Below are 56403 nucleotides of genomic sequence, written 5' to 3'. Positions count from 1 at the left end.
AAGCGTGACGGTTGCGGGCGGGCGCTTCAATACCGGATCCACGGTCTGTGCCACTGCGACGGTGTAGCGCCAGTATCCCCGGTCCGTGGTTTCCCGCGCCGTGACCGTGCCGCGAACCATTGTCGTCACCGGCGTATCGAGCAACACCGTGTCCATGCGCGCCGTTTCCACGGCAGCAAGCACCATGCCTGCGGTAAACAATGCGGCGATAAGCGTGATGATGCGCCAGACACCGGCCGAATGCCGGAGCAAAAAAGCTGCCATGCCAAAAACGCACATCAGCAGTGCAAGTTTGAGAACGCCTGGCGTCTCAGCGAGCGAAAACCACACAAGCGAGCCCAGGCCGAGGAACACCGGCGCGAACAGAAAGGCATGACCGAAGGCTTGCTCCTCCGCCACGGCTCGCTGGAGCCCAACACGCCAGGGAACCGCTCGCAGCCCCTTGCGAATTGATGGGAGACCAGCGAAATATGGTGCCCGTGTAAGGTTTTCCGGCAGTTTTTCAGTGGCTTCAGGGACTTGCGTCAGGGTGTGAAAGGCATCGGGAAGCATGCCGCGAAATCGCGTGCGTGACGCCAATCCCGGGTCTCGCCCCTCACTCATGGATGCCATTCCGTCCGCTCTTGCCCGCCCGCAGTCTGCAACCGGAAAGAACAAAATGCAACCGACGAGATTGATGCCTAAAAAAGCGGCAAGAGTTTTTCGGCTGGCGACAAGCGACTTGCGCGTCAGCGATTATGTCATTGGACATACGGGCGGAACATGCAATTATTGCGTTGCCATATGCCTATTTTTGCATCGCACAATTTGCCTTTGGTTCAACTTGGCAGCCGTGACTAAATCGGGTAGCACATGGTTGGCGTTAATATCTGCGGCATAATTGTGTGCCAATTTGCTGCAAACGGAGGATCCCCATGACAGGAAAAAGCGCAGTCGTAACCGTCGATGATAAAACGGTGGAATTGCCGGTGCGATCGGGGTCGATCGGTCCGGATGTGGTCGATATCGGCACCCTCTACAAGCAGACCGGCCAGTTTACCTACGACCCCGGCTTCACCTCGACAGCATCGTGTGAATCCAAGATCACCTATATCGACGGGGACCAGGGCATCCTCCTGCATCGCGGCTATCCGATCGAGCAATTGGCCGAGCATGGCGACTTCCTCGAAGTCTGCTACCTACTGCTGTACGGCGAACTGCCGACCAAGGCCCAGAAGATCGACTTCGACTATCGCGTCACCCATCACACGATGGTGCATGAGCAGATGTCCCGCTTCTTCACCGGCTTCCGTCGCGACGCCCATCCGATGGCCGTCATGTGCGGCTGTGTCGGTGCCCTCTCGGCCTTTTATCACGACTCCACGGACATCACGGATCCGCATCAGCGCATGGTCGCCAGCTTGCGCATGATCGCCAAGATGCCGACGCTCGCCGCCATGGCCTACAAGTATCATATCGGCCAACCCTTCGTTTATCCGAAGAACGATCTCGACTACGCGTCGAACTTCCTGCGCATGTGTTTTGCCGTTCCTTGCGAAGAATATACGGTCAATCCCGTGCTCGCCCGCGCCATGGACCGCATCTTCATCCTGCATGCCGACCACGAGCAGAACGCATCGACATCCACGGTCCGTCTCGCCGGCTCTTCGGGTGCAAATCCGTTCGCCTGTATCGCTGCCGGCATTGCCTGCCTCTGGGGTCCCGCCCATGGCGGCGCAAACGAAGCCGCGCTCAACATGCTGGCTGAAATCGGTTCCGTCGACCGCATTCCGGAATTTGTCGCACGTGCCAAGGACAAGAACGATCCGTTCCGCCTGATGGGCTTCGGTCACCGCGTCTACAAGAACTACGACCCGCGCGCCAAGATCATGCAGAAGACGACGCATGAAGTGCTGGCAGAACTCGGCCACAAGGACGATCCGCTGCTGGAAGTGGCCATGGAACTCGAGCGCATCGCGCTGACGGACAGCTACTTCATCGAGAAGAAGCTCTATCCGAACATCGACTTCTATTCCGGCATCACGCTCAAGGCGCTCGGCTTCCCCACAACCATGTTCACGGTGCTGTTTGCGCTTGCCCGCACGGTCGGCTGGATTGCCCAGTGGAACGAGATGATCGAGGATCCGGAACAGCGTATCGGCCGGCCGCGCCAGCTTTACATCGGCGAACCGGAACGCGACTACGTCCCGGTTTCCAAGCGCTAAGCTTACGGACCCACGAATGGAAAAGCCCGGTCAATTAGAAATGGCCGGGCTTTTTTTCATTGAGGACATCCAGAACGATTTGAGCTGCGGACTGGCCCGGAGGTCTTTCCGTCGCCATGCGCTGCCAGACGGTGCGGAAACCCGCAAGCATCGCCTCGCGCTCGGGCGTAGCAGCGGTCAGACGCTCCACCCAGCGCGACAGCGCACCGGCGCGGATGGCTTCATTCAGATATTCCGGAACGATGGTATAATCCGCCACGAGATTGGGAATGGCTGCCGTCCAGATCTTGATACGCTTGTGCATCAGCCGAATGATCCAGTCGGCCTTGTAGGTCGAGACGACGGGAATACCGGCCAGCCCGAGCTCCAGAATGACGGTACCGGATGCGGCAATAGCGGCATCGGCTTCGGCGAAAGCCTGCCACTTGGCCGCCGCTCCAACCGTGATGTCCGGTTTGACAGGCCAGGCTGCCGTGATTTGCCGGACGAGCTTTTCCTGCTTTGGCACGGTGGGGAGCAGGAACCGCATCTGCGGATGACGGCTGCGCAATTCCTCCGCAGTCTCTCCGAACGCGGGCAAAAGCCGGCTGATTTCGCTGCCGCGCGACCCCGGCAGCAGAAGGCATGTGGCGGCTTCCGTATCTACCCCCGCTGCGCATTTCTCCACCTGGCGCGCGCGGACGGACAATACATTGGCGTCGCTTGCCAGCCGGTGCCCGACATAGGTGGTTGGCGGGCCACCGAGGCGCTTCATCACGTCCGGCTCGAAAGGTAGCACCGCAAGCACGTGATCGACATACGTCAGCATCTTGATTGCGCGTTCAGGCTTCCAGGCCCAGACACTCGGGCAGACGTAATTGATGATAGGCAGATCCGGCAACGCCTTGCGAACAATCCGTGCGACGCGGTGGGTGAAATCCGGGCTGTCGATGATGACAAGCATATCCGGTCCGGCCGCAACGATGGCGCTGGCCGTCTGGCGGATACGCAGGATGAGCCTCGGCAATCTTGCCAGGACCTGCGAGACACCCATGATCGAAAGCTCGGAATAGTCGAACAGGGACGTTAGCCCCTCCGCCTCCAGCCCCTCGCCGCCGACACCCACCAGAGAAAGATTGCCGTTCACCAATGGACGCAGCGACCTGACGAGATCGGCCCCAAGCAGGTCGCCGGAAACTTCACCGGCGATGACGGCGAGCTTGAGACCACGTGCGGTCATCGCAGGCCTCGCAACATGGCACGATCGACGCCGGTGACGAAAAGACCGGCCTCGTTGGCCAGCGCGATCATCTCGGCTCGCTCGAGAACCAGCGCGCGGCCAGCCTCGACCGCGATGCCGGCAAGCCCGGCTGCCTGTGCGCCCCTGATCGTTGAGGGGCCAATCGACGGCAGGTCGGCGCGCAAATCCTGTTGCGGCTTGCAGAGCTTGACGAGGACACCGCGGCGGCGGCTGGAAATGCGTCCATCGGCCTTCAGCCGTGCCACGCGTTCGAGCATCGCGTCGGTTCCCTCCGGTCCCTCCAGGGCGACGACGCGTCCGCCGACGGCGACAGCGCCCTGCCCGACATCCAGATGGCCAAGCGCGATGGCAGCGGCTTCAGCGACTTCGATATCCACCTGATCTTCCGACCCCGGCGTGAATGCGCCCAGCGTACCGATATCAGCCAGAAGCTCCGGCACGATCTCCTGAACACCGATCACCCGCGCACCATTGGTCTCGATGAGTTCGATCGCCATTTTCAAAACGGCATCGTCGCCTCCCGACAGAAGCGTGCGCAGAACGCTCGGGACCTTTGCGAGGCTTTTCAGCGTCGGCTTGATATCACGCCAGTCCGGACGGCGGCGGACGGCGCCCGACATGACCACGCGGCCGATGCCCGCTTCGCGAAAGACGCTGCTGATTGCCTTGAAGTTGCCGATGCCGAGCGTCGTATGGTCGAACGCGGACCAGTCCCGATCCGATTCGTTGGCGAGGGCGATGATGAAGGGATTTTCGCCGTGTATCCGTGCGGCTTCAGCAACATGCAGCGGCAGCAAGCCGCTGCCAGCGATGATCGCCAGCCGGTCTTTGATCTCTGGCCGGCTGTCCAAGCGCATCTGCCTCAGCCCTTGCTGCCCCGCGTCGGCGACGACAGCGCGCGATCGCTTTCGGCCGCGATGAAATCGAGGATCTCAACTGCCGGCGGGCAATCGGCGTAATCGTCACGGATCGCCGCGGCATTGGCACGGATCGATTCCGGGCCCTCGAAAATCTGTTTGTAGGCACGCCGCACGGCATGAATGACAGGCTTCTCGATACCGGAACGGCTCATACCGACGACATTCAGCCCGCCAAGCAAGCCCGGATTGCCGTTGAGCATGCCATAGGGAATGACGTCATAGGCAACCGCGGAAAGTCCACCGACGAAGGCCTGGCGTCCGATGCGCGTAAATTGGTGCACAGCCGAACCGCCGCCGAGAATAGCACGGTCGCCGACCGTCACATGCCCCGCCAGCATGACGTTGTTGGACAGGATGATGTTGTTGCCGAGGCGGCAGTCATGGGCGACATGGGCATAAGCGAGGAAGAGATTGTTGTCTCCGATGATCGTCGCGCCGCCGTGTTCGACGGTACCGGTGTTCATCGTCACGCCTTCGCGGATGGTGCAATTCTCGCCGATCACCAGCGTCGTATCGACGGCACTGTGATGCACGCTCTGCGAATCGCCGCCGATCACGGCGGATGGGAAAATCTTCGATCCTTTGCCGACCGTCGTACGTCCGAGTACGACCACATGGCTGATCAGTTCGACGTTGTCTGCGAGCGTCACCTTCGGGCCGACATGACAGAACGGTCCGACAATGACGTTATCGCCGATCACCGCCCCGTCTTCGATGACCGAGAGCGGGTGGATCTTCGCAGTGACTGCAATCATGTTCAGGCGTCTTCCTTGCTGATAATCATCGCGCCGATATCAGCTTCTGCGACAAGTTGCCCGTCAACTTTTGCATCACAGTGAAATTTCCAGATATTGCCGCGCTGCTTCTGCTTGACGACATGGAATTCGACGCGATCACCCGGAATGACCGGTTTGCGGAAACGGGCATTGTCGATGGTCATGAAATAGACGAGATTGCTGCCGTCGCCGGTCTTGCGAGCACAGATCGCGCCGGCCGTCTGGGCCATGCCTTCGATCAAAAGAACGCCCGGCATGATCGGCTGCTCAGGAAAATGCCCGGTAAAATGCGGCTCGTTGGCCGTCACGTTCTTGATGCCGATCGCCGAATTGTCCCCGTCGATCTCGATGATCCGGTCCACCAGCAGGAACGGATAGCGATGGGGAAGCAGCTTCAAGATTTCCCGGATGTCGGCCGTGCCGAGAACGGTGGTTCCTGCTTCACTCATCATTGCCTCCCGATTTCTTCTGCCTGTTGTGTGCCCGAGCCGTCATTTCCGCGACATCGCGAAGGAAGTCGCGCATGGGCCTGGCCGGTATGCCGCCGTAACGTTCGCCCGCAGGCACGTTGGCGGCAACGCCGCTCATGGCCGCGATCTGTGCCCGGTCGCCGATGGTAATATGTCCGTTGATGGCGGCTGCGCCGCCGATCATGACGCCGTCACCAATGCGCGTGCTGCCGGCAATGCCGACCTGCGCTGCTATACCACAGTGACGGCCAATACGAACGTTGTGTCCCAGTTGGACGAGATTATCGATCTTCGTACCCTCGCCAACCACAGTGTCGTCCATCGCACCGCGATCGATCGTCGTATTGGCGCCGATTTCAACACGGTCCTGCAGGATCACGCGGCCAATCTGGACGATCTTGATCATGCCGCCCTTCGGTCCCGGCGCATTGCCGAAGCCGTCCTGGCCGATCCGTGCACCGGGATGAATAATGACGCTGTCGCCGATCAGCGAACAAAGGATGCTCGCACCAACCGCAATCGTGCAGTCGCGACCGATGCGCACGCCCGGTCCGATAACCGCGCCGGCGGCGATCCGTGTCCCGGCGCCGATATGTGCGCCTGCGCCGATGACCGCAGTTGCTTCGATGTCGACATTTTCCTCGATCTGCGCCGACGGATCGACGAAGGCAGCCGGCGATATCCCGCCTGCTCCCGTCAAATTTTGCGCAGGGCGCATCGCCTGCGGATGCAGGATCGCACCGGCCACAGCAAAAGCCGTATGGGGATATGCCGTCAAAAGAACAGGAATATGGGAAGGAACCAGCGGCGCCATGGTCTTGTCGCAGACAATCGCCGCCGCCTGACAGGTTTCAAGCTCTTCGCGATTTTTGCGGGACAGCATATAGCATATGTCACCCTCCTTCGCGCGATAAACCGGCGCGACCGACCGGACGAGCCGGTCGGCGGAGGATGCGTCTTGAAGCGTCGCACCAATCTGATCCGCCAGATCGCTCAGGCGAATCCCCTCATGCGGCGGGAAGAACCAGTTGTATTCCATGGCCAACACTCCAGAACAGTTTTGGCAGGCAGTTCTGGACTGCAAGGATCAGAAGGAGGACGAGATACCGAACTTGAGGTTCTGAACCCTGTCGTAATCTTCCTTGGCGATCGGGAACGCATAGTCGACGCGCAACGGACCGAAGGGCGACGCCCAGATCAAGCCGAGACCCACGGACGCGCGGAGAGAACTGCCAGTCCCGCTCACTTGGTCGTCAGCCGTCACGTCAACGTCATTGCCGTAAAGCGTCCCAGCATCGGCGAAAATCGCACCGCGGAAACCGGCATCGCGAGAAACGAACGGCAATGGAAAAGTCGCCTCGGCAGAAGCCGTGAAGTAAGTCGTGCCGCCGATGGCGTCCCCATACTTCTGGCTACGCGGTCCAATACCATTACGCTCGAAACCACGAATTTCATTGCTACCGATCTGAAACTGGTCAAAGACCTCCATCTTGCCGCCGGTATTGAACACATGCCCCGCTCCGCCCGAAAGCGACGCGATAATATCGGCATCGTCGTTTACGGTATAGTACCACTTAGCCTTGGCCGTCAGTTTGTAGAAATCCGACGTCCCTCCAAGACCTGCATATTCCTGCGTTGCCGAAGCGAGAATACCTTCATGCGGCAACTGCGCATCGTCCAGCGAATTGTATGTCAGCGTCTGCGAGATAGACGACCGCGTCCATGTGGACCCGCTGATTGCGCGATCATACGGGCTGGAAAGATCGGCCTTGTCGCCGCTATAATCCATCTGCGAAAGATTATAGCGGAATGTCGTCGACAACCTTTCAGTAATCGGCGCCGTTACGCGCAGGCTGAAACCCTGCTCATCATAGCTATAGTTGTCGTCATCGTAATCATTTTCGTTCTTGAAGACATCGAAGCCCGCTGCCAGGCGATATCCAAGGAAGTATGGCTCAGTGAACGAAACATTGTATGTACGGCTGTTGTCACCACGACCAGCAGCAAGGCGGATGTACTGGCCGCGGCCGAGGAAGTTCTTTTCCTCGATCGAGGCTTCCAGAAGGAAGCCACCGCCACTGCCGGCCGAATAGCCCGCACCGATACCGAACGAACCGGTCGACTGATCCTGCACGTCGACGATAACCACGACGCGGTCGGAAGCGCTACCCGGCTGGGTCGAGATATTGACCGCGGAGAAGTATCCAAGGGCATCGAGACGGCGCTTGGCCGTCGTGATCATTTCCTGGTTGAATGCATCGCCTTCGCTCATGTCGAATTCGCGGCGGATAACGTAGTCACGCGTGCGGGTGTTGCCGCGGATTTCGATGCGCTCGATATAGGCGCGCTCGCCCTGATCGACGAGATAATCGACGGCGATCGTGCGGTTGCCGAAATCACGGTTACCGCGTGGCGTCACGCGGGCGAACGGATAGCCCTGAGATGCGACACGCTTGGAAATCGCAGAAATGCTTTCCTGAACGTCTTTTGCCTTGTAGATAGAGCCCTCGGAGGTTCGAACGAGCCCCTTCAGTTCCTCGGCATTCACGCCCTCGACAGTCGATTCTACATTCACAGCTCCGAAATCGTAGCGCTCGCCTTCTTCAACGGTGATCGTCACCGTGTATTCGTTGGTCGATTCATCAAGAACCGCATCCGAAGAGACAACACGGAAATCGGCATAGCCGCGATTGTAGTAGAATTGGCGCAGCAATTCTTCGTCTGCACGCAACTTGTCGGCGTTATAGACGTCCTTGCGGTTCAGGAAGGAGAATATTCCCGATTCCTTGGTCGAGATGACCGCCTCAAGGCGACCATTGCTGTAGGCATTGTTGCCGACGAACTTGATAGCCGTGATCTTCGTACGGTCACCTTCATTGATGACAAAGGCCAGATTGACACGACCTTCCGCGATCGGAACGACCTGCGTGGTCACGGTCACATCTTCACGGCCGATGCCAGCATAGGCATCCTTGATGGCCTGAATATCGGATTCAGCCGTCGCCTCGCTGTAAGGGCCGAGCGAACGCGTACGAACGACGGCCTGGAGCTTGTCGTCCTTGATTTTGCGGTTGCCGTTGAAAACGACCTGGTTGACGAGCTGATTCTCGCTCACGGTGACGACGAGCGTACCACCGGAGACATTGATGCTGACGTCGGAAAAATAGCCGGTGGAGTAGAGACGCTTTACGGAAGAATCGATATCAGCGTTGCTGAAGCTCTTGCCTGGCACGATGGTGATATTTGCGCGGACCGTCTCGGGGCTGACGCGGGTAGCGCCGCGAACTTCGACACGACTGATCGTTGCGGCTTCTGCGACAGATGCACTTGCAAGCGTTACAATGCCAGTCCCCGTTGCGACCATGCTAGCAGACAGCGCAACCGCCGACACCGCGTTCAAAAATCTTGAACCAGCTTTCATAAATCTTACCTTCTTCCCAATGCCCCGCAGCGAACTCGTACCGACTCCGGTCACGGTTGCCGTTTTAACCGCTTTTTACATACAAGCAAGGTCGCACGTTAATTTCTGTTTACTTCAATTGAAACCGTGTCCTAACGGCCACTACAGAATTGCTTTATCGTAAACAATTCCTTTCGATCAACCCATTGAATTCTCAACAAAGCCAACCGTCTCCCCAAGAGCTCGCAGCACCGATGCAAGCCCGAAAACCTAGCCCAGAAGCGAACTTATGTCGTTCCACGTGGCAAAGACCATCAGCATCAAAACCATGGCAAAACCGATACGGAATGCGATGTCCTGCGTCCCCGGCCCCACCGGTTTTCCACGAACGGCTTCCACCGCATAAAACATCAGATGCCCGCCATCAAGTACCGGGACCGGCATTAGATTGAGAAGTCCAATGGAAACTGAGAGCACCGCCGCAAGCTGCAGGACGGCGGCAACACCGATGGTCGCCATCTGACCGGACGCCTGGGCCACGCGGATGGGGCCGCCAAGCTGGTCGGCCTTCATGCGGCCCGTGACGAGATTGCCCAGATAGTTGAACGTGCCGGTAACGATATGCCAGCTTTCGACCGCCCCCTGCACCACGGCCTCGGCCGGACCAAAGGTCTCCAGGCGGAAATTGCCGGTCTCCTGGTTCGTCAGGATGCCGATAATACCGAGCTCCATCTTGTTGCCGAACTGGTCGGTGATTTCCGTGCGCTGCGGCACCATCGGCAGATCGAGCAATTCGCCCTTGCGCTTGATCTGGATGGTAATCGACGTCTCCGGACGCACGCTCACATAACGGCGCACGTCGTCGAAGGTGGACACAGCCGTGCCGTCGATGGATACCAGCAGGTCGCCCGGCAGCACGCCGGCCTTCGCGGCAGCGCTGTTTTCCTTGACTTCCGCGACGACGGGATCTGCGACCGGCTTGCCATAGATGGCGAAAAGCACGGCGAAAATTGCAATCGCAAGAATGAAATTGGCAATCGGCCCGGCAGCAACGGTGGCAGCCCGCTTCCACAGCTTGGCGCCCAGAAAGGTACGGTCACGATCCTCGGCCGAATACTGTTCGAGGCGGCTATAGTCCGGAACGCTGGCAGCATCTTCGTCGCCGAAGAATTTCACGTAGCCGCCAAGCGGGATGGCACAAAACTTCCAGCGCGTTCCCTGCTTGTCGGTATAGCCGAACAATTCCGGACCGAAGCCGACGGAAAAAGCCAGAATGCGGATACCGGACCAGCGGCCAACCAGATAGTGTCCCATCTCGTGCACGAAGACGAGCAGCGTCAGAACCAGCAGGAACGGCAAGATGTAGCCGATAATCAGGTGAAGCGTATCGGCCAGGTAAGCCATGTGGTCCCTCGATCAGGTATGCGGCACCGTTACGGTGCCAGCAGGATTGCTCCCATGGGCGCACTCTGTCCGCCAGCGGACATGACTTGCACCAAAGCAATCAAAAGCGCGGCAAAACAGGCGAAAACAAGTCCATCGACACGGTCCATGACGCCGCCATGGCCCGGAATAAGCTTGCTCGAATCCTTCACGCCAAACCGGCGCTTTATATAGGATTCAAACAGGTCACCGACCTGGCTCGACACCGACAGCGCGAGCGCCAGCAACGGAATGCGTGCGTCATCCAGCGAAAAATGGGTCATGAACACGGCAACGCCCGCGATCACGCCGGAAACCGTCCCGCCGATGGCACCGGACCATGTCTTGCCGGGAGAAATGCGTGGTGCAAGCTTCGGACCGCCGATCGTTCGGCCGGTAAAATAGGCGAGAATATCCGTTGCCCAGACCACGGCGAAAATGAAGACCATCGCGATCAGGCCGATATCGCTGTCGCCACGGATCGCCGAGAGCGAGATGCCGGTCAGGCCGGCATAGATGATGCCGCCCGGCAGCCACCAGCTGCCGCCCTGGAAAAACACCCAGAGCGCGGCGGCAACGACAAACGCCGCCAGAACCACCAGGGTCACATCGGCGCCACCAAACAGGATAAGAGCGGCGATCACCGCCTGGGCCAGCCAGCCGAAAGCATTGCCCTGAAAATCGCGCTCGGCAAGCCGCGTGATCGTCGACCATTCGTAATAGACGAGCATAGCGATGGCCACGGACAGAAGCTCGAATACAATCCCGCCGACCCAGGTTGCCCCGAGGGTGACGACGGCAAGCACTATGCCGGATACAATGCGCAGACGCAGTTCGCTCTGCATCAGGAACCAACCGCGAGCGTCGGCTGCGACAGGCCGCCAAAGCGGCGCTCCCGACCGGCATAGGTCTTCAGCGCATCGAGGAAAACCTCGCGGGTGAAGTCTGGCCAGAGCTCAGGAATAAACAGCAATTCGGAATAGGCCGCCTGCCAGAGCAGGAAATTCGACAGCCGCTCTTCACCGCTGGTGCGCAGCACGAGGTCGGGATCCGGAATGCCGGCCGTGTCGAGCTTGCTGGCAATGCGTTCCGGGGTGATCTGGTCGGCAGACAGCTTCCCTTGCGCAACCTCAACCGCCAAAGCCTGCATGGCGCGGGTCATTTCATCGCGGGAGCCGTAATTGAATGCAATAACCAGCGTGATGCCTGTGTTGTTGCGCGTTGTATCCTCAGCCTCGATAAGCAAGGGCAAGATATCACCGCGAAGATTTGTCTTGTCGCCGATCACCCGGATGCGAACATTCTGGCGGTGCAGGTCCGCCAGATCGCGCCGGATGAAGGCTTTCAGCAGTCCCATCAAATCGGAGACCTCCGCCTCCGGCCGGCTCCAGTTCTCCGAGGAGAATGCAAAAAGCGTCAGGTAGCGAATACCAACTTCACCGGCGGTGCGAACCGCCTCGCGCACGGCTTCCACACCCTTGCGATGCCCCATGGTCCGCGGAAGTCCGCGCGAATTGGCCCAACGGCCATTGCCATCCATGATGATGGCAACATGCGTGGGAACATTTCTAATCAATGGGTTTGACATCGGTAGCCCGAAAAACAGAGACTCGGAAAAAGGCAGACTATACCTGCATGATTTCCTTTTCCTTCTCGGCGAGCAAGCGGTCGATGTCGGAAATCATCTCATCGGTCATTTTCTGGACCTTTTCGGACTGGCTGCGGCTCACGTCCTGGCCGATGTCACCGTCTTTTTCGGCCTTTTTGAGACTGTCCATGCCGTCGCGCCGTACGTTGCGCACCGCGACCTTGGCCTTTTCGCTATAGTCATGCGCGACCTTCACGAGCGACTTGCGGCGCTCTTCGTTCAATTCCGGCAAGGGAATGCGCAGATTCTGCCCGTCAACGATCGGATTGAGGCCGAGGTTCGATTCGCGGATGGCGCGATCGACCGCATTGACCATCGACTTGTCCCAGATCGAAACACCGAGCATGCGCGCTTCAGGAACTGTGATATTGGCGACCTGGTTCAGCGGCACACGCGAACCATAGGCCTCGACCATGACCGGATCGAGTACGTTGGCCGATGCACGGCCGGTGCGCAGCGAGGCGACATCGCTCTTGAACGCGTTAATGGCGCCATCCATGCGGCGCTTCAGGTCACTCAGGTCAATACCTTCACTCATGGATCAAACTCCCGTTTATCGCGGCGGCATTGCGGCCACCCTTTGACTGCTCAATTGTCTGTTACGATGGTCGCCCGGCCGCCGCCGGTCAAGATTTCCGCGAACCCGCCCTTCTCGTGAATCGAGAAGACGATGATCGGAATGCTATTTTCACGCGCCAGCGCCACGGCTGCAATATCCATGACGGCCAGTCCCTTCTGCAGGACCTCGCTATGCGTCAAATGATCGAAGCGGGTAGCTGTCGGGTCCTTCTTGGGATCGGCAGTGTAGATTCCATCCACCTGCGTACCCTTGAAGATTGCTTCGGCCCCCATTTCCGCGGCACGGAGCGCAGCTGCCGAATCGGTGGTGAAGAACGGATTGCCCGTGCCGCCGGCAAAGATCACGACGCGGCCGAGAGAGAGGTGAAAGAGCGTGGCGCGCTGCGAAAAGCTTTCGCAGATTTCCGGCATGGCGATAGCGGAAAGGACGACAGTATCGATGTCGAGCTTGCGCAGCGAGGTCGCCAGCGCCAGCGCGTTGATGACGGTCGCGAGCATGCCCATGTGATCGCCGGTCACCCGGTCGCCGCCCTTGGACGCGACCGCGACACCGCGAAAGATGTTTCCGCCGCCGACGACGACACCGACTTCCACGCCCATTGCCCGCGCTTCGGCGATGTCGGAAGCAATCCGGTCAGCAACCGCAACATCGATCCCGAACCCCTGGTTTCCCATGAGCGCTTCGCCCGAAGCCTTCAACAGCACACGTTTGTAGAGAGGTTTGGCCGACATCGTCACTCCTGTCCAAGAAGGCACACATGCGAGATGGTGCGTGGAACTGATCTTTCATCCTTGCGCGGCCGATATCACCCCGGATGATCCCCGAAGGAGCCTGCGTCAATGTGATGATGATGCCGGATACACGAAGGGCACCGCGTTGTCACGCGATGCCCGGACTGTTTCCCATTCAGGATGGCGGTTTTCCCAATCAGGATGAAGAAATCAACCCTTGGCGACGGCAGCCACTTCGGCCGCGAAGTCGGTTTCTTCCTTTTCGACGCCTTCGCCGAGAAGAAGGCGGGCCATGCCGACAACTTCGATCGGCGCACCGACGGTCTTTTCAGCTTCCTTGACGGCAGCTTCGACGGTGAGGTCCGGGTTCATGACGAAAGCCTGCGACAGAAGGGCGACTTCTTCGAAGAACTTGCGCATGCGGCCGTCAACCATCTTTTCGATGATTGCTTCCGGCTTGCCGGATTCGCGGGCCTGTTCGATGAAGATGTTGCGTTCGCGCTCGGCGACAGCCGGATCGACTTCCGTCGAGCGAATGGCCAGCGGGTTGGTCGCAGCGATGTGCATGGCAACCTGGCGGCCGATGGTATTCAGCGCATCCTTGTCGCCGGTCGACTTCAGCGCAACGAGAACGCCGAGCTTGCCGAGACCGTCTGCAACGGAATTGTGAATGTAGGTCGCGACGACGCCGTCTTCGACCGACAGCAGGGCTGCACGGCGAAGAGCCATGTTCTCGCCGATGGTTGCGATCGCGTCGGTGATGCTTTCGGCAACCGACTTGCCCGTTGCCGGGTAGTTCGCAGCGCTGATCGTTTGAACCGAGCCGTCTGTGCCGACAGCAACGGCTGCAACGCCACGGACGAGGTCCTGGAAGGCATCGTTGCGGGCAACGAAGTCGGTTTCGGAATTCAGCTCGATGACAACGGCCTTGGTACCGCTGCTGGCGATCCCGATCAGGCCTTCGGCTGCGGCGCGGCCCGACTTCTTGTCGGCCTTGGCAATGCCCTTGGCGCGCAGCCAGTCGATCGCGGCTTCCATGTCGCCATTGGTTTCGCCGAGTGCCTTCTTGCAATCCATCATGCCTGCGCCTGTCTTTTCGCGCAGTTCCTTCACCATTGCTGCAGTAATAGTGCTCATCTTTTTTGCCTCTTCGTTTGTTCGGCTGGTGCGCAGCCAGAAAGCCGGCGCGATACCAGGAGGATGTGGCAGGGCATGACCCCTGAATGTGACATCGTGATGAAAGGTTTCATCCCGACGATAGGCATCGTTACGACCAGCGCTCGATGGGCCGGTCCGATGCAAAAGAACGAGGCCGTTCACTTTTTCAGTCGTAAACGGCCTCGTCCTGATCGTCTGAATGGAATGGCGGGCAGACCCGCCATTCGGCCTTATCAGGCTTCGGCAGCGACTTCTTCGAGAGCCGGCTCAAGCGGCAGATCGGAGGAGGCGCCGAGGTCGCGGCCGGACGAGCTCTGCTGACGGGCAATGCCGTCCAGCGCTGCACGGGAGATCAGATCGCAATAGAGCGAGATCGCACGCGAAGCGTCGTCGTTGCCGGGGATCGGGAAGTCGATGCGGTCCGGATCGCAGTTCGAATCGATGATCGCAACAACCGGGATGCCAAGACGCTTTGCTTCGTCGATGGCGATCGATTCCTTGTTGGTGTCGATGATGAACATCAGGTCCGGCACGCCGCCCATGTCGCGGATACCGCCGAGGGCGCGGTTCAGCTTTTCGCGTTCGCGCTCAAGGTTCAGACGTTCCTTCTTGGTGAAGCCCGAAGCTTCCGAGTTGAGAATTTCGTCGAGCTTGCGCAGGCGCTGGATCGAGTTCGAAATCGTCTTCCAGTTGGTCATCATGCCGCCGAGCCAGCGGGCGTTGACGTAATACTGGGCCGAACGCTTGGCAGCGTCAGCGATGATTTCAGATGCCTGACGCTTGGTGCCAACGAACAGAACGCGGCCGCCCTTGGCAACCGTGTCGCTGACGGTCTGCAGGGCGCGCGACAGAAGCGGAACGGTCTGTGCGAGGTCGATGATGTGAACGTTCGAACGATCGCCGAAGATGTACGGCTTCATTTTCGGGTTCCAGCGATGAGTCTGGTGACCGAAGTGAACGCCAGCTTCCAGAAGCTGACGCATGCTAAAATCAGGCAATGCCATGCCTTTTTCTCCTTTTCCGGTTGAACCTCCGCAAGGCAAACAGCACTTTCTTTGAAAGTGCCACCGGGTGGAGCTGTCCGGATTTCTCCCGGACGACCCCAAACCTTACGTGTGGAATGCGGTGCCCATACCCTCTGTCGCCCGATAAATCAAGGGCGAAGGCGCGAAATACCGCAGGGTAAGCTTCTAACGCCTATTTGCAGTCGCCTTCCTTGAACACTTCAAGATCGGCAAGCTTGCCGGTGAGGACGAAATCGCCGTAGTCCATGGTCAGATCGCGGGTGATGCCGTTTTCATAGAGCTTGAACTCCATGCGGTAGATCGGCAGCGCGTCGCCGGTCGCCTCGTCGTTGAAGTATGAAATCGTCACCGGCCAATAAGGCTTAGCCGCCATCGCGCCCGCCTTGCCGACGTCTCCCGCATCCGCGTCGTCCTTGGCCGGTTGCTGGAATTTGCCCACCATCGTCGTGGTGATCAGTGTCTTGTCGCCCGAATCGGAACCGTCGAAGATACGGGATTCAAACAGCTTCTCGCCCTTCTTAGCCCGATCGATCACCTCCAGCATATGTTCAGTCGGAAACAAGCCCTGGGCAAGATCGACCTTGCGCTTGTCCGGCGAGGTCAGATCGACGGTCAGGCCCTTCTGGGCTTCGTGAGCAGAGCCGCGGACTTCCTTGTCCAGCTTCTCGTCGGTGAAGGAACGCGTCAAAAAGCGGAAGTTTCCGTTCTTCAGGTCCTCATAGGTCGTCGTCTGCTGGTCCGTCAGCTTGACCTCGTCGCCGGTATCGACCTTGGTGACGAAACGGAAGCTGACAGTATAGCCCTCGCAAGCGGAGCCATTGAATTCATAGACCATCCGGCCATACATTCCGGAAATTCCGGAGCGTTCCGATGCATCCTTCAATTCCAGATCATAGACCGCACGATGAGGCGCCAGGATGTTGGCGGACGCTGCGGAGGCACCGCCGACCGTCACGCCTGAGAAACACGCCCATGCCAGAATGACAGAGGCAAAGCCTGAACGAAACATCCGTTTCCTCCTGTTGGACTCGCCGCCGATGCTATAAGAACACATCCGGCAAAAGCGAGGCATCGATGATCGCGAAGCGGTATTTTATCACTTCATGAATCAAGCTTTGCATGCAGCATTTGACGACAAAACACAACAATGACCGGAGTTATCCATGTCCGCAGAGATAGAAGCACGCATCAGGGAACTGGGAATCACCCTGCCGCAGGCCGCAGCGCCCGCCGCCAACTATGTTCCCTTCGTCATCAGCGGCTCACATCTTTATATCTCTGGCCAGCTGCCGATGGAAAACGGCAAGGTCGCGATCACCGGGCACCTCGGCGACGGCATCGATGTTGCGACCGGCCAGCGCGCGGCCGAACTCTGCGCCATCAACATCCTGGCCCAGGCCAAGGCAGCGCTCGGCGGTGATCTCTCGCGCATCCGCCGCATCGTCAAACTCAACGGCTTTATCGCCTCCAAGCCGACCTTCATCGAGCAGCATCTGGTCATGAACGGTGCATCCAACCTGATTGCCAAGGTTCTTGGCGACGCCGGCATCCACGCTCGTGCCGCCGTCGGTATGGCCGCCCTGCCCTTCAATGCCGCCGTCGAAATCGACGCCGTGATCGAAATCGCTTGAGCGGACGGCATACCATGAAAGACCTGTCCTGGCTGACGGCACAACCGGTCGCTCATCGCGGCTATCATGACATGAACCATGCCATCTGGGAAAACACCCTCTCGGCCTTTGCAAGGGCGGCCGAACACGGCTTTGCCATCGAGTGCGACCTGCAATACACCGCCGACAGCGTGCCGGTGGTCTTCCACGATGACGACATGCTGCGGCTTTGCGGCATCAAGGGCGATATCCGCGAAAAGACGGCCGGCGAACTCGGTCTCGTTGCCATCGGCGGCACGGCCGACAAGGTCCCGACCCTTGGCCAGCTTCTCAGGCTGGTGAAAGGCCGCGTGCCGATCGTCCTCGAGCTGAAGGGCCGCAAGGGCGACGACGACGGTTTTGCCGACGCGGTGCTGGAAACGCTCGAAAACTACCAGGGCCATGTCGCGCTGATGAGTTTCGACCACTGGCTGCTGAAGGATCTCAAGGCCCAGGCCCCATCCTATCCGCTCGGCCTGACGGCCGGAGGCAACCAGCCGGAGCAGTTCTTCGTTCACGAAGAAGCGATGCAGCTGGGGCTTGATTTCATTTCCTATTTCTATGGAGATTTGCCAAATTCGTTTATCACCAAGGAACGCTCGCTTGGCCGACCCATTCTGACCTGGACCGTCCGCGATCAGGCTGGCGTCGATCACACGTTCCGCCATGCCGATCAGATGACATTCGAGGGTTTCGATCCAAGCGAAAGGCTTATCGCCTAAAGGATGACAAGCGAAGTCAAAATCCGCGTCGAAACGTCCTTTCAGGATATTTCGAAGCAAAGCTGGGACGGATTGTCCGGGACCGCCAGGGGGCAACACGGCGGTCTCTACAATCCGTTCGTTTCCCACGCCTATCTTTCGTCGCTGGAGGAATCCGGTTCGGCCACGGCCGACACCGGGTGGCTCGGCCAGCACCTCTTGATGGAAGACGGCAATGGCGGCCTTTCGGGCGGCCTGATCTGCTATCTGAAGAACCACAGCCAGGGCGAATATGTTTTCGACCACGGCTGGGCGGATGCTCTGGAGCGCGCCGGCGGGCGCTATTATCCGAAGCTGCAATGCTCGGTTCCATTCACGCCGGCGACAGGGCCGCGGCTTCTGGCCGCAACGACAGCCGACACCGCCGTGGTCCGCGATTCTCTCGCCGCCGGGCTTCAGGAACTCGCCCGCCGCCACACGGTATCATCCGCACATGTGACGTTTCTGCCGGAGGCAGAAATCCCGACATTCGAGCGCGCCGGTTTCCTGCATCGGACCGATCAGCAGTTTCATTTCGTCAATGACGGCTATGCATCGCACAACGACTTCCTCGAGACGCTGGCATCGCGCAAACGCAAGGCCCTAAAGAAGGAACGCCGGGCGGCGCTCGAACACGGCATCAGCATCGACTGGCTGACCGGCAAGGATCTGACGGAAAGCGTCTGGGACCAGTTCTTCGCCTTCTACATGGATACCGGCAGCCGCAAATGGGGCCGTCCTTACCTGACCCGCAAATTCTATTCGCTGATCGGCGAGCGCATGGCCGACGACATCCTGCTGGTCATGGCCAAGCGCAACGGCAAATATATTGCCGGCGCCATCAATTTCGTCGGCAGCGATGCGCTCTACGGCCGTCACTGGGGCGCGATCGAAGATCATCCGTTCCTGCATTTCGAGGTCTGCTACCATCAGGCCATCGATTTCGCGATCTTAAAGGGACTGAAGCGTGTTGAAGCCGGTGCCCAGGGCGAACACAAGCTGGCGCGCGGCTACCTGCCGGCAACGACTCATTCGGCCCATTTCATTGCGCATCCAGGGTTGAAACGGGCCGTCGCCGACTATCTCGAACGCGAGCGGCAGGATGTCGAGCAAATGAGCGATATCCTTGCCGAGCATAGCCCGTTCCGCAAAGGCGAACGGCAAGAGATCGACGACTAACAGAGACAGGCATTTTTTTGGAGGAGAGACGCAGATGAGCGCCGCCTATGACGAAAACAATATCTTCGGCAAGATCCTGCGCGGCGAAATTCCCGCCCACAAGGTCTACGAGGACGACGACACGCTCGCCTTCATGGATGTCATGCCGCAGGCGGAGGGTCACGTACTGGTTGTTCCAAAAGCTGCGTCACGCAACATTCTCGATGCCGATCCGGCAACGCTCGGCCCCTTGATCGCAGTCGTCCAAAAGGTTGCGATCGCAGCGCAGGATGCTTTCGACGCCGACGGCGTGACAATCATGCAGTTCAACGAAGCGCCGGCGGGACAATCGGTGTTCCATCTGCATTTCCATGTCATCCCGCGCCGGGAAGGTGCGCCACTTCGGCCGCATTCCGGCAAGATGGAAGATGGAGCGGTACTCGCGGCGAATGCCGAGAAAATTAGGGAAGTGCTTTAGGCAGAAGCGGCAAGGACGGTCTGTTTTTGGTTGGCCTCGCGCACCACCATACTGGCCAGCCAACACGCCAAGCAAAACGTTGCGAAACCACCCAACACATCCGTCAAATGATGCCCGCCCTGAACAACAATGGCGGGCAACATAACCAAATTGAGAGCCAGACCCGCAAAAAAGAGGCCTCTCGAATGTCTCAGAAAATAGACTGCCATACACGCCATAACGGTGTGGAACGAAGGAAACGCAATGAGACCAAGTACATCTTTTGGCGTTAAATAACTTGCGCCTTGGAGTGCAAGGCGGTTCAGTTGCGCACCGTATTCCGGCCCGACGGCAAGCGCCATGCCTTCACGCACGGCCGGAGGCAACGGATACAAAGCTGCGGTGCCGAACGATGGGAAGAAGAACCAGAAAATCATTGCGATTGACACACCGATCATACCCGTCAACAAGAACCGGTACAACGAATGCGTCCTGCCACTGAACCCGAGAATAAGAATGACGACGATCATCTGGGGCAGTGAACTGATATAGACGATGTGAAGCAGAGATACCAGAAATGGATATCCTGACAGCCAAATCATGGTTTGAAGCCAAGAGAAACCCATCGCTGAATCGATTCGCCCAAGCGCACCATCGATTGTGGCAAACTGGACGGGCAACAACATGTAATTGAAAATTGAGCCGCAAAGCGTGAAGAGGATGAACAGACCGGTTGCCGTTACAGTCGTCGAAACCCGAAAGTCTGGCCGAACAGTCCTATAAAATTGTCCCAGCGCAACCATTGCCAGGCCAATAGAGCCGAGGCTTGCATACCCAGCGAAATCAATTTCAACACCCTTGAAAATAACCAGCACGCAATCCAGAGAGAACAGTGTAGCCAGTACGATCAGAATGAAACGCTCGACGGGAAGAAAAATCATCGCTGTACCCTCAACGCGCGGTATTTTATACAGCCCCGCTTAAAAATTGGATAAGCGTCGCGGATTGAGTTCTTCAAAAGCCAAGGAAATAGAGACTGGCCGCCAGCACAGCGATGGCTGTGGCGATACCGATTGCCGGCTTCTGGCGACCGATGAAAAAGGCGATTGCGCCCGCGGCCACCGATCCGAGGCGAAGCCAGAGGGGAGACTGTTCAAGAACACCGGTCGGATAGAGGATCAGCTTGGCGATGACGGCCGCCACCAGCGCGGTTGCAACCGCCCTCACCCAGTTCAAGGCTTCCGAATCCTCGCGCAGCCTGTTGCCGGCCAGCACGCCAAGCCAGCGCCAGAGATCGGTCGCGAGCCAACCGGCAATCGCGATGAAGACATAGGCCCACCAGCCTTCAAGCACGGTCAAGCGCGAACCTCCTTGCGACGGCGCCAGCTGCGCTCGGCCGCCCAGGCAAGCGTGCCGCCGCCAACGCCTGCCAGCAGAATGTCGAACTCCGGTGCCAGCCAGTAAAACAGCGGGCCGGCAATGAGCCCGACCGCGAGTGCCACATAGATCACCGGATGGCGCGCGGAGCTCCAGATCGAGGCGAGAAAATAAACCGGCGTCAGGAAGAACAGGCAGCCGGCAACAATCGGCGGAAACTCGGCGACGAACTGATAGACGATTGCCACCAGAAGCATGTTCGCAAGCACGAGCGTGATGCCGAAGCCGGCGAAAAACGCGATCCGCCGCTCGCGCGGCACCGCCTGCACTCGTTCCATCGCGAACACCCAGGCAGTGATCGCCACAAAATGCGACAGGAAAAGCAGCAGCCAGGTGGGTGTTTTCTCCGTGCGGATTTCCGGAACCAGGGCAGCCACCATCGGCATTAGCCGGATGGAAGACAGGGTGACCGCGATGAACGCAGTCAACAGATTGGCGCCGCCGAGGATGGAGCTGACGAGAATGACCTTTGCCGGCAAGGCCCAGACGACACCCGTCATGAAGACCACCTGCTCCATGGGAATGCCGGCCTGGGCGGTGAAGGCACAGAAGCCGACGAAGGACAGCATCAGGATGATGGCGGGCAGGCTGAAAATGCCCTTCATGCCAGTCAGGAACCAGTCCCGCCCAGAGCCGATCGTCTGGCTATCGTCCATCACAACATCCGCTGGTTCATGTCACAAAAAAACAGTGCCGGACCATTCCGCCCGGCACTGTATCTCTATTCTCTATGGATCTATTTCTTGCGCGGCACCTTCGGTACCGTACTCCCCTTGCGGGGCGGCTCAGCGGCCGTAGCAGTGGCCGGCGCTTCGGTCGCAGCCGCCTTGGATGCCTTCTTCGGCTTGGCGCGGCCTTCCGGTTCGGCACCGACGGTTTCCATTTCCTTCGGCTTTGCGGTCTTGGATGCCTTTTTCACCGGCGCCACGACTTCTGCCTTGGGCTTTATGCGCGCCGTTTCCGGAACATAGTCGAGGAGCAGGCCCTTAGTGCCATCCGGCTTTGTGCCAACCGTCACCTTGACGACGCCGCCCTTCTTCAGCTTGCCGAAGAGGATTTCGTCGGCGAGCGGCTTCTTGATGTGTTCCTGAATGACGCGTGCCAGCGGCCGCGCGCCCATCTTTTCATCGTAGCCCTTGTCGGACAGCCAGGCGATTGCTTCCGGCTGCAGGTCGAAGGTGACGTTGCGTTCGGCGAGCTGCGTTTCCAGCTGCATGACGAACTTCTGCACCACCTGATGGATGACCGGGGTCGGCAGCGAGGCGAACGGAATGACCGCATCGAGACGGTTGCGGAATTCCGGCGTGAACAGGCGGTTCAGCGCCTCGACATCGTCGCCTTCGCGCTTGGCAGAGCCAAAGCCGAACGCCGCCTTTGCCATCTCCGACGCACCCGCATTGGTCGTCATGATCAGGATGACGTTGCGGAAGTCGATCTTTTTACCGTTGTGGTCCGTCAGCGAGCCGTGATCCATGACCTGCAACAGGATGTTGAACAGGTCCGGATGCGCCTTCTCGATTTCGTCGAGCAGCAGAACCGAATGGGGATGCTGGTCGATACCATCGGTCAACAAGCCGCCCTGGTCGAAGCCGACATAGCCCGGAGGTGCACCGAGCAGACGCGAGACGGTGTGGCGCTCCATATACTCCGACATGTCGAAGCGGATGAGTTCCACGCCGAGCGAGGCTGCGAGCTGCTTGGCGACTTCCGTCTTGCCGACGCCGGTTGGGCCGGAGAAGACGTAGGAGCCAATCGGCTTGTTGGGTTCGCGCAGGCCGGCACGCGCCAGCTTGATCGCCGAGGCAAGCGCTTCGATGGCCAGGTCCTGACCATAAACGACCGAACGCAGTTCCTTTTCCAGATTGGCGAGAACAGCCTCATCATCCTTGGAAACGGACTTCGGCGGAATACGGGCCATCGTCGCGATCGTCGCTTCGATTTCCTTTTCCGTGATCAGCTTGCGGCGCTTGTTGACGGGCAGCAGCATCTGGGCCGCACCGGTCTCGTCGATGACGTCGATCGCCTTGTCCGGCAGCTTGCGGTCGTTGATGTAGCGGGCCGAAAGCTCGACGGCCGACTTGATCGCCTCGTTCGAGTATTTCAGCTTGTGATAGTCCTCGAAATACGGCTTCAGGCCCTTCATGATCTCGATGGCATCATCAATCGTCGGTTCGCTGACATCGATCTTCTGGAACCGACGCACCAGCGCGCGGTCCTTTTCGAAGAACTGGCGATATTCCTTATACGTCGTCGAACCGATGCAGCGGATCGCGCCCGAAGACAGCGCCGGCTTCAACAGGTTGGATGCATCCATAGCACCGCCGGAGGTCGCACCGGCACCAATCACCGTGTGGATCTCGTCGATGAACAGCACGGCACCCGGATATTCCTCGAGTTCCTTGACCACTTGCTTCAGGCGCTCTTCGAAATCGCCGCGATAGCGCGTGCCGGCAAGCAGCGTGCCCATGTCGAGCGAGAAGATCGTCGCGTCCTGCAACGCTTCGGGAACCTTCTTCTCGACGATGCGCTTGGCCAGACCTTCGGCGATCGCCGTCTTGCCGACGCCGGGGTCACCGACATAGAGCGGGTTGTTCTTGGAGCGGCGGCAGAGGATCTGGATCGTGCGGTTGACCTCGGCGTGGCGGCCGATCAGCGGATCGATCTTGCCGACCTTGGCCTTCTCGTTGAGATTGACGCAATAGGCTGTCAAAGCATCCTGCTGCTGCTTCTTCGGACCGCTTTCATCCTGCTCGCGCGATGCCTTCTGCTCGGATTCCGGCTCGTCGGCGCCGCGCGGCGGACGCGACTCGGATGCACCGGGACGCTTTCCAATGCCGTGCGATATGAAATTCACGGCGTCATAGCGCGTCATCTCCTGCTCCTGCAGGAAATAGGCGGCGTGGCTTTCGCGCTCGGCGAAGATGGCGACAAGTACGTTGGCACCCGTCACTTCCTCGCGTCCGGACGATTGGACATGGATCACGGCCCGCTGGATGACGCGCTGGAACCCGGCCGTTGGCTTGGAATCCTCGTCATACCCCGTCACCAGGTTACCGAGTTCGTTATCGACATAGTCGGATACGGTCTTGCGCAGGCTGTCGAGGTTGACGTTGCACGCGCCCATGACCGCCGCCGCATCGGCATCGTCGATCAATGCCAACAGGAGGTGCTCCAGGGTCGCGTATTCGTGATGGCGCTCGTTGGCCAGCGTCAGAGCCTGGTGCAGGGCCTTTTCAAGGCTTGTCGAAAATGTTGGCACGTCAGTTCCTCATTTCTTTTCCATGACGCATTGCAGCGGGTGCTGATGCTCGCGGGCGAAATCCATCACCTGCGTCACTTTGGTTTCGGCAACTTCGTAGGTGAAAACACCGCATTCACCCACGCCGTGATTGTGAACGTGCAGCATGATCAGAGTTGCCGCTTCGCGATCCTTCTGGAAGAAACGCTCCAGAATGTGGATCACGAATTCCATCGGCGTGTAGTCGTCGTTCAGAAGCAGGACGCGATACAGGCTCGGCTTCTTGGTCTTCGGCTTTGTCCGAGTTATGACGGACGTGCCGCGGTTGGCATTGCCCCCATCCCCGTCGCTGTCTTTTTGCATCCGGACCGGCATGGCGATCATTCTACTTCATTCCCTTGTCCAGTCGCAAATGCTTGGGAGATGTTTGCGACCTGTTCGTGAAACATAATCTAGTGGTTCTTTTTCGGATTTTAAGGCTGTTCTGCCGCACTGCAATCATATTTGCGTCATGAGGCACAAGATTGATCAACTTTCTTGGGGAGCCGATCACCAATATACCACGCAGACAGCAAAAAACCGGCCGCGGAATGCGCGGCCGGTTTTTCAGCGTTCAAATTGTGGGGTAGCCTTAAGCGGCGGCAGCGGCCTTGACGGCGGCGGTCGCCTTGGCAACCGGCGCTTCGTAAGGCTTGTAGGCGTCCTTGGCGAGGTCGGCATACATTTCGCCGATCTTCGTGGCTTCGGCGACATAGCCTTCATACGCGGATTTCACAAAGCCGGTCTGCAACTCGAAAGCGGCTTCGACGCTCTTGACGGTGGTGATCTTCTCGATGTGGGCAACGCTGTCTTCAAAGGCCTTCTTGGAATAGTCGGCGGCTTCGGTGGCGATCGCCTGAAAAGCCTTCGTCAGTGACGCATAGCTTTTCAACATCGTGTCCATCGTTTCCTTGCTCTTCTTATTCGCATCTTCGAAATTGAACATCAGACTGCTCCTTTTTGATGGCTCGCGATGACAACAACTTATGTGCACTGCACAATAAAGTCAATGTATACGTGCAATGCAATAAAACACTGTCATTGCAACAGCTTGATGAAAAACCACGAAATCGGACCGATTTCCGCGAAAAAATAAACAAAAAGTATGATTTTATCAAAAACCCGGCCTGAATGTCAGGGCCGGGTCAAATTTACGCGTTCAACTAAAAATGGCACTCAGAGGTCGATATCGAGGATGGCCATGGAGAAGTTGTAGGACAGCTCACCGTCCTCCTCGTCACGGAAGACAACGCCCAGAAACTCGTCGCCCAGGTAGACCTCGGCGGATTCGTCCTTCTTCGGCCGCGCCTTGATGACCATCGACTGGTTGAAAGTGCGCTTGAAATAGGCTTCGAGCTTTTTGATTTCTTCGGGCTTCAAGTCTTTTCTCCATGGCGGTTTGATTTGCGCCGCTTTTCGCACAGTGCCTCAAGCGGTGTAAACCCCCGGCAAGGCGGACAACCGACAAAACGCTGGGTCAGATCTCGAAGGAAACCAGCAGCTGGTCCATCGACCGCGACGGCTCCGAGCAGCCGGCTTCACCGACGACACGGGCCGGAACGCCAGCGACAGTGGTCTTCGGCGGAACTTCCTTGAGCACGACGGAGCCTGCGGCGACACGGGAGCAATTGCCGATATGGATGTTGCCGAGGATCTTCGCGCCGGCGCCGATCAGCACACCGTTGCCGATCTTCGGATGGCGGTCGCTGCCCTCCTTGCCGGTTCCGCCGAGCGTCACGCCATGCAGGATGGAGACGTTGTCGCCGACAACCGCGGTTTCGCCGACCACAAGCCCCGTAGCATGGTCGAGGAAGATGCCCTTGCCGATGCGCGCCGCCGGATTGATGTCCGTCTGGAAAACCGACGAGGACCGGCTCTGGAGATAGAGGGCGAAATCGCGGCGTCCGCGATTGATCAGCCAATGCGCCAGCCGATGGGTCTGGATCGCATGGAAACCCTTGAAATAGAGGATCGCCTCGAGGAAACGGGTGCAGGCCGGATCACGATCATAGACGGCCTGGATATCGACGCGCAGGATGCTGCCCCATTCCGGCCAGTCTTCCAGCATTTCGGCAAAAGTCTGGCGCAGCAGATTGGCCTGCAGGTCCGGATGGTCGAGCCGCTCGCAAATCCGGTAGATGACGCTGTCTTCCAGCGAGTGCTGGTTGATGATGGTGGAATAGAGGAAGGCCGCAAGCAAGGGATCCTGCTGGGCAGCGACCCGCGCCTCTTCCTGCAGACTGTCCCAGATCGGATCCATGATCTTCACGGTCTCGGTCGGGCGTATGTCAGTCCTGGCGACCATCGCCACTCTCCTTCGTCGTCTGTCGGTCGAACAGATATAGGCCAAATCGCGCCGGATATAAATGGCCGCGCGGAAAATGAAGCCCAAAACCCCTAACGGGCCTCACGCTTGCCCTACCCTGGCCAAAAACTCAAGCGCGGCCTTCTTGAAGACCCGGTCGCCGACGGCAAGCATGTGATCGCGACCGGGAATATCCAACGCCACGGCGTCGGGAACGAGAGCGGCCAGCTCCTGCGGCGAACCCGCGATGTCGTCCTTGGTGCCGACGGCGATCAGCACCGGCACGTCGATCCGGCCCATATCCTCGACCGATAGCAGGTCGCGCGAGGTGGAGATGCAGGCGGCAAGCGCCTTACGGTCGCTTTTCGTCTGGTCGGCAAAGGCGCGAAACATCCGGCCCCGCTCATGGGTCACCACATCGAGAGACGGCGCGTTGAGCGCATCCGCGATCGGATCCCAGTCGCCGACGCCGGTCACCATGCCGATGCCAAGCCCGCCAAGGATGAGAGAGCGGACGCGGTGCGGATGCGCCAGTGTCAGGAAGGTGGAAATGCGCGCGCCCATGGAATAGCCCATCACATGCGTCTCGGCGATGCCGAGATGATCCAGAAGTGCTACGGCATCGCCTGCCATGGCCGACGGATGATAGACCGATGGATCGTGTGGCTTGTCGCTGGCGCCGTGGCCGCGATTGTCGAGCGCGATCACCCGGTATCCCGCGTCACCCAAAGTCTTCAACCAGCCCGGATAGACCCAGTTGACATTGGCACTGGATGCAAAACCGTGGATCAAAAGGATGGGATCGCCGGACGGATCACCCTCGTCGAAATAGGCGATCGAGAGGCCGTCATGGGTGAAGGTCGAAAAGGCGGGCGGGTTCAAATCCATCGCAGGCGTCCTGTTTTTCGGCGAACCTATGACACGGGCGCTGCGGCGAAAACCCCGGGTCGCCAAAAAAGCCGCAGCCGCGTCATCTTTGCCGCTACACTTTTTGCGCAAAGCTTTCTATGGTGCCGCCGAATTCGACTATCCTTCCAGACGACGGAGCATGACATGGCCGGGCACGGTATCCCTCATTTTCAGAACGACGGCGGCCACGCGGTGATCGAAATCGGCGTCAAGGAATTCATGTGCACCGGCGCCTCCGTGCCCTACGACCATCCGCACATCTATATCGACATGGGCGACGACAACGAAAAAGTCTGTTCCTACTGCTCTACGCTTTACCGCTATAATGCCAAGCTCCATGCGGACCAGACGGTGCCGGACGGCTGCACCTTCAATGCGAAGGCGGCCTGAGCGGCAAATGCTCCCAACATGAACCGGCGCGAGCCCGTTGCAATCGTCGGGGCCGGCATTGCCGGACTGACGGCTGCCCTTTGTTTTGCCCGCAAGGGCATTCCCGCCGAAATCCTCGAACAGGCGTCCGTCCTGAGCGAGGCCGGCGCCGGGCTGCAACTGTCCCCCAATGCCACGCGGATACTGGCGCGGCTGGACCTGCTCCCCCGGCTGGAACAGGTGTGGAGCGAACCGGAAGCGATCAATCTCGTCAGCGGAACATCGCTGCGAACGGTTGCCTCCGTCCCATCGGGGTCGTTCGCGCGGCACCGCTGGACATCGCCCTATGGCGTTCTCCGCAGGGCCGATCTCCAGAAAGTCCTGCTTGATGCCGTGGACGCCAATCCGCTGTGCCGTCTTCATCTGGGATGCGACGTCGATGATCCCGCGCAAAACTCCATCGCTGAGATCGTGGGCACGCGGCCACGCCTGCTGGTCGGTGCCGACGGTGTCTGGTCGAAGATCAGAAACCGGATAGAAAAGGCTGGAAATGCGGCATTTTCCGGCAACGTCGCCTGGCGGTTTACGCTCGGTGAGGCAGGTGCTCCGGCTATTTTCGATGCAACGAAAGTCGCGGCATTTCTGGGCAACGGCTCCCACCTCGTTGCCTACCCCTTGCCGCAAACGCGCAGTTTCAACGTGGTGGCCATCACCGCAGGCCGTAATCCCGGCGAAGCATGGGACCGCACCCTGCCCGCGGAAGACGTGCGAAAGCGGCTGCTTGACGCCTTTCCCGGCTGGCATCCCCAGATTGTCGAGATGCTGCGGCATGCGGCCGAGCCGACTGTCTGGCCACTTTATGAGGTCAGCGACGGTGCCTGGCATCGGGGCGAAGAGATTGCCCTGATCGGTGACGCCGCCCATGCGATGATGCCGTTTGCAGCCCAGGGCGCGGCCATGGCAATCGAGGATGCCTTCGAACTCGCATCCTTCGTTGCGAGAGGCCAGTCCCTATCCGCCTTTGTCGATCACAGGAAAAGCCGGGTCGCTCGTGTGCGCTCCCGCGGTGCCTTCAACCGATTCGCCTATCACGCCCGCGGCCCGGTGCGGATCGGGCGTGATCTGGTTCTATCCATGCGGCGGCCGGAAAGCCTTGCCGCCGATTTCGACTGGCTCTACGGATACGAGCCGCGCGATTGAACGTCAGATGGCGCTTGCAGCCGCAAAACCGGCTTCAATGTCCTTGCGAAGATCGGCCACGTCCTCGAGCCCGACCTGCAGCCGGATGACCGGACCTTCGCTCGGCGCCTTGCAAATCCTGCGGTCGGAAAGGCCGACGTGAACGGCGAGGCTTTCGAAACCGCCCCAGGACCAGCCGAGCCCGAAAATCGACAGGGCATCGAGGAAGGCATGCGCCTTCGGCTTGAACTGTTCCTGGTTTTCGACCTTAAGAACGAACGAAAAAATGCCGCTGGAGCCGGTGAAATCACGCTTCCAGAGGTCGTGGCCCGGAAAGCTCGGGAGAGCTGGGTGCAGGACGCGCGCTACATCCTCGCGCTCCTCCAGCCACCGGGCGATGTTGAGCGTGCTTTCCTGGTGACGTTCGAGCCGGATGCCCATGGTGCGCAGGCCGCGCAGGATCTGGTAGCTGTCATCGGGCGAGCCGCAGATGCCGAGCGCGATATTGGCTTCCTTGAGCTGTTCCCAATGGGCAGCATTGGCCGACACCGTGCCGAGCAGGATGTCGGAATGGCCAGACGGATATTTGGTCGCGGCATGGATCGACACATCGACGCCATGATCCAGCGGCTTGAAATAGAGCGGTGTCGCCCAGGTATTGTCCATCGTCACCACGCATCCATGGCGGTGCGCGACGGTCGAAATTGCCTTGATATCCTGCATTTCGAAGGTGTTGGAACCGGGCGCTTCGGTGTGTACCAGCTTGGTATTCGGCTTGATCAGGCTCTCAATGCCGGCGCCGATCATCGGATCGTAGTATTCGACGGTCACGCCGAGCCTTTTCAGCATCGTGTCGCAGAAATGCCGGGTCGGGAAATAGACCGAATCGACGATCAGCGCGTGATCGCCAGCTGACAGGAATGCCAGGAAAGGCACGGTGACGGCCGCCAGTCCCGAGGGCACGAGGATCGTGCCCGCAGAGCCTTCCAGCGCATCGATCGCCTCGCACAACGCGTCGGTGGTCGGCGTCCCGCGCGTGCCGTAGGTGTATTTCTGCGCCCGGTTTTCCATGGCTTTCGCGTTGGGAAACAGGACCGTGGATGCGTGCACGACAGGCGGATTGACGAAGCCATGAAAATCGGCGGGCGAATTGCCGATATGCGACAGCCGGGTGTTCACGCCGGCGCCGGCGAGGAAGTCATTCTTGTCATTCATGGGAGGGTCCGCTTGTAAAATTTCATGTCGGCGCACTTTTCCGTCTGCCGGTCCAAAGGGTCAAGAGACTTCCGTTCCAACGCTGGGTGCAAATGGCAAAAACATGGTTTCTGGAAGTTTTTTAAACAAAAAACTGCATCAGGAAGTCAAAAATTGCCTAAACATACGGCGCAATCGACGATTCTCACAACGCGGCTCAGAAAATCGGCAACGTGTCTTGACCCTGCGATGTTTTGAGCATGAGATAGACGGTACTCGCGCCAGGAGGGTGGCGGGGGCCGCACCTTGCGCCTGACCAAGGGCAGCGGTGCGGGACGAGAACAAAGACAACAGAAAAAGGTTCTAAAAATGGCAAAAAGAATTCTGACAGCGCTTATCGGCGCTGCCGTCATGGGAATTGGCACCCAGGCCGCGTCGGCGACGACACTTGGCGACGTCAAGGCAAAGGGCTTTCTGCAGTGCGGCGTCAACACGGGCCTGACCGGCTTTGCTTCTCCTGACGCATCGGGCAACTGGAGCGGCTTCGACGTCGACTATTGCAAGGCCATTGCCGCCGCCATTTTCGGCGACGCGACCAAGGTGAAATACACCCCGACCTCCGCCAAGGACCGTTTCCCAGCGCTGCAGTCCGGCGAAGTCGACGTTCTGGCCCGTAACACGACCTGGACGATCAACCGCGACACCGCGCTCGGCTTCAACTTCCGCGCCGTCAACTATTATGACGGCCAGGGCTTCATGGTTCGCAAGAGCCTGAACGTGAAGTCGGCTCTCGAACTGTCCGGCGCCGCCGTCTGCGTCCAGACCGGCACGACGACCGAACTGAACCTTGCCGACTACTTCAAGGCCAACAACCTTCAGTACAACCCGGTCGTGTTCGAAAAGCTCGAGGAAGTGAACGCGGCTTACGACGCCGGCCGTTGCGACGTCTACACGACCGACCAGTCGGGTCTCTACTCGCTGCGCCTGACGCTGGCAGCACCGGACGATCACATCATCCTGCCGGAAATCATTTCCAAGGAGCCGCTTGGACCTGCCGTTCGCCAGGGCGACGACCAGTGGTTCGACATCGTTTCGTGGGTACACTACGCGCTGGTCGGCGCCGAAGACTTCGGCATCACCCAGGCAAACGTCGAGGAAATGAAGAAGTCGACCAACCCGGATATCCAGCGCTTCCTCGGTGTCGAAGCCGACACCAAGATCGGCACCGATCTCGGTCTCGAAAACGATTGGGCAGTGAAGATCATCAAGGCCGTGGGCAACTACGGTGAAATCTTCGACCGCAACATCGGCGCCGCCAGCCCGCTGAAGATCGAACGCGGCCTGAACGCTCTGTGGAGCAAGGGCGGCATCCAGTACGCACCGCCGGTCCGCTAAGACCGTCTGACAATGGAGAAAGCGGCCACGGCCGCTTTCTCTTCCAAAAATAAGAATCGCTCGAAACAGGGCGAACGGGGATATAAGAGGCTCTGAATGACAATTGACGCCACGATTCCGCCCGGCAAGGACAAGCCGACCGGCTCGATTCTGAATGATCCCAAGGTCCGCGGTATCATTTACCAGGCCATCACGCTGCTTTTGCTCGTCTTTTTCATCTACTGGGTGACGACGAACACCATCGAAAATCTCAAGCGCGCCAACATTGCCTCCGGATACGGATTTCTGAACGGTCGCGCCGGCTTCGATGTCGGCCAGTCGCTGATCGCGTTTACGAGTGATTCGACCTATGGCCGGGCGCTCGTGGTCGGCTTCCTCAACACCATCCTTGTCGCGGTCACCGGCATCATCACGGCGACGATCATCGGCTTCCTGGTCGGCATCGGCCGGCTGTCGAAAAACTGGCTGATCGCCAAGCTGTCGATGGTCTATGTCGAGGTTTTCCGCAACATTCCGCCGCTGCTGGTCATCTTCTTCTGGTATTCGGGCGTTCTCGCGGTCTTGCCGCAGCCCCGGGATTCGCTGGCCCTGCCGCTCGACATGTATATCAACAATCGCGGCCTTGCCTTCCCCCGGCCCGTTTTCGAAAGCGGTGCGCAGTTTACGTTTTATGCTTTGGTCATTGCGGTGATCGCGAGCATTTTCTTCGCGCGATATGCGAACAAAAAGCAGATGGAGACAGGCAAGCGCCTGCCCGTACTTTGGACCGTGCTTGGTCTGGTGATCGGCCTGCCGCTTCTGACCTTGCTTGCCACCGGCACACCGATCTCTTTCGACGTTCCGATCGCCGGCAAGTTCAACCTGACGGGCGGATCGGTTGTCGGCCCCGAATTCCTGTCGCTGTTCCTCGCCCTGTCGTTCTATACGGCATCCTTCATCGCAGAAATCGTGCGCGCCGGCATTCGCGGTGTCAGCCATGGCCAATCGGAGGCCGCGCATGCGCTTGGCGTGCGGCCGGGTCTTACCACCCGCCTCGTCGTCGTGCCGCAGGCTATGCGGATCATCATCCCGCCTTTGACCAGCCAGTACCTTAACCTGACGAAGAACTCGTCGCTGGCCATCGCCATCGGCTACGCCGATCTCGTGGCGGTCGGCGGAACCATCCTCAACCAGACCGGTCAGGCCGTCGAAATCGTCAGTATCTGGATCATCGTCTATCTGACGCTCAGCCTGTCGACATCGCTGTTCATGAACTGGTTCAACGCCAAGATGGCCCTGGTGGAGAGATAAGATCATGAACACACATCAGACCAACTTCGTCCGCACCACGATGCTCTCCCCATCGGCACCGCCGATTCTTGAAAAGGGCTATGTCGCCTGGTTTCGAAAAAATCTCTTCGCCACGCCGAAGGACGCGGTGCTGACGATCATCGCCATCCTGATTCTTGCCTGGTTCCTGCCGCCGATGATCAAATGGCTGTTCATCGACGCCTCCTGGACAGGCGGCGGGCGCGGCGTTTGTGCGACGGCCGCTCAAGGGGGCTCGCAGCCGGAAGGCTGGAGCGGCGCCTGCTGGGCGTTCGTCGGTGCCAAGTTCGACCAGTTCCTGTTCGGGCGCTATCCGATCGATGAACGCTGGCGGCCGGCGCTGGTCGGCATCCTGTTCGTCGCCCTGCTCATACCGATGCTGATCCCGAAGATCCCGCAGAAGGGTCTGAACGCGATCCTGCTGTTCGGGGTGCTGCCGATCCTGTCGTTCTTCCTCCTGATCGGCGGCGTGCTTGGCCTTCCCTACGTCGAAACCCCGCTCTGGGGCGGGCTGATGGTCACGCTGATCCTCTCCTTCGTGGGCATTGCCGTGTCGCTGCCGTTCGGCATCATCCTTGCGCTCGGCCGGCGATCAAAAATGCCGGTCATCCGGATGATCTGCACCATCTTCATCGAGATCGTCCGCGGCATTCCGCTGATCACGGTCTTGTTCATGGCCAGCGTCATGCTGCCCTTGTTCCTGCCCCAGGGCATGACAGTCGACAAGTTCCTGCGGGCGCTGATCGGGGTGTCGTTCTTCGCTTCCGCCTATATGGCCGAAGTGGTGCGCGGCGGCCTGCAGGCCATTCCGAAGGGACAGGCGGAAGGCGCTGATTCTCTGGGCTTGAGCTACTGGCAGAAGATGCGGCTGATCATCCTGCCGCAGGCGCTGAAACTGGTGATCCCGGGCATCGTCAACACCTTCATCGGCCTGTTCAAGGATACGTCGCTGGTCTCGATCATCGGCATGTTCGACCTGCTCGGCATCGTCCGCCAGAACTTCTCGGACGCCAACTGGGCATCGCCTGTGACGCCGCTGTCGGGTCTCGTCTTTGCCGGATTTACTTTCTGGCTTTTCTGCTTCGGCATGTCGCGCTATTCCGGTTTCATGGAACGAAAGCTCGACAAGGGCCACAAACGATAACAATTGAGGGGAAATATCATGGCAGCTGAAGCCAAACCGCTGAAAATCGAAGTTTCGTCCACGGACGTCGCCGTTGAAATCATCGGCATGAACAAGTGGTACGGAGACTTCCACGTTCTGCGCGACATCAATCTAAAGGTCATGCGCGGCGAGCGCATCGTCGTTGCCGGCCCGTCCGGCTCCGGCAAGTCGACGATGATCCGCTGCATCAACCGTCTGGAAGAACACCAGAAGGGCAACATCATCGTCGATGGCATCGAGCTGACCAACGACTTGAAGAAGATCGACGAAGTGCGCCGCGAAGTCGGCATGGTGTTCCAGCACTTCAACCTCTTCCCGCACCTGACGATTCTGGAAAACTGCACGCTGGCGCCGATCTGGGTGCGCAAGATGCCGAAGAAGCAGGCGGAAGAAGTTGCCATGCACTTCCTCAAGCGCGTCAAGATCCCCGAGCAGGCCAACAAGTATCCGGGCCAGCTCTCCGGCGGTCAGCAGCAGCGCGTGGCGATTGCCCGCTCGCTCTGCATGAACCCACGGGTCATGCTGTTCGACGAGCCGACATCGGCGCTCGATCCGGAAATGATCAAGGAAGTGCTCGACACCATGGTCGGTCTTGCCGAAGAAGGCATGACGATGATCTGCGTCACCCATGAAATGGGCTTTGCCCGCCAGGTCGCCAATCGCGTCATTTTCATGGACCAGGGCCAGATCGTCGAACAGAACGAGCCGGCCGCCTTCTTCGACAATCCGCAGCACGAGCGTACCAAGCTGTTCCTCAGCCAGATCCTGCACTGAGGTACGAAAGCCTTTCAGTCAACCGATCGACAAAAGGCCAGCGACGATCGTCGCTGGCCTTTTGTTTATGCAGGTTTTGAGCGCGAAGCGAGCAAAGCCAAAGCTATTCTATCGTGTATTTCAACGTTCCCAGAGACCAGCGGATACCGCGATTTTCGGCGTCTGCCGTCCACGTCTTCTGCAATTTGGCAACGATATCGCTCAGCGTCTGCCGGGCATCAAGCTCGGCGCTCAGCCCCTGCACCGACGGCGCCACATCCTTCAGGTCCACCGGATCACCGACGACGATTGCGACCAGCATGTTGTCGCCGCTGCCTTCGGCTTCGAAATCAAAGCCGTAGTAATCGTCGGGTATGGTCAGCGCCGATCCCGCCGAAAGCGGCGTGATTTTTTTCGCCATGTCGTTGGGGAAAATCTGCGTCGCGACGCCCTCTTTGTTGACATCCAGAAGCACGAGATTGCCGTCATAGCTGCTCGTGACCGAGATCTTGAAGGCCTGGCCCTTTTTCAGCATCGGGCCGGTATCGAGAGAAACCGTCACGTCGCCGGTATCCGCCTTGCCGACGATATCGCCGATGGCTGCGACGGGGTCTGCGTCAACGTAGGCAGGCGCGACGCCGGCCTCGGCTTTCGCTTGCTGGTAAACCGGCTCCGGCTTGTCCTCCGGCTTGTTCTGGGGCTGATCCGTGGCCGCCTGCTCTGCCTTGTACGGTTCGGGCTTGGCGACGCTGGTGCCGAGCGCATCGGGCACGCTTTCCAGCTGCGGATCGAGATTGTCGCAGTTCTCCTGCGCGGAGCAATATTCCTTCGACTTCTTCGTCACATATTCGAAAAGTTCGGCATTGCTGACAAGACCGTTGCCGTTTCCGTCGGATTCCGCCGGTGTGTAGCCGGCTATATAAGCTGATGTGAAAACGCCGTGGCGGTCCTCGATCGGCAGCCGGACATCGTCCCACGCGACCTGATAGGGTGCTGCCGCACTCCAGGCCGTCACGCCGCCGACCGTCAATTCCGCCGGCTTGTCGATGACGCCGAGATCGATCCGAAGGCCTCTGGTGGCTTTCTGTTTCGAGGCCTGGGCGAAGGGCCGCGGCAGATACCGTGCGCCTTTGAGCCCGGATACAGCTTCTGTGGAAAGCGAACGGGAAATCGTCCCGGAATGACAGGCATCAATCACCAAGGTCACGGCCCTGCCCTTCAACTTCTCCAGCACCGCCTCGAGGTCGTCATCGAGGATGACATTGGTCCAGTCCGTCTCGCCGGCCTTGATGTCATAGGTCGAAATGGCCTCGTCCATTCCGTCCTCCTCATCGCCGCTGACATCCTTCACCTGAAGTCCGTGTCCCGAGAAGTAAAGATAGACCCGGTCGCCGGGCGCGGTTCCGGCAACCAGCCATTCGTCCATCGACGACAGCATCGCCTGCCTCGTGGCCTTCTCGTGGGTCAGGACCCGGATTGCCTCGGGTTTGAAGGACAGCGTTCCGGTCAAAAGCTGCTGAATAGCCTTCACGTCGTTCTTCGGCCCATGCAGGAACATGTCCTCCGGCAGGTTTTCGTAAGCGCCGATGCCGATCAGCAGAGCCCTGTCCTCCGCCCTTGCCTCCAGCGGCTGTGCGCCGAGAAACGTGAGGCACGACAGAAATCCCGCGAAGCTCGTTTGCCAGACGGCCATCAGAGCTTCTCCCGGGTATAGAGCGGCTGGATCGCAACGCTGGTATCGGTTCCGTCGATCCGCGTCGACAAGAGTTGCAGCACGGTCGCCGCATCCACCGCCTTGCTTGCCAAAGCGGCACCAATGGCGTCGATCGGCTCATTGGTGGAAATGACGATCAGATGATCGGCCCCGAAGGGCTCCACCACCTGCATATCCGTCAGCTTGAATTCTTGACTGGCCGTCCCCTCCGACTGGACGTCCAGCAATTGCACCTGGCCCGTATTGGCGAGATTGAAGACCACCATGTTCTTGTATCCCGACGCCGGCACATCGAAGGAAATCCTGTCGCCGCCGGCATAGATATCCTTCTGCGGCGTCAGCGATACGGCACCCGGGTTCTGGCTTGCCATGGCTTTCAGGAAATCGAGCAGGATGAACTTGTCGACGACGGACTGGACCGCAGCCGCATCGATATGCTCGCCCGCAATATCGCCATTCGGCGTATAGAAGATTCCGGCTGCCGCGTCCCAGCGATACGGCACGCCCGTGCCGCCAGTGTTTTCCGGTATCAGGTCGGAGCCGCTGACCGTCAGCGCCAGCTTGCCGTCCCAGCCGGATTCACGCACCGGTTTATATGTCTTTTTCACAGCCGGATCGGCCGCGACCACCGCGCTGCGGGTCAGCGGCATCACCACTTCGTCCTCGGAGCGCGGCAGCTGCGGAACGAAGTTCGGAACCTGCAAGGCTTCGGACTGAAGCTTTACGTTGGAGAATACATAGTCCTCCAGTTCGACCCGGGATATCTTGCCGTCGCCGTTGCGATCGGCCGAGCCTTCGACGGCGCGGGCAAAACTCCAGCTCAGCGCACCGCGCGCTTCGCCGTTGATGATGACTTCGGGCGATGGCTGGCTTTCCAGCGAGGCGGCAAGCACCGTCACCTGGCGGAAATCCGCCTCTTTTACCTTCGCACCGGAAACTGCTTCCTCGGACGGCGGCGGCAGCTTGACGGTGACGGCATGGGCAAGGCGCGTCTTGCCGGAAAAGGACCGGCTCATGCCACCGGAATGGCAGCTGTCGGAGACGAAGAGAACCTGCACGCCCTTGGCCTCAGCTTCCGAAAACCAGGCGTTCAGCTCGTTGTCGATGATGATCTCGTGATCCGTTTCCGCAGCACGGCCGCGGTCGAATCCGGGGAGCTGCAGGAATTCATCCAACCCATCGGCCTCGTCGCCGGCGACAAGCTCCGGCATCTGCGCCCCGTGGCCTGCATAGGTGAAGATGATCGTATCGCCCTGCGAAGCGCTGTCCACGAAGCCCGTCCAGGCTGCACGGATATCGTCCTTGCGTGCCGCGGCATCGAAGAACGTCGCCATCTGGTCGATGCCGGCACGCTGCAAGGCGCCTTCGACATCCCTCGCATCCTTGACTGCGCCGTCAAGGCTGACTTCATGAGGATAGGCATCGATGCCGACCACCAGGGCATAAGTCTTCGCAGACGCGACGCCAAGGGGCGCGGCGGAAACCAGAAGGGCGAGAAGAAAGCCGCGCAGCATCATTCAGTTCTCCACATCGACTTCGACACGCCGATTCATCTGATTGAGCGTCTCTTCGTCATAGGCGCTGGCATCATCGGCCTTGAACGGCTCGTCCTCGCCCTTGCCGACGGTTGTACAGACACCCGCATATCCCTCAGTAACAAGATATTGCGCCAAGGCATCGGCGCGCTCCAGCGACAGTGCCCGATTGGCCTGCGCGGTGCCCACCGGGTCGGTATGGCCGATCAGCGTGATCGCCTTCGGCTTGACCGACTTCAGGCATTCGGACAGGTCCCTGGCCGACTCCAACCCTTCCGGGGTGAATTCCGCGGTGCCGAAGACATAACGAACCGGTGTCGATTTCTTCTTCAGCGAAACCCCGCGATAGCTGATCTTGCAGGCGCCACGCATGGCGAGCTTCACCGGCCTCGGCGCCGCCAATCGCATTTCCGTCGCCATGTGATCAAGCCGCACGATGTATTTCTCATCCGGCGCCATCCAGTCGGGCGTCAGCACTTCGTTGGATGCGTCCTCCAACGCCAGCTGGTAGTAGCGCGCGGCGGCTTCATAGTCCCGGCGGTCCCGGTTGATGTCGCCGAGCGCATCGAACACCTGCCACGGCGCCGAATTGGTCTTGCGGATCGTTTCGAGCTCCTGCTCGAAATCCGCGAGGTTGGCGCCCTGCCCGACTGCGCCAACAATCCGGTTAAACGACGCGAGCGCCACAATCCGGCTGATCATCGCCTTCTCGTCAGTCGTGCATCCGGGCTTCGGCCTGCCGGCGATCTCACGAGCCAGCGCTTCGTTTCCGGCATTGGTAGCCTCGGCCGCCTGCGCCAGAGCATCGCACGCAGCAGACGCCGAACCGGCGAAACACGCTGTCAGCAACCATGCCCCAACCACGATCTTCATCTTCATGACGCCGTCTTTCTCGTGCCAGTCCAACATCCCGGCCAGTCCACCATGCCGGATAGTTATGTGCGACCGACCGCCAATCGGCGGCCGATCCTTGCGCTATTGCTTGATTTCGAAGGTCACGACCTGCAAGCCGCTGGCGCCCTTGTCGTCCTCGGCCTTCTTCGCCAGGTTGATGGCAAGCCCGCGTGTCGGCGGCAGGTGCGATTCCGCCACCAGCTGGCGCGCCCGTTCCACCGAGAGCTTCTGGTCGCCAAGCCCGCCTTCGCGGCAATAGGCGATCATCGTTTCGGCAGGCGCCGGCGTATCGAAGGTCAGATTACCGGTGCCCGGCTGCGGGATCTGGCGTTTTTCACCAGCCTGCAAAGTCGTGTTGCCGATCATTGCATCCGGAATGACCTCGACGTTGCCGGTCTCTTCGACATAGAGGATTTGCAGTTCGCAGGCCTTGTTGGAGCTGAGCTCGAAGGACAATTGGTCCCCGACCTTGGCCGTTGTTGTGCTGACGTGGAGAGCCAGTTCGAGCTTGTTGTAGTCGACGGGCTTTTCCTGGCGATAGGCCGGCGTCGCCGCCACGACGGTCTCGGCCTTGACATAATCCTGCTGTGCCGTCTGGCCTGCCACATCCTGGGTCTGGCTGCTCGCAGCCACATGCACCGTGGTGGTATCGAGCGGCTTCAGCTGCATCAGCGGCGACAGAAGCAGCGGGAATTGCTGCTCTACCTCCGCTCGTGGGATGGTGCCGCCCGCCTCCAGCGTCGTCACCCAGTCGATACCGAGCCTCAACGTATCGACATCCTCGACCCGCTTGATCGCGGACGAGAATTCATCCGGCGTCATGTCGAATTCCGCCGCAAGAGCTTCGAAATCGAGTTCATCCTCGTATTTGTCACCGAAATACGTGACCAGCTCGGCATTGCCGGGCGCTTGCATACTCTGCGCGCTGCCATCCGGTGTCGGCTCGGTGACGCCGAGCTTCACCAAGGCTTCGACAAAACGCTGGCGATCCTTGTTGTAGGCCGCATCCAATTCCTCCTGCGGCACATACATGTCCAGCAGGACCGCCTGCTGATCCTTGCTGAACAGCGTCGATGTCTCGATATGCTCGCGCAACTGGTCGCGTTTCGACAGGATGCCGTTGGCGTGGCAGTCGAAGCAGGAGCGGGCATTGGTGATCTCGACCCCCTTGCCGATCGGCCGTTCCCGGAACGAGACGATGCTGGTCGGCCCGACATCGAGCTGCTTTCCTTCCGCGGTCGACAGGTAATATCCCTGCAACCCGTTGGGCAGCGAGAAGATCATTTCTCCGCCATCATGTTCGAACGAACTCAAGCCGGCATCGAGCGGTTCGATTTCCTTGGGTCCATGCGGGAAGCGCTTCAGAACCTGCTTGCCGACATCGCCGCCGAAATCATAGGATTTCCAGTAGTAGCCGCCGAACGGCATGTCGTGGCGCTCCAGCATGCGATTGTGATCAGACACGCCGGACGAGCCATCGGCGAAACCGGCTCTGAGCACCTGGCGGCGCCGAATGTTCTCATCCACATCGATCTGGAACCGCTTTTCGAGTTCCCGGATATGGGTCGGCAGTTTCATGAGAACATTGTAGATCTTCGGCTTGGCCGCATTGGCCATGAACCAGTCGATGCGCATGATCGGCAGGACGGTATCGGTTTCCTTGGTCAGCGCCAGAAGCGACGCGTCGCTGCCCGGATCGACACCGTAGAAATACTGCGAGATCAGGAAATTGTAGTCCTCCGCCGACCATTGCAGGTCGCGAAGATCCACCCGGACCATCAGCCCGTTGGTTCCCTCGACTTCCTGCGGAAGAACAAGTTTCGGGCCATAGGACAATGAATTCAAAAGTTTCTTGAAGCCGCCGGCCAGTACGTCCATGCGCTTCATGAAGGTCTTGTCCTCCTCGCAACCCATCATGCCGTTGTACTGGTTGCGGTAGGAGAAATAGCGCATGTATTGCCGGTCGAGGTCGCTGACCTTGGAGATGTCCTTCAGTCCGGCCTCGACGAAATCACCATAAGATAGCATCGGCCGCGTGCGATCGGGTTTGGACGCGGCGGTCTGGGGCAGGTTCGACTTGTTGAGCGAGTTGATCCAATCCTCGAGGCTCTTGACCTCTTCCGCGGTCGGCCGCTTGCCCAGCGGCATGCGACCGCTGGTCACCGAGGTGAAGAGACGGGATTTGGCAGCGTCGCCCGGGACCACGAAGGCGGCGTCGGCGGCGATCGTCGTCAGGTCGCCGGCCGGATAGGACCCTTGAGAGCTTTCGCCCGGACCATGGCAATTGCGGCAATATTTGCCGATGAAGGCATCGGCCTGCGTCGCAAGGGCTGCATTGTCGCCGGAGAGAGCGGCTGCGGGCGTGCTTTCCTTGCAGACCGCGGTCGCCGATTGCGCCACCGGTTCCGGCGGCTTGACCTCACGGTCGGAGAGGAAGGCGTAAATCGCCGTGCGGTCCTTCTCCGTCAACGCAGAAAGGCCGTGGGCGATCTCGCGCATCACCGGGTCGGTCAGCGGAGCGCCCGACAACTTCTTGCCTTCGTCGATCAAGCCGACGGTGAACACTTCCGGCGAGGCAAGCCCTGCCATCCGCGCCTTGGTGATATCGGGCGCCACCGCCCCGGTCAGACCCTTTTCGCCCGCATAGGCGTTTTCCATGTCAAGGCCGTAGGTGGTCGTGCGTGGCGTGTGGCAATCGCCGCAGCCACCGACGTTTTCGACGAGATAGCGCCCCCGCTCCATCTGCGTTTCTTCGCGCGACTGATATTCCGGCACGTTGAAATGACTGCGCTTCCACAGAGTGATGGTCGTCTGGCGGCTATAAGGGAAAGCGATCTCATGTTCCTGCGACACAGCGTCGGACTGAACCAGCGTATCGATATAGGCCTTGATGTCGAGCACATCCTCCGGCTTCATGCCGCCATAGGCTGTGTAGGGCATGACGGGATAGAGGTTGTTGCCCTCGCGATCGATCCCCTGCATCACCGCATTAAGGAACTGGGCGTTGGTCCAGCCCCCGATGCCGTTGGCATGGGGCGAAATGTTCGGTGCGTAGAACTTGCCGATCGCCGTGTCCATCTGGAGGCCGCCGGACAGGAGCTCGGTATTGCTGCCCGATCCATGGCAGGCACCGCAGCCGGATGCGTTGAACAGATACTTGCCGTTGTCGGTGTTCGCCTTGTAGGTCGCATAGGCATCGTCAGCGAAAGCGTCGCGCGCCGACGCCGTGCCCGGACAGTGGGCAAGCGCCAGAACGGCTGCGGCCATCGCCAGCATATGTCGCGGCAGGCGCAGGCTGCGGATCATTTTCCCAGGCAGTCGATCGAACATGCGCATGGCTTGTTCCCCTTGCTTTCTCAAACGACAAAAAATATGCGACGCGCGTCTAGCGGAACTCGAACTGCTCGAACTCGACCCGTTTGGGCTTCTTGCCGAGTTCCTTCAGGCCTTTTTCAATTGCTTTTCTTAAAGGCGGCGGCCCGCAGAACCAGAGGTCTGCCCCCGCCGGATCGACAGTGCTTGACGCGGCAAGTTTTGCTGCGTCGAGCCGACCGTCGGTTTTGGAATCATGCAAAGTAAAACTGAAATTCGGAAGTTTTTCTGCCTGCGCCTCGAAAGTGTCCAGACCGATGGCCTCACTCCGATCGCGCACGCAGTATACCATATGAATGTCCTGGCCCTCATCCCCCTTGAGGCGTCCCGCCATGGCAAGGAATGGCGTCACGCCGATACCGCCGGCAAGCCAGATCTGCTTCTTGCCACCACGGCGATGGTTGAAACGGCCGTAGCCGCCCTCCAGCTTCAGGCGGTCACCGACGGCGATGCCATCACGCAAAGCCTTGGTGTAGTCGCCAAGCGGCTTGATGGCGAAACGGACGACGCCATTCTCGTCCATGCCGGCGATCGTGAACGGATGCGGCTCGCGCAGGCCCGGCTTGGCAACCCGGAAGAATCCGAACTGGCCGGGTTTTGCCTTCAGTGGCCGCCCGGTCGGCCGCGCCGAGATGATGGTCGCACCCTCGTGGCGTGTCACGTCGAAGACCTCGTAGCTGCGGGTGCGCAGCCATGGAAAGAGCTGTGTGTAAATGTAGCTTGCCGTGCCGATCAGCGCGAAGACATTGAGATAGGTCGCCAGCATCGCGGTGCCGTCATACGGTCTCTTGATGAAGGTCTGGTGGAAGGCGACCATCACGAACAGAAGCCCGATAAAGCGATGCGTCAAGCGCCAGAAATGATAGGGAATCTCGATCTTCGTCTTCGGAATGATCTTGACGATGCTCAGTACCAGCAGCACGATCAGGGCGTAGAACGCATATTCCCCTGCCAAGGCCGCGAGCTTGTTCAACCCGCCTGTCAGCGACAGGCCTTTGAAATCCGGCGTTATGAAATAGTGCACGAGGATCAGGACCAGCACCGTGATGCCGACCTTGCGATGGGTCTGGTAGATCCGGTCGAGCCCGCCGAAAAGGCGCTCGACAAAAGGCGGACGCGTCGCCATGAATTGTGCGATCGCCATGCCGGTAAAGGCTGCGGAAGACGCCATCAGCGAGAAGGTGGTGCTGGCATTGGTATGACTGACCGCAGGTACGGCCAGAAGCCCTGCAAGTCCCATCAACGACCAGACAAGAATAGCACCCGCACTCACGAAATATCCCTCACCATTCCTGCAGCAGCCGGAATCCCGAGGCAAGACTGGCAAGCCCCTCACGCTTCGTCAACTGCTATTGTAGAGCATACGATTTTACGGCGGGCTTTATTCGCCTGCGGTCAAGCTTTTGTGTTTGCGGGCAATTTTTGCTCCAGCCTCGACGAGTTGGGGGCGCACTCCAAGGATTATCTAAGATTACCCTTCACAAGCGCCTCGCGCGCCTTTTCGGCAAGCGGATGTTCCGGATGGCGGCGAATGAAGCGTTCGTAGGCCTCGCGCGTGCCTTTCTGGATGACGCCATCATATTCCGACTGCACAGCAGCCTCTATGTCCGGTGGAGGAAGCATTGCCTTGCCTTCGGCCGAATGTGTCGAACTTGCAAACACCTTCGGTAGCGAAGCGGGAGCCATCGCGGCGATGACCGCGAAACTGAAGAATATTTGTCGCCCGAATGCCGTATTCATCAGCATGATAACTTCATCTTTACCGATATGGTTGTCTGTCCTTGTATCCACTACCCCAAGAATCATTTCTAACGCAGGGTTAGCACGATGAGGACGTTTATATCGTCGTGTGAGCAAACATATTACAGACAAAGGCGCCAAAGGATATTCAGTGACAGGTATCAATAAAACCGGAAAAACAGTTTACGAAACTGGCAACAGCATTATCGATGGCGTTCTGACTGAAGGTGCCTGGGCAACGACCGTAACCTACGCTTTCCCGACCACCGGTAGCAGCTACAGCTACAGCGAGGAAAAGGGCAACGGATTTGGCGCCGTCTCGCTCGCACAGCAAAAAACCGCGCTCTTTGTCATGGAAAAATCCTATGGCAACTCCGCCAATGACAGCTTTTCCGTCGAAGGCTTCACGAATTTAGGCTTTAAAAGCGGCAGCGCCAGCACCTCTACGCTTCGCTTTGCCCAGTCGAATGTTCCAGATACCGCTTACGCCTATATGCCAGGAGGCTATTCAGAAGCCGGAGACGTCTGGTTCGGTACTGAGTACAACTACAGAAACCCGGTAGCCGGAAACTATGCCTGGTTCACGATGACCCATGAAATCGGGCATGCGCTCGGCCTCAAGCACGGGCACGAAACCGACGGCTTCGGCGCATTGCCAGCTGCCTACGATTCACTCGAATATTCGATCATGACGTACCGCAGCTATATCGGCTCGGATATCAAAGCCGTCTATTTCGAAGAATTCGGGGCGCCGCAGACTTTCATGATGGCCGACATCGCGGCGCTTCAGGAAATGTATGGCGCCGACTTCACGACCAATAGCGGCAACACGGTCTACAGCTGGACTCCGGAAAGCGGAAAAACGTTCGTCGATGGCGTCGTCGCCATCACGCCGGGTGGCAACCGCATCTTCGCCACGCTCTGGGACGGCGACGGCAAAGACACCTTCAACCTCACCGCCTATCGTACAGGCGTCAAGGTTGATCTGCGTCCCGGCAAGGCCTCGGTCTTCGACGAGGACCAATTGGCCTATCTGGGCGGTGGTCCCAACGACGGTTATGCCAGGGGCAATATTTTCAATGCGTTGCTTTACAACGACGACACCCGCTCGCTGATCGAAAACGTCAGGGGTGGATCGGGCAATGACCAGATCACCGGCAATCAGGTCACGAATTATCTGCGCGGCTATGGCGGCAACGATACGTTGAAGGGAGATGCCGGAAACGATGTGCTCTTCGGGGGACTTGGCGCCGACGCGCTTTACGGCGGAAGCGGAATCGACGCGGCGTCCTATGGCGGCGCGAACAAAGGGGTATTCGCCCACCTTGGCAATGCCACCTTCAACACCAACGAAGCGGCGGGCGACACGTTTTCGTCGATCGAGAACCTGAATGGCTCCCTCTACGCCGACAAGCTCTACGGCGATACGGGCGCAAACCGACTGACAGGCGACGCAGGCAACGACATCCTGAGCGGTTTGGCCGGGGCCGACAAACTTTATGGCGGCGCAGGCGCAGACCGGCTGACTGGCGGCAGCGACGCTGACACCTTCCTGTTCAGGACCTTGGAGGACTCCACCATGGCGTCGGCGGGCAGAGACACTATTTTCGACTTTTCTGGCTCGCGGGGTGACAGGATCGACATTTCCGGTATCGACGCCAATACAAGCCTCTCCGGGAATCAGGCATTCATCTATCTTGGTACAGCCGCTTTCACTGGCACGGCTGGCGAACTCCGGTACATAAAAGCATCGTCGGAGACGACGATTTATGGCGATGTGAACGGTGACAAAGAAATCGATTTTGCCATCCACCTCGACGATGCCATGAGCCTGCAGAAAGGCTACTTCGTCCTTTGAGGCTTCACGAAACCGAAAGGCCGGCTCCGAGGAAGCCGGCCTTTGTCTATCACTGTGATATTCGCGTCCTCAGAACTTCGGCAATTCCGGCCGGGCAGCAAGAGCCTTCTCGATGATCGCGGTCACGCGCTGGCGCTCGGAGCCGGACAGCGGCAGGCGTGGCGCGCGAACACGGTCGTTGGTGTCGATCGCAAAGACCTCCGCCAGCTTGATGTTCTGGACAAGGTTGGTCGAGACGTCGAGATCGAGCAGCGGACGGAACCAGCGGTAGATGGCGCGGGCCTCGTCGAGACGGCCGGCCTGGACCAGCTTCCAGATCGCCACGGTTTCCTTCGGAAAGGCAACGACGAGACCGGCCACCCAGCCATCCGCGCCCATCAGCAGGCTTTCCAGCGCCAGATTGTCGACGCCGGTGAAGCAATCGAAACGGTTGCCGAAATGCGTCAGGACATCGGTGACGCGGCGGATGTCGTCGGTCGATTCCTTCATGGCGACGACGAGGTCGTTCTTCGCCAGTTCATCGAACATCGACAAGGTCACATCGACGCCATACGCCACAGGGTTGTTGTAGACCATGATCGGCAGCCCGCCGGCGGCGGCGATCGCCTGGACATGGCCCAGCGTTTCGGCCGGTGCGGACTTGTAGGGCACGCCCGGCAGAACCATGAAACCATCGGCACCGGCCTTGGCAGCGGCCTTCGCGGCAGCTTCACCGCGACGCGTAGCGCTTTCGCAGACCGTCATCAAAACCGGCTTGTTGCCGGCGACCGACTTGGCGATCTTCAGGATCTCGATCTTCTCCTCCGGATCGAGCGCCATGGCCTCGCCGAGCGAGCCGCAGACGATCATGCCGTCAACGCCGGCCTCGAACTGGAGAGCGTAGCAGCGCTCCATCTCGGCTTTGTCGAGATCGCCTTCAACCGTGAATTTCGTTGTTACTGCCGGAAATACGCCGCGCCACATGGGAGCCTCCTTCGTTGTGATATATCAGCGTTCTTGCCATTCATTTTCGACTGTGTCAATGTGTGATATATCAGAGGCAGGAAAAAATGCATGGCAGGATCATCATCGCAGGCGCATCTGGCCTATTTGGCGCTGGAGAGCCTCATCGTCACGCTGAAGCTGAAACCCGGCTCTCTCGTTACGGAAAAGCAGCTGATTGATCTCGCCGGGCATGGACGCACGCCTGTGCGCGAAGCCATCCAGAAACTGGCGTGGCAGGGGCTGATCGCGGTGCGCGCCCGCGTCGGCCTGCAGATCACGCTGATCAAGCCGGACGACCACCTTCACGTCATGCAGGTGCGGCGCAAGCTGGAGCCGCTTGCCGCCGCGCTTGTCGCCGAACATGCCGATGCCGATGCTCGGGCAATGATGATCGAGTGCGCCCAGACGATGATGGCCTGCTCGATCAATGCCGACATGGAAGGCTTTCTCGCCGCCGACAAGGCCTTCGACGAAATCATGGAGGCCGCCTGCCCCAATGCCTTCCTGACATCGACACTCGCACCGTTGCAAACCCATGCCCGCCGGCTCTGGTTCAGCGCCGCCTCGACGCAGCGCATGGACCGCTCGGTCGATCTGCACGTCAAGGTCATCCGCGCCATCCATCAGGCCGATGCGAAAGCCGCTGGAAAAGCGATGGAGAACCTGATGGACTATCTGGGTGAGCGATAACCCGCCCTGCCCCTCGGGTTTTCGGAAACAAAAAAGGCGACCCACGGGCCGCCTTTTGCAATTTGGGTCGATATAAGCTTCACCCGACGAACGCACGCTCGATGACGAATTCGCCCGGCTTGTTGTTGGAGCCTTCATTCAGGCCGGCCGCTTCGAGAATTTCCTTGGTTTCCTTCAGCATCTCCGTCGAGCCGCAGATCATGCCGCGATCGATGGCCGGATCGAAGGCCGGCAGGCCGAGGTCGGAGAAGAACTTGCCGTCGCGCATCAGGTTGGTGATGCGCCCCTTGAAGGGATAGTCCTCGCGGGTCACCGTCGCATAGTGGCGCAGCTTGTCGCCGACGAGTTCGGCCAGGAATTCGTGGTTGCGAATTTCCTCGATCAGGTCGAAGCCATATTTCAGTTCGGCGACATCTCGGGTCGTGTGAGTGAGGATGACTTCCTCGAATTTCTCGAAGGTTTCCGGATCGCGGATCAGGCTCGCGAACGGCGCGATACCGGTTCCGGTCGAAAACATGTAGAGGCGCTTGCCGGGCGTCAGCGCGTCGAGTACCAGCGTGCCGGTCGGCTTCTTGCGCATCAGCACCTGGTCGCCGGGCTGGATGCCCTGCAGGTGCGAGGTCAACGGGCCATCCGGCACCTTGATCGAGAAGAATTCGAGTTCGTCGTCCCAGGCCGGGCTTGCGATCGAATAGGCGCGATAGATCGGCTTGCCGTCGACCATCAGGCCGATCATCGCAAACTCCCCCGAGCGGAAGCGGAACTCGGTCGGGCGCGTCATGCGGAAGCTGAACAGCCGGTCCGTATAATGCGTGACCTTCGTCACCGTTTCGGCGAACACGCCGGCGGGTACGGTTACGGCAAATTCTTCGATCTTGGCAGGAGCATTCATCGCGGCGTCAGGTCCTGTAATGATGACTAATTCTTTCAGGTATCAGCGGATATTCCAAAAGGCGCAGCTTTGGAAGCAATTCCGTTCCAATTATAGCGCCTTTTGCAGATTGATGCGTGCTTCAGTGTGTCGCGGCCATCAGGAGACCCGCCGCCAGCTGTAGGATTTCGCATCCGCCGACGGTCTGGCTGTCGGCTGGTAGTGATTGTCGATACCCGGCAGCCGCCCCTCTGACAGCCGGCGAAGCGCCGTTTCATTGCTGACGGCGAAGCTGTCGATGCCACAACGCAGCATCAGCGGCACCTGGTCGATCAGCACGTCGCCGACGGCACGGATTTCCTTGGCATAGCCGAGGCGGGCCCTGAGCAGCGACGCATGGCTGAACGCGCGACCGTCATTGAAGGCCGGGAACGCCACAGCAACCAGCGACACCTGCTCGATAAACGGCTGCAGCCGCGTCACGTCGTCGGCCGGATTGATCAGCACGCCGAGCCCGCTGTCGCCGGACGATGCCTTCTCGATGAAAGCATCGAGGCCGAGAATGGCCTTTTCATTCGAACCGGCCTTGGTTTCCTCGTTTTCGACGACCCAGGGATCGTCCGTCACGAAGCCGGTTTCTTTCCAGATTTTCGTCATCTCTTTGTCCTCGCCTTTCAGGCCGCTGCCTGGGCATTGCTGCCGTAAAGGGCATCCTTGAATGGCTGTGGTCCGACGCGGCGATAAGCATCGAGGAAAATCTCGGAGGCATCCTTGCGCAGGGACAGATAGGTATTGACGATCGTCTCGATGGCGTCGGTGACCTTCTCCGGCTCGAAGCCGCGGCCGATGATCTCGCCGATCGAGGTGTTCTCGTCGCCCGATCCGCCAAGCGTGATCTGGTAGAGTTCGGCGCCCTTCTTTTCCACGCCCAGAAGGCCGATATGGCCGACATGGTGGTGGCCGCAGGCATTGATGCAGCCGGAAATCTTGATCTTCAACTCGCCGATCTCGGCCTGCCGGTCCGGATTGCCGAAACGGGTGGAGATTTCCTGCGCCAGCGGGATCGAGCGTGCATTGGCGAGCGCGCAATAGTCCAAGCCGGGACAGGCAATGATATCCGTGATCAGGCCGGCATTAGCCGTTGCCAGACCGATCGAGACGAGACCGCGATAGAGCGCTTCCAGATCCGCCAGCGCCACATGCGGCAGGATGATGTTCTGCTCGTGGCTGATGCGGATTTCGTCGAAGGCATATTCTTCGGCGAGATCGGCGATCGCATCCATCTGGCTATCGCTGGCATCGCCCGGAATACCGCCGATCGGCTTAAGCGACACCGTCACCATGCCGTAGTCGGGATGCTTGTGCGGCTGCACATTCTGCTGCACCCAGCGGGCAAAATCCGGATCGGCCTTCTTCCACCCGGCCAGATTGGCCCAGCCTTCCGGCCGTTCGGCAAGCGGCGGCAGGGCGAAATAGGTGGTGATCGCCTGAATGTCTGATTCCGGCAGCTTCAGCTCCGTATTCTTCAGTTCGGCAAACTCGACCTCGACCTGACGCGCCAGTTCCTCGGCGCCTGTTTCGTGCACGAGGATCTTGATACGCGCCTTGTACTTGTTGTCGCGGCGGCCATGAAGATTGTAAACGCGCATGATGGCGGTGGTGTAGGACAGGAGATCCTCTTCCGGCAGGAAGTCGCGGATCTTCTTGGCGATCATTGGCGTGCGCCCCTGCCCGCCGCCGACATAGACGGCAAAGCCGATCTCGCCCTTGTCGTTCTTCTTCAGGTGCAGGCCGATATCGTGCACCTGGATGGCCGCACGGTCGCGCTCGGCACCGGTGACGGCGATCTTGAACTTGCGCGGCAGGAAGGAGAATTCCGGGTGAACGGACGACCACTGGCGCAGGATTTCGGCGTAAGGACGCGGATCGGCGACTTCATCGGCAGCGGCACCGGCAAAATGATCGGCCGTGACGTTGCGGATACAGTTGCCCGACGTCTGGATCGCATGCATCTCGACGGAGGCAAGATCAGCCAGGATATCCGGCGTTTCGGACAGCTTCGGCCAGTTGTACTGGATGTTCTGCCGCGTGGTGAAATGGCCATAGCCGCGATCGTATTTGCGGGCGATATGGGCGAGCATGCGCATCTGGTTGCTGTTCAGCGTGCCATAGGGAATGGCAACACGCAGCATATAGGCGTGAAGCTGCAGATAGACGCCGTTCATCAGCCTGAGCGGCTTGAAGGCATCCTCGGCAAGCTCGCCCGACAGGCGGCGGGTTACCTGGTCGCGGAACTGCGCGACGCGGTCGGCAACGAAGGCATGGTCGAATTCGTCGTAACGGTACATCGGTCTTCTTTTCCTTAAGCGGCCTGCACGGGGCCGGTCAGGCCCTTGTATCCCGGCGCATAATCGATCGTCGGGCCCTCGGCGCGAACACGCTCGCGCAAACGCAGCGGACGCAGGACGCCCGACACTTCTTCAATGTCTATGACATTGACGTCAACCACCTTATTATCCGCAAAGGCGGCTTTTCCGGTTGCTTCAAGGGCGGTTACCGCTTCGGCGTGGCGAGCGACAAACGCGTCCTGCAACGATTCCACCCAATTGCCGGAAGCATCGAGCCAGACGGAAATGCCGTCGGACAGGCGGTTTGCGGTCAATACCTTGTCGGCCATGTCAGTTCCTCACTTCATCAGTCTGTTTGCGCAGCGCGTCCGCGGCTTCCACCACGGTCACGGCGCCAATTGTCCTGCCCTTGACGAGCGGTTCGGAGCGCTCGAAATTCGCGCCGGCAACGGCGTCGCCGATGATCACCATCACCGGACCATCCAGTTCGTCGCGATATTGCAGATCCGGCAAATCCTTGAGCGTGCCGTGCAGAAGCTTGCGCTCGGCACGGCTGGCATTTTCCACCACGGCAACTGTGGTTTCGGCCGGCAACCCGGCTTCCATCAGGCGGGCGGCCACGGAGGCGGCTACAGTGCGGCCCATATAGACGGCAATGGTCGCGCCGGAAATGGCAAGACGCGCCCAATCCGGCAGGACGTCGCCGGTCAGGTCGTGGCCGGTGGTAAAGATCAGCGACGAGGCAACGCCGCGCAGCGTCAGCGGCAGTTCGAAATCGGCGGCAGCGGCAAAAGCGGAGGTGATGCCCGGCACGATCTCGTAGGTCACACCGGCCTCGCGCAGCGCGGCCATCTCTTCGCCGGCACGGCCATAGACCAGCGGATCGCCGGACTTCAGGCGCACCACGCGCTTGCCGTCCTGGCCAAGGCGCACCAAAAGCTGGTTGATCTCGTCCTGCGATTTCGAATGGCAGCCCTTGCGCTTGCCGACCGACAGGCGTTCGGCATCGCGGCGGCCCATATCGACGATCGCCTGCGGCACCAGCGCGTCGTAAACGATCACATCGGCTTCCATCATCACGCGCTGGGCGCGCAATGTCAAAAGATCCTCGGCACCCGGACCGGCGCCAACCAGCCAGACATGGCCGGGGACACGATCGACGGCGCGCAACAGCCGCGACGCCTCGCGCCGGGCTTCGGCAACATTACCAAGCGCGACCTGATCGGCGACGGGGCCGGAGAAGAAACGGCGCCAGAAAACACGGCGGGATACGCCACGCGGCAACAGCCGGTCGGCGGTATCGCGATAGGCCTGCGCCAGAGACGCCAGCGCCCCAAGCGATGGAGAGAGGAGCTGATCGATCTGGGCGCGGATCATCTGCGCGAGTACGGGGCCAGCGCCTTCGGTGCCGATGGCGACTGCGACCGGCGCGCGATTGACCAGCGCCGGCGTCAGGAAATCGCAGAATTCAGGCTGATCGACCGCATTGGCGGGAATTCTTTGCTCACGCGCTGCAGCCACAATCAGACGATCCTGCGCCGCATCGCCCGTCGCGGCGAATACCAGCGTTGCACCATCGACCTGGCGCGCGTCAAAAGGCTCCTTGACGGTCTCGATGGCATTGGCAGACAGGAAAGCCGCAAAATCGTCTTCCGGCTCATCCGCATAGGCGACGATCCGGGCCTGCGTGTTCAAGAGCAGCCTGACCTTGGCAAAGGCCTCGTCGCCATTGCCGAAAACCGCCACGCATTTCTGCGCAACGCGGAAGAAGGCCGGAAAGACGGTCAGCTGGTCGGTCATGACGTGGGAATCTGATCCTGTTACAGGTTCTGGGGAATATCGCTTTTATACAACGAAAATTGAAGAAACAGAAATTCCGATGCCTTTGCAGCCGGATATTCTTTTGCTCGACTTCAGCATAAATTGAGCAAATCTCACCGGCCATGGCGCAGCTGCCACAGTCCGTCGGTACGATCATCCGGCATTGCCTATTCCCGCCCATATCCGTTAAATGCCGTCATTATCCTTTCCCGGAGCCGTGACCTGATGAAGAATTCCGAACTTGCAGAGCGTCTGCTGACCGTCATCGAAACCGATGTTCTGCCGCTGACGGAAAAGGGCGTGGCTGCCGGAAACAAGGTCTTCGGAGCGGCGATCCTGCGCAAATCGGACCTGTCTCTGGTCATCGCCGAAACCAACAACGAGACCGAAAACCCTCTCTGGCACGGCGAAGTGCACACGCTGAAGCGTTTTTATGAACGCGCTGAAAAGCCGGACACGAAGGACCTGATCTTTCTCTCCACCCACGAGCCCTGCTCGATGTGCCTGTCGGCCATCACCTGGGCCGGTTTCGACAATTTCTACTATTTCTTCAGCCACGAGGATTCGCGCGACGCCTTTGCCATCCCGCACGACCTGAAGATCCTGAAAGAGGTTTTCCGGCTCGATCCCGGCGGCTATGCCAAGACCAACGCCTTCTGGCGGTCGTCATCGATCGCCGATCTGGTGGCGACATCCGACGAGGCCGCAAAACCGGCACTTCGGGCGCAGGACCAGCGTATCCGTGCAAAATACCAGTCGCTGTCCGATGCCTATCAGTCAGGCAAGGACGACAATACCATTCCGCTGAATTGAGCCCCATGCAACCCTCCAAGGACATCACCCGCCTGCTCGACATCATGGAAGCCCTGCGCCAGCCGGAAACCGGCTGCCCCTGGGACATCGTCCAGACCTTCGAGACCATCAAGCCCTATACGCTGGAAGAAGCCTACGAGGTGGCCGACGCGATCGAGCGCGGTGACATGGATGATCTCTGCGATGAGCTGGGCGACCTGTTGCTGCAGGTGGTTTTTCACGCCCGCATGGCCGAGGAAGCTGGCGACTTCGCTTTCGGTGATGTCGTCGAGGCGATCACGCGAAAGATGATCCGCCGTCATCCGCATGTCTTTGCCCGCTCCGATGCCGATACGCCCGAAGCGGTCAAGCTGCAATGGAGCGAGATCAAGCAGGCTGAAAAAGCCGAACGCCTTGAACGGCGTGCGCTGCGTGGTCTGCCGGAAGATGCCGACAAGGGCCATCTTGGCTCCGTCCAGCGCAGTTTCCCGGCCCTAGTCGAAGCACTGAAGCTCCAGGAACGCGCCGCCAAGGTCGGCTTCGACTGGTCTTCGCCGGAGCCGATCCTCGACAAGATCGAGGAAGAGATCGCCGAATTGCGCGAAGCGCTGGCCTCAAACGACAAGGCCAAGGTGGCCGACGAACTCGGCGACCTGATCTTCGCCGTCGTCAATATCGGCCGGCATGTCGGCGCTGATCCGGAAATGGCACTGCGCGGCACGAACACGAAGTTTCGGCGGCGATTCGGTCATATCGAGACGGAGTTGGAGGCTGGAGGCGAAACGCTTGAAGGGGCGACACTGGAGCGGATGGAAGGGTTGTGGCAGGCAGCGAAGGCGATCGAGCGGCAACTGACGTAACGTAAGGTACGCTACGGCGCGCCGTCATCCTCGGCCTTGTGCCGAGGATCTTCCAGCGTTTAGAATCAGACTGTTAGAGATGCTCGGGACAGGCCCGAGCATGACGGCGGTGGGTTTGATGACTAGTCCGAAAGGCATCACCCAACGTTAGCTATCCAGCTACCAGTCCTGCGCAGCCGCCCTCGGGCCGTTGCCCAACCTGCGCTCCAGCTCTTCCGATTCGCTTGGCGTCATGCGCAGATCGAGGCTGACGGAGCCGTCCTCCATGTCTTCCCGGCCGTCCACCATGGTGTGTTCATACACCCATGACAGCAGCTGCAGCTTGTCGGCTGGCAGGACGACATTGCATTCCATCAGCACGCCGGACAGTCGCTTGTTGATCTCATCGAGAAGATGGTCGACGCCCTCGCCTGTCACAGCCGAAACCGCGACGGTGTTTTCGCTGTTTTCCGCCTTCTGAACGAGGCTGTCATGCGCCTCTTCATCCAGCAGATCGATCTTGTTCCAGATCTCGATGATACGCTCGGAGCGCGCCTTCTCGTCGATACCGAGATCGGTGAGGATGCGCAGCACGTCCTGCGCCTGCACCTGATTGTCGGGATCAGCGAGATCGCGAACATGCAGGATCAGGTCAGCTTCGAGAACCTCTTCCAGCGTGGCGCGGAAAGCGGCGACCAGATGGGTTGGCAGGTCGGAGATGAAACCGACGGTATCGGACAGCATGACCATGCGCCCATGCGGCAGCTTCATGCGGCGCAGCGTCGGGTCGAGCGTGGCAAACAGCATGTCCTCGGCCAGCACGCCGGCGCCGGTGATGCGGTTGAACAGCGTCGATTTTCCGGCATTGGTATAGCCGACGAGGGCGACGATCGGATGCGGCACCTTCTTGCGCTTGGCGCGATGAAGCTGGCGTGTGCGGCGGACCTGCTCCAGCTCTTTCTCCAGCTTGACGATCTTTTCCTGCAGCAGCCGGCGGTCGGCCTCGATCTGGGTTTCGCCGGGACCACCCATGAAGCCCGCACCACCGCGCTGGCGCTCGAGGTGGGTCCAGCTGCGGACCAGTCGGCCCTTCTGGTAGTTCAAATGGGCAAGATCGACCTGCAGCGTGCCTTCCTTGGTCGAGGCGCGGCGGCCGAAGATTTCCAGGATGAGACCGGTCCGGTCGATGACCTTGCAGTTCCATTCCTTTTCGAGGTTACGCTGCTGTACGGGCGTCAGCGGATGATCGATGATGACGAGGCCGGCATTGTGCTCGCTGAGCAGATGGCCGATCTCCTCGATCTTGCCGCTACCGAGCAGCGTGCCCGGCTTCGGCTGAGCGACGGGCACGATCATGCCATGGACGACTTCGAGATCGATGGCGAGCGCAAGCCCGATCGTCTCTTCCAGCCGGCTTTCGTCGCTGCGCGTCGAAGTGGCGGCAATCAATTCCGCATTCTGCCTGCCGGTCTTTTTCAGGACCGGGACGATGACGACGGCACGCATGTCATCGCGCAGCTTTTCAAGCTCCGGGATGATCGACGCCGATTTTGTATCACGTTTGGTAATGTGTCTTGTATCCCGTCAGGATGCGGATTCTTCGCTCTCGAACATCTGCATCGGCTGGCCCGGCATGATTGTCGAGATGGCGTGCTTGTATACGAGCTGGGAATGCCCGTCACGCCGCAAAAGCACACAAAAGTTGTCAAAAGACGTGACAACGCCGGTCAATTTCACACCATTGATAAGAAATATCGTCAAAGATATCTTCTGCTTGCGGACGGTGTTGAGAAAAAGATCCTGCAAGTTCTGAGAACGTTCCGCCATAGCGCCGCTTCTTTCTTATTGTCCGGTCCGATTTAACCGGTTGATTATACGATCTGAATAGCCCGAACGCTGAAAAAACCCGTCTTTAAAGCGTCCCCCCGGATTTGGTATCAAATCGCGGTCTTTTCCGCAATGTCGAAAAAGGCTTCGCGAATTTTCTGTGACACGCTGCCGGGATGGCCATTGGCGATGGTTTTACCGTTAACAACGACCACCGGAAAACAGATGCTGGTGGCAGCGGTGATGAAG

General features: G+C 59.4%; 55 protein-coding genes (2 of these 55 running past the window's edge). 15 read left to right on the top strand and 40 right to left on the bottom strand.

The window, feature by feature from the left end; genetic code table 11:
* Window positions 1-552, bottom strand: the start of a protein-coding gene (locus J2Z75_RS00900; protein ID WP_407692735.1) for a ComEC/Rec2 family competence protein. 1887 nt of this gene lie to the left of the window's left edge; only the first 552 of its 2439 coding nucleotides appear in the window; its start codon is at window positions 550-552; its stop codon lies beyond the left edge, outside the window.
* A gap of 362 nt (window positions 553-914) precedes the next feature.
* On the opposite strand from J2Z75_RS00900, the gene gltA reads away from it, so the two are divergent.
* Window positions 915-2204 carry a citrate synthase gene (gltA, locus tag J2Z75_RS00895; protein WP_209846351.1) on the top strand — a complete coding sequence of 430 codons (1290 nt, stop codon included), beginning with the start codon at window positions 915-917 and terminating at the stop codon, window positions 2202-2204.
* 34 nt (window positions 2205-2238) lie between these two features.
* Here gltA and lpxB read toward each other — a convergent pair whose 3' ends face one another.
* From lpxB to J2Z75_RS00825, 14 genes are all read right to left on the bottom strand, one after another.
* Window positions 2239-3423: a lipid-A-disaccharide synthase gene (gene lpxB, locus J2Z75_RS00890; RefSeq protein ID WP_209846348.1), complete on the bottom strand. Its 1185-nt coding sequence runs from the start codon at window positions 3421-3423 to the stop codon at window positions 2239-2241.
* A complete protein-coding gene (locus J2Z75_RS00885; RefSeq protein ID WP_209846345.1) occupies window positions 3420-4301 on the bottom strand; it encodes an LpxI family protein in 882 nt (293 codons plus the stop codon). The genes lpxB and J2Z75_RS00885 overlap by 4 nt, the downstream gene beginning before the upstream one ends.
* A gap of 5 nt (window positions 4302-4306) precedes the next feature.
* The gene (gene lpxA, locus J2Z75_RS00880; protein ID WP_407692723.1) at window positions 4307-5119 is read right to left on the bottom strand and encodes an acyl-ACP--UDP-N-acetylglucosamine O-acyltransferase; all 813 of its coding nucleotides are present in this window, start codon (window positions 5117-5119) and stop codon (window positions 4307-4309) included.
* Between the two features lie 2 nt (window positions 5120-5121).
* Window positions 5122-5589: a 3-hydroxyacyl-ACP dehydratase FabZ gene (gene fabZ / locus J2Z75_RS00875; protein WP_037166637.1), complete on the bottom strand. Its 468-nt coding sequence runs from the start codon at window positions 5587-5589 to the stop codon at window positions 5122-5124.
* Window positions 5582-6649 (bottom strand): UDP-3-O-(3-hydroxymyristoyl)glucosamine N-acyltransferase, encoded by a 1068-nt coding sequence (gene lpxD, locus J2Z75_RS00870; protein WP_209846342.1) that lies wholly within the window; start codon window positions 6647-6649, stop codon window positions 5582-5584. The genes fabZ and lpxD overlap by 8 nt, the downstream gene beginning before the upstream one ends.
* Window positions 6650-6697: 48 nt before the next feature.
* Window positions 6698-9031, bottom strand: coding sequence for an outer membrane protein assembly factor BamA (gene bamA, locus J2Z75_RS00865; protein ID WP_209846339.1), 2334 nt, complete (start codon window positions 9029-9031; stop codon window positions 6698-6700).
* A gap of 249 nt (window positions 9032-9280) precedes the next feature.
* Window positions 9281-10414 (bottom strand): RIP metalloprotease RseP, encoded by a 1134-nt coding sequence (gene rseP, locus J2Z75_RS00860; protein WP_209846336.1) that lies wholly within the window; start codon window positions 10412-10414, stop codon window positions 9281-9283.
* A gap of 29 nt (window positions 10415-10443) precedes the next feature.
* A complete protein-coding gene (locus J2Z75_RS00855; RefSeq protein WP_209846333.1) occupies window positions 10444-11277 on the bottom strand; it encodes a phosphatidate cytidylyltransferase in 834 nt (277 codons plus the stop codon).
* Entirely contained in the window at window positions 11277-12020 is a 744-nt protein-coding gene (locus J2Z75_RS00850) for an isoprenyl transferase (protein WP_209846331.1), read from the bottom strand. The genes J2Z75_RS00855 and J2Z75_RS00850 overlap by 1 nt, the downstream gene beginning before the upstream one ends.
* A 37-nt stretch (window positions 12021-12057) precedes the next feature.
* On the bottom strand, window positions 12058-12618 hold the full coding sequence (gene frr, locus J2Z75_RS00845) for a ribosome recycling factor (protein WP_209846328.1): 561 nt from the start codon (window positions 12616-12618) through the stop codon (window positions 12058-12060).
* Window positions 12619-12668: 50 nt separating this feature from the next.
* On the bottom strand, window positions 12669-13391 hold the full coding sequence (gene pyrH, locus J2Z75_RS00840; RefSeq protein WP_209846325.1) for a UMP kinase: 723 nt from the start codon (window positions 13389-13391) through the stop codon (window positions 12669-12671).
* A 210-nt stretch (window positions 13392-13601) separates the two neighbouring features.
* On the bottom strand, window positions 13602-14528 hold the full coding sequence (gene tsf, locus J2Z75_RS00835) for a translation elongation factor Ts (protein WP_209846322.1): 927 nt from the start codon (window positions 14526-14528) through the stop codon (window positions 13602-13604).
* Window positions 14529-14782: 254 nt separating this feature from the next.
* On the bottom strand, window positions 14783-15553 hold the full coding sequence (gene rpsB / locus J2Z75_RS00830) for a 30S ribosomal protein S2 (protein ID WP_209846320.1): 771 nt from the start codon (window positions 15551-15553) through the stop codon (window positions 14783-14785).
* Window positions 15554-15746: 193 nt separating this feature from the next.
* On the bottom strand, window positions 15747-16583 hold the full coding sequence (locus tag J2Z75_RS00825) for a cell envelope integrity EipB family protein (protein WP_209846317.1): 837 nt from the start codon (window positions 16581-16583) through the stop codon (window positions 15747-15749).
* Between the two features lie 154 nt (window positions 16584-16737).
* Between J2Z75_RS00825 and J2Z75_RS00820 the strand changes: the two genes are divergently transcribed.
* The 4 genes from J2Z75_RS00820 to J2Z75_RS00805 are packed head-to-tail and all read left to right on the top strand — an operon-like array spanning window position 16738 to window position 19599.
* Window positions 16738-17205: a RidA family protein gene (locus tag J2Z75_RS00820; protein WP_209846313.1), complete on the top strand. Its 468-nt coding sequence runs from the start codon at window positions 16738-16740 to the stop codon at window positions 17203-17205.
* A 14-nt stretch (window positions 17206-17219) separates the two neighbouring features.
* Complete coding sequence (locus J2Z75_RS00815) at window positions 17220-17945, top strand: glycerophosphodiester phosphodiesterase (RefSeq protein WP_209846311.1); 726 nt, start codon at window positions 17220-17222, stop codon at window positions 17943-17945.
* Window positions 17946-17948: 3 nt separating this feature from the next.
* Window positions 17949-19142: a GNAT family N-acetyltransferase gene (locus J2Z75_RS00810; protein ID WP_209846309.1), complete on the top strand. Its 1194-nt coding sequence runs from the start codon at window positions 17949-17951 to the stop codon at window positions 19140-19142.
* Between the two features lie 34 nt (window positions 19143-19176).
* A complete protein-coding gene (locus tag J2Z75_RS00805; RefSeq protein WP_209846307.1) occupies window positions 19177-19599 on the top strand; it encodes an HIT family protein in 423 nt (140 codons plus the stop codon).
* Here J2Z75_RS00805 and J2Z75_RS00800 read toward each other — a convergent pair.
* From J2Z75_RS00800 to J2Z75_RS00760, 9 genes are all read right to left on the bottom strand, one after another.
* Window positions 19596-20519, bottom strand: a complete 924-nt coding sequence (locus J2Z75_RS00800; RefSeq protein WP_209846305.1) for a phosphatase PAP2 family protein — start codon at window positions 20517-20519, stop codon at window positions 19596-19598. The two genes, J2Z75_RS00805 and J2Z75_RS00800, sit on opposite strands and share 4 nt — an antisense overlap.
* Before the next feature lie 73 nt (window positions 20520-20592).
* Entirely contained in the window at window positions 20593-20937 is a 345-nt protein-coding gene (locus J2Z75_RS00795) for an AzlD domain-containing protein (RefSeq protein WP_407692722.1), read from the bottom strand.
* Window positions 20934-21671: an AzlC family ABC transporter permease gene (locus J2Z75_RS00790; protein ID WP_209846303.1), complete on the bottom strand. Its 738-nt coding sequence runs from the start codon at window positions 21669-21671 to the stop codon at window positions 20934-20936. Before J2Z75_RS00790 ends, J2Z75_RS00795 begins: the two co-directional genes overlap by 4 nt.
* Window positions 21672-21751: 80 nt before the next feature.
* Complete coding sequence (gene clpA, locus J2Z75_RS00785) at window positions 21752-24274, bottom strand: ATP-dependent Clp protease ATP-binding subunit ClpA (RefSeq protein ID WP_209846301.1); 2523 nt, start codon at window positions 24272-24274, stop codon at window positions 21752-21754.
* Between the two features lie 9 nt (window positions 24275-24283).
* Complete coding sequence (gene clpS, locus J2Z75_RS00780) at window positions 24284-24637, bottom strand: ATP-dependent Clp protease adapter ClpS (RefSeq protein WP_037166601.1); 354 nt, start codon at window positions 24635-24637, stop codon at window positions 24284-24286.
* Window positions 24638-24884: 247 nt separating this feature from the next.
* Window positions 24885-25238: a phasin family protein gene (locus tag J2Z75_RS00775; RefSeq protein ID WP_209846299.1), complete on the bottom strand. Its 354-nt coding sequence runs from the start codon at window positions 25236-25238 to the stop codon at window positions 24885-24887.
* 230 nt (window positions 25239-25468) lie between these two features.
* Window positions 25469-25672: a DUF3126 family protein gene (locus tag J2Z75_RS00770; protein WP_037166596.1), complete on the bottom strand. Its 204-nt coding sequence runs from the start codon at window positions 25670-25672 to the stop codon at window positions 25469-25471.
* A 97-nt stretch (window positions 25673-25769) separates the two neighbouring features.
* The gene (gene cysE / locus J2Z75_RS00765) at window positions 25770-26597 is read right to left on the bottom strand and encodes a serine O-acetyltransferase (protein WP_209846297.1); all 828 of its coding nucleotides are present in this window, start codon (window positions 26595-26597) and stop codon (window positions 25770-25772) included.
* 102 nt (window positions 26598-26699) lie between these two features.
* Window positions 26700-27485, bottom strand: a complete 786-nt coding sequence (locus tag J2Z75_RS00760) for an alpha/beta fold hydrolase (RefSeq protein ID WP_209846294.1) — start codon at window positions 27483-27485, stop codon at window positions 26700-26702.
* Between the two features lie 165 nt (window positions 27486-27650).
* Here J2Z75_RS00760 and J2Z75_RS00755 point away from each other — a divergent pair, with 165 nt between their 5' ends.
* Both J2Z75_RS00755 and J2Z75_RS00750 read left to right on the top strand, forming a co-directional pair.
* The gene (locus J2Z75_RS00755; protein WP_037166590.1) at window positions 27651-27896 is read left to right on the top strand and encodes a zinc-finger domain-containing protein; all 246 of its coding nucleotides are present in this window, start codon (window positions 27651-27653) and stop codon (window positions 27894-27896) included.
* An 18-nt stretch (window positions 27897-27914) separates the two neighbouring features.
* Window positions 27915-29075, top strand: coding sequence for an FAD-dependent monooxygenase (locus J2Z75_RS00750; protein WP_209846291.1), 1161 nt, complete (start codon window positions 27915-27917; stop codon window positions 29073-29075).
* A 3-nt stretch (window positions 29076-29078) separates the two neighbouring features.
* On the opposite strand, the gene J2Z75_RS00745 is transcribed toward J2Z75_RS00750, so the two are convergent.
* A complete protein-coding gene (locus J2Z75_RS00745; RefSeq protein WP_209846288.1) occupies window positions 29079-30269 on the bottom strand; it encodes a cystathionine beta-lyase in 1191 nt (396 codons plus the stop codon).
* Between the two features lie 348 nt (window positions 30270-30617).
* Here J2Z75_RS00745 and J2Z75_RS00740 point away from each other — a divergent pair, with 348 nt between their 5' ends.
* From J2Z75_RS00740 to J2Z75_RS00725, 4 genes are all read left to right on the top strand, one after another.
* A complete protein-coding gene (locus J2Z75_RS00740) occupies window positions 30618-31643 on the top strand; it encodes an amino acid ABC transporter substrate-binding protein (protein WP_209846285.1) in 1026 nt (341 codons plus the stop codon).
* A 96-nt stretch (window positions 31644-31739) separates the two neighbouring features.
* Window positions 31740-32933, top strand: a complete 1194-nt coding sequence (locus J2Z75_RS00735; protein WP_209846282.1) for an amino acid ABC transporter permease — start codon at window positions 31740-31742, stop codon at window positions 32931-32933.
* A 4-nt stretch (window positions 32934-32937) separates the two neighbouring features.
* The gene (locus tag J2Z75_RS00730; protein ID WP_209846279.1) at window positions 32938-34095 is read left to right on the top strand and encodes an amino acid ABC transporter permease; all 1158 of its coding nucleotides are present in this window, start codon (window positions 32938-32940) and stop codon (window positions 34093-34095) included.
* Window positions 34096-34113: 18 nt separating this feature from the next.
* On the top strand, window positions 34114-34890 hold the full coding sequence (locus J2Z75_RS00725; protein WP_209846276.1) for an amino acid ABC transporter ATP-binding protein: 777 nt from the start codon (window positions 34114-34116) through the stop codon (window positions 34888-34890).
* 103 nt (window positions 34891-34993) lie between these two features.
* Here the strand turns inward: J2Z75_RS00725 and J2Z75_RS00720 are convergent, their stop codons facing one another.
* The 6 genes from J2Z75_RS00720 to J2Z75_RS00695 form a co-directional block, all read right to left on the bottom strand.
* Window positions 34994-36562, bottom strand: coding sequence for a caspase family protein (locus J2Z75_RS00720; protein WP_209846273.1), 1569 nt, complete (start codon window positions 36560-36562; stop codon window positions 34994-34996).
* Window positions 36562-38100 carry a caspase family protein gene (locus tag J2Z75_RS00715; protein WP_209846269.1) on the bottom strand — a complete coding sequence of 513 codons (1539 nt, stop codon included), beginning with the start codon at window positions 38098-38100 and terminating at the stop codon, window positions 36562-36564. The genes J2Z75_RS00720 and J2Z75_RS00715 overlap by 1 nt, the downstream gene beginning before the upstream one ends.
* Entirely contained in the window at window positions 38101-39027 is a 927-nt protein-coding gene (locus J2Z75_RS00710; RefSeq protein WP_209846266.1) for an OmpA family protein, read from the bottom strand.
* Window positions 39028-39093: 66 nt separating this feature from the next.
* The gene (locus J2Z75_RS00705) at window positions 39094-42348 is read right to left on the bottom strand and encodes a c-type cytochrome (RefSeq protein ID WP_209846263.1); all 3255 of its coding nucleotides are present in this window, start codon (window positions 42346-42348) and stop codon (window positions 39094-39096) included.
* Window positions 42349-42397: 49 nt separating this feature from the next.
* Window positions 42398-43657 (bottom strand): ferredoxin reductase family protein, encoded by a 1260-nt coding sequence (locus J2Z75_RS00700; protein WP_209846260.1) that lies wholly within the window; start codon window positions 43655-43657, stop codon window positions 42398-42400.
* 188 nt (window positions 43658-43845) lie between these two features.
* Window positions 43846-44190 (bottom strand): hypothetical protein, encoded by a 345-nt coding sequence (locus tag J2Z75_RS00695; protein WP_209848866.1) that lies wholly within the window; start codon window positions 44188-44190, stop codon window positions 43846-43848.
* Between the two features lie 85 nt (window positions 44191-44275).
* Between J2Z75_RS00695 and J2Z75_RS00690 the strand changes: the two genes are divergently transcribed.
* Window positions 44276-45982, top strand: a complete 1707-nt coding sequence (locus J2Z75_RS00690) for a M10 family metallopeptidase C-terminal domain-containing protein (RefSeq protein ID WP_209848652.1) — start codon at window positions 44276-44278, stop codon at window positions 45980-45982.
* Between the two features lie 69 nt (window positions 45983-46051).
* On the opposite strand, the gene J2Z75_RS00685 is transcribed toward J2Z75_RS00690, so the two are convergent.
* Entirely contained in the window at window positions 46052-46945 is an 894-nt protein-coding gene (locus J2Z75_RS00685) for a dihydrodipicolinate synthase family protein (RefSeq protein WP_209846257.1), read from the bottom strand.
* Between the two features lie 90 nt (window positions 46946-47035).
* On the opposite strand from J2Z75_RS00685, the gene J2Z75_RS00680 reads away from it, so the two are divergent.
* Window positions 47036-47656, top strand: coding sequence for a GntR family transcriptional regulator (locus J2Z75_RS00680; protein WP_209846254.1), 621 nt, complete (start codon window positions 47036-47038; stop codon window positions 47654-47656).
* 79 nt (window positions 47657-47735) lie between these two features.
* On the opposite strand, the gene J2Z75_RS00675 is transcribed toward J2Z75_RS00680, so the two are convergent.
* From J2Z75_RS00675 to cysG, 5 genes are all read right to left on the bottom strand, one after another.
* Window positions 47736-48548 carry a ferredoxin--NADP reductase gene (locus tag J2Z75_RS00675; protein WP_209846251.1) on the bottom strand — a complete coding sequence of 271 codons (813 nt, stop codon included), beginning with the start codon at window positions 48546-48548 and terminating at the stop codon, window positions 47736-47738.
* Between the two features lie 138 nt (window positions 48549-48686).
* Window positions 48687-49184 carry a DUF934 domain-containing protein gene (locus tag J2Z75_RS00670; protein ID WP_209846249.1) on the bottom strand — a complete coding sequence of 166 codons (498 nt, stop codon included), beginning with the start codon at window positions 49182-49184 and terminating at the stop codon, window positions 48687-48689.
* A 17-nt stretch (window positions 49185-49201) separates the two neighbouring features.
* Window positions 49202-50875, bottom strand: coding sequence for a nitrite/sulfite reductase (locus tag J2Z75_RS00665; RefSeq protein ID WP_209846247.1), 1674 nt, complete (start codon window positions 50873-50875; stop codon window positions 49202-49204).
* A 14-nt stretch (window positions 50876-50889) separates the two neighbouring features.
* Window positions 50890-51204, bottom strand: coding sequence for a DUF2849 domain-containing protein (locus J2Z75_RS00660; protein WP_209846245.1), 315 nt, complete (start codon window positions 51202-51204; stop codon window positions 50890-50892).
* 1 nt (window position 51205) lies between these two features.
* The gene (gene cysG, locus J2Z75_RS00655) at window positions 51206-52675 is read right to left on the bottom strand and encodes a siroheme synthase CysG (protein ID WP_209846242.1); all 1470 of its coding nucleotides are present in this window, start codon (window positions 52673-52675) and stop codon (window positions 51206-51208) included.
* Window positions 52676-52921: 246 nt separating this feature from the next.
* Between cysG and J2Z75_RS00650 the strand changes: the two genes are divergently transcribed.
* Both J2Z75_RS00650 and mazG read left to right on the top strand, forming a co-directional pair.
* The gene (locus tag J2Z75_RS00650) at window positions 52922-53509 is read left to right on the top strand and encodes a nucleoside deaminase (protein ID WP_209846239.1); all 588 of its coding nucleotides are present in this window, start codon (window positions 52922-52924) and stop codon (window positions 53507-53509) included.
* 5 nt (window positions 53510-53514) lie between these two features.
* Window positions 53515-54348, top strand: a complete 834-nt coding sequence (mazG, locus tag J2Z75_RS00645) for a nucleoside triphosphate pyrophosphohydrolase (RefSeq protein WP_209846236.1) — start codon at window positions 53515-53517, stop codon at window positions 54346-54348.
* A gap of 159 nt (window positions 54349-54507) precedes the next feature.
* Here the strand turns inward: mazG and hflX are convergent, their stop codons facing one another.
* The 3 genes from hflX to J2Z75_RS00630 all read right to left on the bottom strand — a co-directional run.
* Complete coding sequence (gene hflX / locus J2Z75_RS00640) at window positions 54508-55833, bottom strand: GTPase HflX (protein WP_234937076.1); 1326 nt, start codon at window positions 55831-55833, stop codon at window positions 54508-54510.
* A 78-nt stretch (window positions 55834-55911) separates the two neighbouring features.
* Window positions 55912-56154 carry an RNA chaperone Hfq gene (gene hfq / locus J2Z75_RS00635; RefSeq protein WP_018325164.1) on the bottom strand — a complete coding sequence of 81 codons (243 nt, stop codon included), beginning with the start codon at window positions 56152-56154 and terminating at the stop codon, window positions 55912-55914.
* A 110-nt stretch (window positions 56155-56264) separates the two neighbouring features.
* A protein-coding gene (locus tag J2Z75_RS00630; RefSeq protein ID WP_209846233.1) for a D-amino-acid transaminase crosses the window boundary here: on the bottom strand, window positions 56265-56403 show its 3' end. It continues 725 nt past the right edge of the window; the window shows 139 of its 864 coding nt (coding positions 726-864); its start codon lies off the right edge, out of view; its stop codon occupies window positions 56265-56267.

It is taken from the genome of Rhizobium herbae, from assembly GCF_017873135.1.
GTDB classification, from domain to species: Bacteria; Pseudomonadota; Alphaproteobacteria; order Rhizobiales; family Rhizobiaceae; genus Pararhizobium; species Pararhizobium herbae.
This window is presented reverse-complemented; position numbering and strand designations above follow the sequence as displayed.

What these genes read in the sequence shown, in the direction of transcription:
- hfq (WP_018325164.1), bottom strand. Translation starts at nt 56,154, where the DNA reads ATGGCGGAACGTTCTCAGAACTTGCAGGATCTTTTTCTCAACACCGTC.
- frr (WP_209846328.1), bottom strand. Translation starts at nt 12,618, where the DNA reads ATGAGTGAAGGTATTGACCTGAGTGACCTGAAGCGCCGCATGGATGGC.
- cysG (WP_209846242.1), bottom strand. Translation starts at nt 52,675, where the DNA reads ATGACCGACCAGCTGACCGTCTTTCCGGCCTTCTTCCGCGTTGCGCAG.
- rseP (WP_209846336.1), bottom strand. Translation starts at nt 10,414, where the DNA reads ATGGCTTACCTGGCCGATACGCTTCACCTGATTATCGGCTACATCTTG.
- J2Z75_RS00725 (WP_209846276.1), top strand. Translation starts at nt 34,114, where the DNA reads ATGGCAGCTGAAGCCAAACCGCTGAAAATCGAAGTTTCGTCCACGGAC.
- J2Z75_RS00885 (WP_209846345.1), bottom strand. Translation starts at nt 4,301, where the DNA reads ATGCGCTTGGACAGCCGGCCAGAGATCAAAGACCGGCTGGCGATCATC.
- J2Z75_RS00650 (WP_209846239.1), top strand. Translation starts at nt 52,922, where the DNA reads ATGAAGAATTCCGAACTTGCAGAGCGTCTGCTGACCGTCATCGAAACC.
- J2Z75_RS00740 (WP_209846285.1), top strand. Translation starts at nt 30,618, where the DNA reads ATGGCAAAAAGAATTCTGACAGCGCTTATCGGCGCTGCCGTCATGGGA.
- J2Z75_RS00710 (WP_209846266.1), bottom strand. Translation starts at nt 39,027, where the DNA reads ATGTTGGACTGGCACGAGAAAGACGGCGTCATGAAGATGAAGATCGTG.
- J2Z75_RS00750 (WP_209846291.1), top strand. Translation starts at nt 27,915, where the DNA reads ATGAACCGGCGCGAGCCCGTTGCAATCGTCGGGGCCGGCATTGCCGGA.
- J2Z75_RS00675 (WP_209846251.1), bottom strand. Translation starts at nt 48,548, where the DNA reads ATGAATGCTCCTGCCAAGATCGAAGAATTTGCCGTAACCGTACCCGCC.
- clpS (WP_037166601.1), bottom strand. Translation starts at nt 24,637, where the DNA reads ATGATCGCCATGCCGGTCCGGATGCAAAAAGACAGCGACGGGGATGGG.
- J2Z75_RS00815 (WP_209846311.1), top strand. Translation starts at nt 17,220, where the DNA reads ATGAAAGACCTGTCCTGGCTGACGGCACAACCGGTCGCTCATCGCGGC.
- lpxD (WP_209846342.1), bottom strand. Translation starts at nt 6,649, where the DNA reads ATGGAATACAACTGGTTCTTCCCGCCGCATGAGGGGATTCGCCTGAGC.
- J2Z75_RS00665 (WP_209846247.1), bottom strand. Translation starts at nt 50,875, where the DNA reads ATGTACCGTTACGACGAATTCGACCATGCCTTCGTTGCCGACCGCGTC.
- lpxA (WP_407692723.1), bottom strand. Translation starts at nt 5,119, where the DNA reads ATGATTGCAGTCACTGCGAAGATCCACCCGCTCTCGGTCATCGAAGAC.
- J2Z75_RS00775 (WP_209846299.1), bottom strand. Translation starts at nt 25,238, where the DNA reads ATGTTCAATTTCGAAGATGCGAATAAGAAGAGCAAGGAAACGATGGAC.
- J2Z75_RS00660 (WP_209846245.1), bottom strand. Translation starts at nt 51,204, where the DNA reads ATGGCCGACAAGGTATTGACCGCAAACCGCCTGTCCGACGGCATTTCC.
- J2Z75_RS00735 (WP_209846282.1), top strand. Translation starts at nt 31,740, where the DNA reads ATGACAATTGACGCCACGATTCCGCCCGGCAAGGACAAGCCGACCGGC.
- J2Z75_RS00855 (WP_209846333.1), bottom strand. Translation starts at nt 11,277, where the DNA reads ATGCAGAGCGAACTGCGTCTGCGCATTGTATCCGGCATAGTGCTTGCC.
- J2Z75_RS00820 (WP_209846313.1), top strand. Translation starts at nt 16,738, where the DNA reads ATGTCCGCAGAGATAGAAGCACGCATCAGGGAACTGGGAATCACCCTG.
- J2Z75_RS00825 (WP_209846317.1), bottom strand. Translation starts at nt 16,583, where the DNA reads ATGTTTCGTTCAGGCTTTGCCTCTGTCATTCTGGCATGGGCGTGTTTC.
- J2Z75_RS00745 (WP_209846288.1), bottom strand. Translation starts at nt 30,269, where the DNA reads ATGAATGACAAGAATGACTTCCTCGCCGGCGCCGGCGTGAACACCCGG.
- bamA (WP_209846339.1), bottom strand. Translation starts at nt 9,031, where the DNA reads ATGAAAGCTGGTTCAAGATTTTTGAACGCGGTGTCGGCGGTTGCGCTG.
- tsf (WP_209846322.1), bottom strand. Translation starts at nt 14,528, where the DNA reads ATGAGCACTATTACTGCAGCAATGGTGAAGGAACTGCGCGAAAAGACA.
- J2Z75_RS00715 (WP_209846269.1), bottom strand. Translation starts at nt 38,100, where the DNA reads ATGATGCTGCGCGGCTTTCTTCTCGCCCTTCTGGTTTCCGCCGCGCCC.
- hflX (WP_234937076.1), bottom strand. Translation starts at nt 55,833, where the DNA reads ATGCGTGCCGTCGTCATCGTCCCGGTCCTGAAAAAGACCGGCAGGCAG.
- J2Z75_RS00790 (WP_209846303.1), bottom strand. Translation starts at nt 21,671, where the DNA reads ATGGACGATAGCCAGACGATCGGCTCTGGGCGGGACTGGTTCCTGACT.
- gltA (WP_209846351.1), top strand. Translation starts at nt 915, where the DNA reads ATGACAGGAAAAAGCGCAGTCGTAACCGTCGATGATAAAACGGTGGAA.
- J2Z75_RS00680 (WP_209846254.1), top strand. Translation starts at nt 47,036, where the DNA reads ATGGCAGGATCATCATCGCAGGCGCATCTGGCCTATTTGGCGCTGGAG.
- J2Z75_RS00850 (WP_209846331.1), bottom strand. Translation starts at nt 12,020, where the DNA reads ATGTCAAACCCATTGATTAGAAATGTTCCCACGCATGTTGCCATCATC.
- J2Z75_RS00685 (WP_209846257.1), bottom strand. Translation starts at nt 46,945, where the DNA reads ATGTGGCGCGGCGTATTTCCGGCAGTAACAACGAAATTCACGGTTGAA.
- J2Z75_RS00805 (WP_209846307.1), top strand. Translation starts at nt 19,177, where the DNA reads ATGAGCGCCGCCTATGACGAAAACAATATCTTCGGCAAGATCCTGCGC.
- J2Z75_RS00810 (WP_209846309.1), top strand. Translation starts at nt 17,949, where the DNA reads ATGACAAGCGAAGTCAAAATCCGCGTCGAAACGTCCTTTCAGGATATT.
- J2Z75_RS00730 (WP_209846279.1), top strand. Translation starts at nt 32,938, where the DNA reads ATGAACACACATCAGACCAACTTCGTCCGCACCACGATGCTCTCCCCA.
- rpsB (WP_209846320.1), bottom strand. Translation starts at nt 15,553, where the DNA reads ATGGCATTGCCTGATTTTAGCATGCGTCAGCTTCTGGAAGCTGGCGTT.
- cysE (WP_209846297.1), bottom strand. Translation starts at nt 26,597, where the DNA reads ATGGTCGCCAGGACTGACATACGCCCGACCGAGACCGTGAAGATCATG.
- J2Z75_RS00695 (WP_209848866.1), bottom strand. Translation starts at nt 44,190, where the DNA reads ATGATTCTTGGGGTAGTGGATACAAGGACAGACAACCATATCGGTAAA.
- pyrH (WP_209846325.1), bottom strand. Translation starts at nt 13,391, where the DNA reads ATGTCGGCCAAACCTCTCTACAAACGTGTGCTGTTGAAGGCTTCGGGC.
- J2Z75_RS00800 (WP_209846305.1), bottom strand. Translation starts at nt 20,519, where the DNA reads ATGATTTTTCTTCCCGTCGAGCGTTTCATTCTGATCGTACTGGCTACA.
- mazG (WP_209846236.1), top strand. Translation starts at nt 53,515, where the DNA reads ATGCAACCCTCCAAGGACATCACCCGCCTGCTCGACATCATGGAAGCC.
- J2Z75_RS00705 (WP_209846263.1), bottom strand. Translation starts at nt 42,348, where the DNA reads ATGCGCATGTTCGATCGACTGCCTGGGAAAATGATCCGCAGCCTGCGC.
- J2Z75_RS00755 (WP_037166590.1), top strand. Translation starts at nt 27,651, where the DNA reads ATGGCCGGGCACGGTATCCCTCATTTTCAGAACGACGGCGGCCACGCG.
- fabZ (WP_037166637.1), bottom strand. Translation starts at nt 5,589, where the DNA reads ATGAGTGAAGCAGGAACCACCGTTCTCGGCACGGCCGACATCCGGGAA.
- J2Z75_RS00720 (WP_209846273.1), bottom strand. Translation starts at nt 36,562, where the DNA reads ATGGCCGTCTGGCAAACGAGCTTCGCGGGATTTCTGTCGTGCCTCACG.
- lpxB (WP_209846348.1), bottom strand. Translation starts at nt 3,423, where the DNA reads ATGACCGCACGTGGTCTCAAGCTCGCCGTCATCGCCGGTGAAGTTTCC.
- J2Z75_RS00670 (WP_209846249.1), bottom strand. Translation starts at nt 49,184, where the DNA reads ATGACGAAAATCTGGAAAGAAACCGGCTTCGTGACGGACGATCCCTGG.
- J2Z75_RS00760 (WP_209846294.1), bottom strand. Translation starts at nt 27,485, where the DNA reads ATGGATTTGAACCCGCCCGCCTTTTCGACCTTCACCCATGACGGCCTC.